Genomic DNA, 57671 nt, shown 5'->3' on the forward strand with positions numbered 1-57671 from the left:
TGGCCTCCGACTTCGACCCGCCGGCCTCGGCCGAGCCGCCGCCGGTGACGGCGGCCCGCTGAGCGCCGCGGGCGGGGTCAGCCCGCCCGGCGTGCGGCGTGCGCGCGCGCCGTCAGCTCCGCGGCCAGGACCCACGCCTCGGCGAGGTCCCGGTCCCGGGCGGCCGCGCCGGCGCCGCCGGCGGTGTCGGCGTGCACCGTCGCCAACCGCAGGCGCCGCTGCGCCGGCCCCTGCACGACCCGTACGCTCTGGATCCGGGCGTACGGTACGAGCGCCAGCTGCCGGGTGAGCAGGCCGGAGCGGACGGCGAAGACCCGCGGGTCGAGCCCGGCGCCGAGGACGCCCCGGCTCAGCGGGTTGAGCCAGCGGGCCCGTGTCGGCGGCGGGCTCAGCGGCAGCGCGGCCAGCCGCACCCCGGGCAGCACCTCGGCCACGATCGCGTCGCCGGTCGCCCGGTCACCGACGGGGAGCAGCCGGTCCGGGCGGTTGCGCTCGTCGCCCTCGGCGGCGGAGTAGCCCGCCACCTCCAGCCGCAGCCGCAGCCAGCCCTTGACCCGCCACAGCAGCGGCCAGGTCACGCGGACGGTCTGCACCCGGTCCAGCGGCACGGTCTGCGCGCGGGTCTCCAGCAGCCCGTTGCGGACCCGCAGCGTGCCCTCGTCCCGGGCGAGCCGGAAGTTCCAGTCGTCGAGCACCCGCCGCACCGGTTGCAGCAGCACGCCCGCCATGGCGGTGAGGGTGCTCGCCACCGCGACGAACGACCAGGTGTCCTCGGAGAGGAACTGCGCCACCACGAACGCCACGCCGAACGGGATCATGAACGCCTGCGGGGTCAGCAGCTGGCTGACCAGCAGGTCCTTGTTCGCCACGGCGTGCAGCGGCCGGCCGGGCGGCGGTTGCGGGGTGACCGGCGGGCCCGCCGCCCCCGCCGGCGGAGGCGCGGTCGGCGCGGCCGCGGCCCGTCCGGCGAGGGCGAGCAGCCGCTGGCGCAGCGCGTTCGCCTCGGCGACGCCGAGGTAGGCCAACGGCGCCTCCGTCTTGCCGCCGCCCACCACCTCCAGCCGCAGCTCGGCCAGGCCGGTGAGCTGGGCGAGCAGCGGGCGGACGACCTCGACGGCCTGGAGCCGCTCCAGCGGGATCGCCCGGGTGCGTCGCCAGAGCAGCCCCTCGTACACCCGCAGCTCTCGGCCCACCACGTGGTAGCCGGTGAAGTACCAGCTCACCACGGCCAGCACGGTGGCGCCCAGGGCCAGCACCGCCGCCATCACGGCGAACCAGCCGAAGCCGACGCGCGACAGCGTCGACCAGGACAGGCCGGCGATGACCACGACCAGGGACTTGGCCCCGTGCAGGGCGGGACTGAGCGGGTGCAGCCGCTGCCGAGGCTCGGGTTGCGGGGCGGGCCCGGGGGCTTGCGGTCGGCCGTCGGGCTCCGCGCCGGGACCGGCCGTCCCGGGCGGGGCGCCGGGCTCGGCCGGGGTCGGCCCGCGGCGGTCCGTGCCCCGGGCGGCCGGGTCGCTCACAGGCCCTCCGCCCGGTCCTCGCCCAGGGCGGTGAGCCGGTCGCGCAGCCGGGACGCCTCCGTCGGGCGCAGCCCCGGCACCCGGGCGTCGCTCGCCGCCGCGGCCGTGTGCAACTGCACGGTGGCCAGCCCGAACGCGCGCTCCAGCGGCCCGGCGCTGACGTCCACGAACTGCATCCGCGAGTACGGCACGATGGAGAGCCGGCGGACCAGCAGGCCGTGGCGGACCAGCAGGTCGTCCTCCCGCTCCGCGTAGCCCCAGGCCCGTACGGCGCGGACGATCGTCATGCCCCGCAGGATGCCGAACAGCACCACCACGCCGACCGCCACGCCGAGGAACCCGCTGCCGCTGACCGCCCAGCCGATGCCCAGCCCGAGGGCGAGCACGATCAGCACCATCGCCAGGCGGATCAGCTCCACCCAGATCTGGTCGGACGAGATCGACAGCCAGCGGACGGTGTCCGGCCACGGCTCCAGAGGGCCCGCCGGCTCGAGGGGCGACGCCGGTGGCGGGCCGGCGGACCCGTCACCACTCACCGGGGAAGTCCGTTGTGCGCGCTCACCCTTCGAGCGTAGGCGATCCGGGCGCCGGTACGACCTCGCGGAGGAAGCCACGGGCGTCGAGGAAGCCACCGAGGGTGGTGCGGTGCGCGGCGCACGCGAGCCAGGTCTTGCGCCGGTCGGCGTCGTGCAGCCGCGGATTGTTCCACCTCAGCGCCCACTCGGCGGGGGCGCGACAGCCGCGGGACGAGCAGACCAGCGGCTCGTCGGCGGGGAGGGGGATGCTCATCCCGCCCAGTCTAGGGCGGCGGCACCGGAAGTTTGAGCGCCGGGCGGCCACGGGGGGAGCCGCCCGGCGACGGGGTGAATGGTACACACGCCGGGCCGGTCCCTGTCCACCCACGATCGGCGAGTCCGCCCCGCGCGACGGCGTGGCGAACCCCAGCCCCGGGCCCCGGGGACGGCGCGGCGAAAATCGCCTTCTCCCCACCTCGGCACTCAGCCGGGCATGCGAGTCTTGATACGCACCACGCCACGCGACAACCGATCATGCTGTGGAGGACCGGTGGCCCAGCCGACCACGCCCGACGCCCCGACGCCGAACGGGACGGGCCCCGAGACACCCGAGCCGGTGACCACGCCGGCCGAGGACGCGACGCTGCTCGAGCGGGCGCTGTTCGAGATCAAACGGGTGATCGTCGGGCAGGACCGGATGGTGGAGCGGATGTTCGTCGCGCTGCTCGCCCGGGGCCACTGCCTGCTGGAGGGCGTGCCCGGGGTGGCGAAGACCCTCGCGGTGGAGACCCTCGCGAAGGTGGTCGGCGGCTCCTTCGCCCGCGTGCAGTTCACCCCCGACCTGGTGCCCGCCGACATCATGGGCACCCGCATCTACCGGCAGTCGAGTGAGAAGTTCGACGTCGAGCTGGGGCCGGTCTTCGTCAACTTCCTGCTCGCCGACGAGATCAACCGGGCGCCGGCCAAGGTGCAGTCGGCGCTGCTGGAGGTGATGGGCGAGCGGCAGGTCTCCATCGGCGGCGAGACCCACCGGGTGCCCGACCCGTTCCTGGTGATGGCGACGCAGAACCCGATCGAGCAGGAGGGCGTCTACCCGCTGCCCGAGGCCCAGCGCGACCGCTTCCTCATGAAGATCGTCGTGGGGTACCCGACCGACGCCGAGGAGCGGGAGATCGTCTACCGGATGGGGGTGGCCCCGCCGCAGCCCGCGCCGGTCTTCGCCACGCCCGACCTGATCGCCCTGCAACGCAAGGCGGACCAGGTCTTCGTGCACAACGCCCTGGTCGACTACGCAGTCCGGCTGGTGCTGGCCACGCGCGCCCCGGCGGAGCACGGGATGCCGGACGTCGCCCAGCTCATCCAGTACGGCGCCAGCCCGCGCGCCTCGCTCGGCCTCGTCCGGGCCACCCGCGCGCTGGCGCTGCTGCGCGGCCGGGACTACGCGCTGCCGCAGGACGTGCAGGACATCGCGCCGGACATCCTGCGCCACCGGCTCGTGCTCAGCTACGACGCGCTCGCCGACGACGTGCCCGCCGACCACGTGGTGCACCGGGTGATGTCCACGATCCCGCTGCCCTCGGTCGCGCCCCGGCAGCAGGCCACCGCAACGCCGACCGCCGCGCCCCCGGGCGCCGGTTGGCCCGGTCAGCGCCCGTGACCTCACCCGCCCGTCGGCCTGCCGACGTCCCCTCCGACCGCACCGAAGCCGTCCTGTCGCGGCTGCAACTGATGGTCACCCGCAAACTCGACGGCCTGCTCCAAGGCGACTACGCCGGCCTGCTGCCCGGGCCGGGCAGCGAGGCGGGGGAGTCCCGGGAGTACCGCCCCGGCGACGACGTACGCCGGATGGACTGGCCGGTCACCGCCCGCACGACGATGCCGCACGTCCGGCGCACGGTGGCCGACCGGGAGCTGGAGACGTGGCTGGCGGTGGACCTCTCGGCGAGCCTGGACTTCGGCACCGGCCGGTGGCTCAAGCGCGACGTCGTGGTGGCCGCCGCGGCGGCGCTGGCCCACCTGACCGTCCGGGGCGGCAACCGGATCGGCGCGGTGATCGGCAGTGGCGGTGGCGCGGGCGCGCCCGCCCGCCGGTGGCGCCCCGCGCCGCCCGTCGCCGGCCCGGACGTCTACACCCGGTTGCCCGCGCGCGGCGGCCGCAAGGAGGCCCAGGCACTGCTACGGGCGATCGCCGGCACCGAGATCCGCACCGGGCGCAGCGACCTGGGCACGCTGGTCGACATGCTCAACCGGCCACCCCGGCGGCGGGGCGTGGCGGTGGTCATCTCCGACTTCCTCGCCCCGCCGGAGCGCTGGGCCCGGCCGCTGCGTAAGCTGCGCGTCCGGCACGACGTGGTCGCGATCGAGGTGGTCGATCCCCGGGAGCTGGAGCTCCCCGACGTCGGGGTGCTGCCGGTGGTGGACCCGGAGACCGGCGAACTGCACGAGGTGCAGACCGCCGACCCGCGGCTGCGCCACCGCTACGCCGAGGCGGCGGCCGCCCAGCGGGCGGGGATCTCCGCGGCGCTGCGTGGCGCGGGTGCGGCCCACCTGCGACTGCGTACGGACCGAGACTGGCTGCTCGACATGGTGCGTTTCGTGGCCGCGCAGCGGCACGCCCGCACCAGGGGGACGACACGATGATCCGCTTTCTGCAACCGTGGTGGCTGCTGGCCGTGCTGCCGGTGCTCGCCCTCGCCGCGCTCTACGTCTGGCGGCAGTTGCACCGCCGGTCGTACGCGATGCGGTTCACCAACGTGGACCTGCTGCGCACCCTGGCACCGAAGGGGATCGGCTGGCGTCGCCACGTGCCGGCGACGGCGTTCCTGCTCTGCCTGCTGGTGCTGGCGACCGCGCTGGCCCGGCCGTCGGTCGACACCCGGGAGCCGCTGGAGCGGGCCACCGTGATGCTCGCCATCGACGTGTCACTGTCCATGCAGGCCGACGACGTGGCGCCGAACCGGTTGGAGGCGGCGCAGGAGGCGGCCAAGCAGTTCGTCGGCGAGCTGCCGGAGAGCTACAACCTGGGACTGGTGTCGTTCGCCAAGTCGGCGAACGTGCTGGTGCCGCCGGGCAAGGACCGCGACGCGGTGACCAACGCGATCGACGGGCTGGTGCTGGCGGAGGCGACGGCGACCGGGGAGGCGGTCTTCACCTGCCTGGAGGCGATCCGGACGGTGCCGGCCGACGGCGCGGCGGGGATTCCGCCGGCCCGCATCGTGCTGCTCTCCGACGGCTACCGCACCTCGGGTCGTTCGGTGGAGGAGGCGGCCACGGCCGCACAGGCGGCGAACGTGCCCGTCTCGACCATCGCCTTCGGCACCGACTCGGGGCAGGTGGACATCGGCGGTCAGCTGCAACGGGTGCCGGTGGACCGGCTGGCCCTGGCCGACCTGGCCGAGGCCACCGAGGGCTACTTCTACGAGGCGGCCTCGGTGACCGAGCTGAAGCAGGTCTACCAGGACATGGGCAGCTCGATCGGGTTCCGCACGGAACCCCGCGAGGTCACCCAGTGGTACGCGGGGGTGGCCCTGCTGCTGGCGCTCTGCGCCGGCGCCCTCAACCTGTTGTGGTCCTCGCGGATGCTCTGACGCGCCGGCGACGACCGGCGGCGGTCGGTGCCCGCCGCCGGCGTCGACGCGCCCGGCGGTCGAACACGCCCCGCCGGTCAGCATCGGGCGGTCAGTGCGCGGCGCCGCCGGCGAGGACGAAGACGACGGCCACCCAGACGGCGGCGAGGGTGAAGCCCAGCGGGGCGACGTAGCGGCTCATGGACGGCTCCGGGCGGCGACTGGACGGTCCGCGCGTGCGGGGGCGGACCGCAGGAGGGGTGATCAGGACGCGCACACGAAGTCGTGACCGGGCGGCTCCCGGCGGGCCGCCCGGGCGACGGGCGGCGCGGCACGGTCACCCGGCGCGGGGCCGGTGACCGGGCGGAGGCGGGGAGCGGAGCTGGGTCAGCTCACCTGCTGAGTCGTGGCTCAGCGGGGCTGACGATCGGCCCGGCCACGACTGGGAGGATCGCTATCTCGCACAGCGATCACCTCCTGCGGTCGGCGGGGCCCGGAACGCGGGCCGCGTGGCCCGCAAACGTGGATCATCGTACACCCGCGGGGTGCCGGCGGCGCACCCGGCCGAGCGGCCGGACGCGGCCCGTCGGCGGGGCCGCCGCGTCGTCGTTCGGCGGCGCGTGCGCCTGCCTCGCCGAACCCGACGGGGCCCCGGCGGAGGGCGCCACACGGCCCGGACGTGCACGGCGTTAGCGCTTACCTGCCGGTAACGCCTAGGCTCCGACCGACCGGGAGATCACTGAACTACAGGGGGAACCGTGGCCCGTACCGTCCTGGTGACCGGCGGCAACCGGGGGATCGGCCTGGCCATCGCGCAGGCCTTCGCCAAGCAGGGCGACCGGGTGGCGGTGACCCACCGCAGCGGCGAGCCGCCCGAGGGGCTGTTCGGGGTGCGCTGCGACGTGACCGACTCCGAGTCGGTCGACGCGGCGTTCGCCGCGATCGAGGCCGAGCTGGGGCCGGTGGAGGTGCTCGTCGCCAACGCCGGGATCACCGACGACACGCTGCTGCTGCGGATGTCGGAGGAACAGTTCACCCGCGTGCTGGACACCAACCTCACGGGCGCCTTCCGGTGCGCCAAGCGCGCCTCCGGCAAGATGCTGCGCGCCAAGTGGGGGCGGATGATCTTCATCTCCTCGGTGGTCGGCCTCTACGGCGGCCCCGGCCAGGTCAACTACGCGGCCAGCAAGGCCGGCCTGGTGGGCGTGGCCCGCTCGATCACCCGCGAGCTGGGCAGCCGCAACATCACGGCGAACGTGGTCGCGCCCGGCTACGTGGAGACCGACATGACCGCAGGCCTGCCCGAGGACCGCAGGACCGAGTACCGCAAGGCGATCCCCGCCAACCGGTTCGCCCAGCCCGACGAGATCGCGGGCGTGGTGACCTGGCTGGCCGGCGACGCCGCCGGCTACGTCTCCGGCGCCGTCATCCCGGTCGACGGCGGCCTCGGCATGGGCCACTGACCACGCGGTCACTGAGAACTACGGAGGAATCCCTGCATGTCCGGACTGCTCGCCGGTAAGCGGCTGCTGGTCACCGGCGTCATCACCGACGCCTCGATCGCCTTCTCGGTGGCGAAGCTCGCCCAGGAGAACGGGGCGAAGGTCGTGCTCACCGGCTACGGCCGGCTCTCCCTGGTGGAGCGGATCGCCAGGCGGCTGCCCGAGCCCGCCCCGGTGATCGAGCTGGACGTGACCGACGCCGACCACCTCGCCGGGCTCGGCGACCGCGTGCGCGAGCACGTCGACGGACTGGACGGGGTGGTGCACTCGATCGGCTTCGCCCCGCAGAGCTGCCTCGGCGGCGGCTTCCTCGACGCCCCCTGGGAGGACGTGGCGACCGCGCTGCACGTCTCCACGTACTCCTACAAGTCGCTGGCCATGGCGGCCCTGCCGCTGATGTCCGCCGGCGGCGCGGTGGTCGGCCTGACCTTCGACGCCACCAAGGCGTGGCCCGTCTACGACTGGATGGGCGTGGCCAAGGCCGGGCTGGAGTCCGCCTCCCGCTACCTGGCGATGCACCTGGGCAAGCAGGGCATCCGCAGCAACCTGGTCGCCGCCGGGCCGCTGCGTACCATCGCCGCCAAGTCGATCCCCGGCTTCGAGCAGTTCGAACAGGCCTGGGCCGAGCGCGCCCCGCTGGGCTGGAGCCTCACCGACCAGGAGCCGGCCGCGCGGGCCTGCCTGGCGCTGCTCTCCGACTGGTTCCCGGCCACCACGGGCGAGATCGTGCACGTCGACGGCGGCTACCACGCCATCGGCGCCTGAAGGGTAGGGGCCCCCTCCGATCGCCCGTCGCGCGGCAGCGGCGCACCGTTGCTGACGGGCGGCATCAGGGGGGCCCGCCCGGCGGGTACGGCGACCGGGAAGAATGGGGTCATGGCGTACGACGCGGTGGTCCTGGTGTCCTTCGGCGGACCGGAACGGCCCGAGGACGTGATGCCGTTCCTGCAGAACGTGACCCGGGGGCGGGGTGTGCCGCCGGAGCGGCTGGCGGAGGTCGCGGAGCACTACCAGCACTTCGGTGGCGTCTCCCCGATCAACCAGCAGTGCCGGGAACTGCTCGCGGCGATCCGGGAGGACTTCGCCGCCAACGGCGTCGACCTGCCGGTCTACTGGGGCAACCGGAACTGGGACCCGATGCTCGCCGACACCGTGGCGCAGATGCGCGACGACGGCGTCACCCGCGCCCTGGCGTTCGTGACCAGCGCCTACGGGGGCTACTCCTCCTGCCGGCAGTACCAGGAGGACATCGCCGCGGCGCGCGCGGCGGTGGGTCCGGACGCCCCGCTCATCGACAAGGTCCGCCAGTTCTGGGACCACCCCGGCTTCGTCGAGCCGCACGCCGACGCGGTGCGGGCGGCGCTCGGCCGGCTCGACCCGGGAAAGCGGGACGGCACCCGGCTGGTGTTCACCGCGCACTCGGTCCCGAACTCGATGGCGGCCAACGCCGGCCCGCACGGCGGCCGGTACGAGGCGCAGCTCGCCGAGGTCGCCCGGCTGGTCCACGCGGCGGCCGCCCCGGACCTGCCCTGGGACCTGGTGTGGCAGAGCCGCTCCGGTCCGCCGCAGGTGCCGTGGCTGGAGCCGGACGTCAACGACCACCTGCGTACGCTGGCCGGGGCCGGCACCACCGCCGTGGTGGTCAGCCCGATCGGGTTCGTCTCCGACCACCTGGAGGTGGTGTGGGACCTGGACACCGAGGCGCGCCAGACGGCCCGGCAACTCGGGCTGGACTTCGTGCGGGCGGCCACCCCCGGCACCGACCCCCGCTTCGTGGCGATGGTGCGCGAGCTGGTGCGGGAGCGGACCGACCCGGACGGGGTCGACCTGCGCCGCCGCCTCGGCGGGTTGCCGATGTGGGACACCTGCCCGACGGTGTGCTGCGTCCCGGCCCGACGTCCCACCGCCGGCCCGGCCTCCGGCGCACCGGCCTCCTGACCGCCGCGCCGGCGACCCCGCCCCCGGAAGCCGGCCATCCGACCGCCGCGTCGGCCACGCCGACGACCCGACACCCCCGGAACGAGTGACGATGCAGGACCGCAAGCCGGTGGAGAGCTGGCTGACCGACATGGACGGCGTGCTGGTGCACGAGGGTCAGCCCGTGCCCGGGGCACCGGAGTTCGTCTCCCGGCTGCGCGCCTCCGGCAAGCCGTTCCTGGTGCTCACCAACAACTCGATCTACACACCCCGCGACCTCACGGCCCGGCTGAGCCGAATGGGCCTGGACGTGCCGGAGCAGGCGATCTGGTCGTCCGCGCTGGCCACCGCCCAGTTCCTGGCCGACCAGCGGCCGGGTGGCACCGCGTACGTGATCGGGGAGGCCGGGCTGACCACCGCGCTGCACGCGGTCGGCTACGTGCTCACCGACTTCGCCCCGGACTACGTGGTGCTGGGGGAGACCCGCACCTACAGCTTCGAGGCGATCACCAAGGCGGTCCGGCTGATCAACGACGGGGCGCGGTTCATCTGCACGAACCCCGACGTGACGGGCCCGTCCGTGGAGGGCGCGCTGCCGGCCGCCGGCTCGGTCGCCGCGATGATCTCCAAGGCGACGGGGATCGAGCCGTACTTCGTCGGCAAGCCCAACCCGATGATGATGCGCTCCGCGCTCAACACCATCAACGCGCACTCCGAGACGACCGCGATGATCGGCGACCGGATGGACACCGACATCCTGTGCGGGCTGGAGGCCGGCCTGGAGACGATCCTGGTGCTGACCGGGATCAGCAGCCGCGCCGAGGCGGAGCGCTACCCGTACCGGCCGTCGCGGATCGTCGACTCCGTCGCCGACCTGGTCGACGAGGTCTGAGCCGGTCGCACGGGCGGCCGGCCAGGCCGGCCCCACGGTGCTCCGACGCCGTGCCCCGGGGCGCGGGCGGGCCGCCGGAGGTGCACGGTAGCCGGGCGATCCGTGGCTCGCCGACGCCGTGCCCCGGCGGTGCGTCCGGCGAGGTCAGGGGCGCAACGGGGCGTTGCAGGCGGCGACCAGCGCCTGGCGGCAGGCGGTGGTCAGCGGGCGCAGTGCGGCGTCGCGCTGCTGGGCCTCGTAGTTGTTGATCGCGCCGCCCGGCGCGGCATGACCGGCCAGCGCGAGCACCCGGTCGAGGACGGCGGCCCGGGCGAAGAGCCGCCGGGCGCGCGGATCGAACCCGGGCGGCAGGTCGGTGGCGCCGTCCGGTCGGCGCAGCGCCTCCAGCGCCCCGGCCAGCTCGGGTCGCCACTGCGCGACGTCCAGCCGGGTCAGCGCGGCGGTCGTGTCGGCCAGGGCGACCGCCAGCTCCGCCTCGGCCTCGGCCGCACCGGGCAGCACGAGGGAGGCGGCCGGGGCGTCGGCCGGCAGCGGGTAGACCCGCCAGAGCACCGTCTCGAAGGTGTCGCCGGAGCCGGACGTGTGCGTGCGTACGTGCGGGATCAGCCCCAGCCCTCCGGCGACGACGGCCTCGCCGGCGACCAGCGCCGCGCCGGCGAAGTCGCCCGGACCGGGCAGCCCGCGCGGGTCGCCGGGGGCGGGCAGCACGAGCCGGATCTCGTCGGGCGAGAGCTTCGCCAGGGTGGGCAACGCCTGGGGCAGGGGGACGTCGGTCCAGGTGCCGGGCGCGTCGGCGACCAGGTGCTCCTCGTGGCCGGCGATGGCGTCGGCGACCTCGTCGAAGGGCACCAACCCGGCGCGCCAGGCGCGTACCCAGGCAACGAACCGGCTGGACCGGCGCGGTGTGAGAGTGGCCGCGCCCGCTGCGGGGGTGGACATGCCGAAAGGGTACGTGGTCATCGCCGTCCCTGTCTCGACTGCCGCTCCGACCGCCCCGCCCCCACTGAGGCCCCCGCCCCCGCACCCCACACTCCCCGCCCCCGCACCCCCACACTCCCCGCCCCCCCACGCCCCACCCTCCCACCCCCGCGCGCCCTATCCCGTCGATCATGGAGTTGTGGTGGGCGGATTGTCGGCAGTTGCGCCTTTTACGGGCACCACAATTGCATGATCGACGGGGTGGGTGGGTGCGCGGGCTGGGGGGCGGGCGCGGGTGGGGTGGGTGGAGCGGGGTGTCGGGTGCGGGGGCGGGGGCGGGGGGTTAGCTTGATCGGCATGCGGCGGTATGGGGACGACGTGCTGGCGGGGGACTGGCGACGGCGGAAGGTCACGCCCGAGGTGGACGCCGAGGCGGACCTCGTGGTGGAGGACGCCGACTCCGGCTTCTGCGGCGCGGTGGTCGGCTTCGAGGCGGGCGCGGTGGTGCTGGAGGACCGGCACGGGCGCCGACGCAACTTCCCGCTGCTGCCGGCGGCGTTCCTGCTCGACGGGCGGCCGGTGACGCTGCGCCGGCCGACCCGCGCCCCGGTGCCGGCCGCCCGCCGCCGCACCGCCTCCGGCTCGATCGCCGTCGAGGGCGTACGCGCCCAGGTCGCCAAGGCCAGCCGGATCTGGGTGGAGGGCGTCCACGACGCCGCCCTGGTCGAGCGGATCTGGGGCGACGACCTGCGCGTCGAGGGCGTGGTGGTGGAGCCGCTCGACGGCATCGACGCGCTCGACGCCGAGGTGCGCGACTTCGCCCCCGGCCCCGGGCGCCGCCTCGGCGTACTCGTCGACCACCTGGTCGCCGGCTCCAAGGAGAGCCGGATCGTGGCGAAGGTGACCTCCCCGCACGTGCTGGTGACCGGGCACCCTTACGTCGACGTGTGGCAGGCGGTCAAGCCGGCGGCGCTGGGCATCCGGGCGTGGCCGGTGGTGCCGCCGGGGCGCCCGTGGAAGGAGGGCGTGTGCGCCGCGCTCGGGGTCGCCGAGCCGGCGGAGATGTGGCGGCACATCCTGTCCCGGGTCGACAGTTTCGCCGACGTGGAGACTCCGCTGATCAACGCGATGGAACGCCTGATCGACTTCGTGACGGAGCCGGCCTGAGCGTGGTTGCGGCCGGGGCGGGGGGCCGCCGTGCCCGGCGGAGGGATCAAGCCTGACCGCCCGGAGCCGGGCACGGCGCCCCCCCCCGCCCGTCGGGTGACGGCCCCCGCGCGGGCGTCGCGCCTCGGGTCCGGGTCGCGGACCCCTGCGGCTCCGGACGGGTCTGGTCAGGGCTCCTGGTCGGGGGTACGGGTGAAGACGAAGGTGGCGATGTCCAGCGCCACCGCCCGCCCCGCCTCGTCGCGCAGCACCGACAGGATCTCGCCGTTCTCCGGGCCGGAGCGACCCCGCCAGCGGTCCGGCCCCGCCGGGACGAACACGCTCACCCGCTCTCCGCGCACGTACACGACCAGCTCGCCCGCGGTTGCGTCCCAGGCGACGTCGAGCGACGCGCCCATCCACCACCAGCGGCCGGTCACCTCGTCGACCTCGGCGGGCGGGGGAGTGGCCGAGGGCCGCCAGGGCTGCGGGAACGCCGGCTCGGCGTCCAGCACCGTGGTGAGGACCTGTCGCCCGATCCCGCCGATCCCGCCGGTGCGGAAGCCGTACGAGTTGGCGAAGGCGATCACGCCGGTGCGGGACGGGCGGTGCACCGCGAGGGCGGCCACGTAGCCGGGCATCGAGCCGCCGTGCCCGACGTAGACGCGCTCGCCCTGCCGGTAGAGCTCCAGGCCGAGACCGTGCCCGCCGGTCCACGAGTCCACGTCGCTGATCGACACCGGGACGCACATCTCGGTCAGCGTCGCCGCCGCCAGCACCTCCGGCGCCGGGTCGGCCAGGAAGGCCGCCCAGCGGGCCAGGTCCTCGGCGGTGGACCAGAGCTGCCCGGCGGGGGCCATCGCCCCGGTGTCCGTACGCGGCTCCTCCCGCAGCGTGTCGTGCCAGGGGTGCACCACGTAGCCGCGGGCGAACGGCTCGGTCGCCGCGTAGGTGGTGCGACGCATGCCGAGCGGCTCAAGGACGCGCTGGCGCAGCAGCTCCGCCCAGGGGGTGCCGGTGATCCGCTCCAGCACCCCGCCGAGCAGCCCGTACGCCAGGTTCGAGTAGTGGTAGGCCCGGTGCGGGGGATAGGCGATCTTCTCGGCGCTCACCCCGGCCAGCAGGGTGGCCAGGTCCACACCCTCGGCGCGCTCCCACCACTGCCCGTCCGGCTCGCGACGCAGGCCGCTGGCGTGCCCCAGGAGCTGCCGCAGGGTGAGCGTGCCCACACCGGTGCCGGGCAGGTGCCTCTCCAGCGGGTCGTCCAGCGCCAGCCTGCCCGCGTCGCGCTCCTGCAGGACCAGGGTGGCGGTCATGGTCTTGCTGATCGACCCGAGGCGGTACTGCAGGTCGGCCTCGGGACGCGGGTGCTCGCCGGCGGTGGCGAGGTGCGTCAGCACGCCGTCGCGTACCACGCCGACCAGCAGCGACGGCGTACGGCCGGCGGACTGCGCCCCGGCGACGAGGGCGTCGATCCGGCGGGCGGTCTCGGGCAGCAGGGACACGGGGCTCTCCTCGGTGGTCTTCCCGCCCCGCCGGGCGGGCCGCTGGGGGTGCCGCCGAGCTTACTGATCTTCGCTAGTGGGCTCCACGTGCTTTGACGTGTCACGATCGGGGGGTGGACGCCGTGCTGTGGATCGTGTTGGGTGTCGTTCTGGCGATCGCTGAGATCTTCACGACGACGCTGTTTCTGATCATGTTCGCGGTCGGGGCCCTGGCCGCCGCGGGAGCGGCGGCGCTCGGCGCCCCGGTCGAGGTGCAGGCGATCGTCTTCGCCGCGGTGTCGGCGCTGACGGTGCTGGGTGTGCGCCCGACGCTGCGCAGGCACCGCCGCTCCGCGCTCGAGAGCGGCGAGCAGCCCTTCGGCGTGGAGGCGATCGAGGGCAGCACGGCGCTGGTGCTGGAGCAGGTCGACACCGGCCAGGGCATGGTGAAGATCGACGGCGAGCTGTGGCAGGCCCGCTCCTACGACGCGAGCCAACACTTCGCCCCGGGCGAACGGGTGCAGGTGATCCAGGTGCGGGGCGCTACCGCCCTGGTGTGGCGGGACGACGTTTCCCCTTCCGGCGAGCTACCCGAAGCGAAAAGGTGAGTACATGGAACTTGTGATCCCGGTCCTACTGATCGCTATCGCGCTGATCGGGGTGATCACCCTGGCCAAGGCGGTGCGGATCGTGCCGCAGCAGCGTCAGGACGTGGTCGAGCGGCTCGGCAAGTACAAGCGCACGCTCAACCCGGGACTGAACATCCTGGTCCCGTTCGTCGACGCGGTGCGCACCAAGGTCGACATGCGGGAGCAGGTGGTCAGCTTCCCGCCGCAGCCGGTGATCACCTCCGACAACCTGGTGGTCTCGATCGACACGGTCCTCTACTTCAAGGTCGTCGACTCGGTCCGGGCCACCTACGAGATCTCGAACTTCCTCCAGGCCATCGAGCAGCTCACCGTCACCACGCTGCGTAACGTGATCGGCTCGCTGGACCTGGAGCGGGCGCTGACCAGCCGCGACCAGATCAACCGTCATCTGTCGGGCGTGCTGGACGAGACCACCGGCCGGTGGGGCATCAAGGTCACCCGGGTGGAGCTCAAGGCGATCGAGCCGCCGGCGAGCATCCGCGACTCGATGGAGAAGCAGATGCGCGCCGAGCGGGACCGCCGGGCGGCGATCCTGAACGCCGAGGGGCACAAGCAGTCGCAGATCCTCACGGCCGAGGGTGAGAAGCAGTCCGCGGTGCTGCGCGCCGACGGTGACCGGCAGGCCCGCATCCTGCAGGCCGAGGGCCAGGCGAAGGCGATCAAGACGGTGTTCGACGCGATCCACCAGGCGAACCCGAGCCAGAAGGTGCTCGCCTACCAATACCTCCAGGCCCTGCCGCAGATCGCCAACGGCAGTGCGAACAAGGTCTGGATCGTGCCGGCCGAGCTGACCAAGGCGCTGGAGGGCATGGGCGGCGCGCTCGGCGGGCTGAGCCGGATGGTCGGCGACGAGCCGGCGCCGGAGGCGGCCGACGGCGCGAGCGAGGTGGAGCGCGAGGCGGCCGAGGCCGCACGGGCCGCGGCGGCCGCCGCGCAGCAGATCCACGACGAGGTACGCGTCGCCGAGGCGCAGGCCTCCGGCGGCAAGCCGCAGGGGCTGCCCGCGCCGGAGCCGGTCTCCCCGGGAAGCCTGCTGAACGACCCGGCCAACCAGCGCGAACGGGGCTGACCGGGTCCGGGCGTCGATCGCCCGGAAATGCGAGAAAGACTCATGGGGCGCTCCGTCGCCTGCCACCATCGGTCCTAGGACGGGCGGTGAGCAGGCATCGGGGCGCCCCGGCGCGTCCCGCACCGCTCGTCGGACGAGCGAGGTGACGCATGAAGGATCCGGCGAAGCGGGTACGCTCCTCGGCCCCGGTGCCCGGTGCGCACGATCCCACCGGACCGATCGGCAGCCGGCGCACCGGCGGGGGGTTCGGCGTGCTGCCCTTCGTCGAACCGACGCCGGCCGGACCGGCCACGAACGCCACCTGGGCCTGGTCGTTGCGCCGGCTTGCCCGCGGCGCGGTGTGGCTGCTGCCCGCGTACGCCATCCTCTACGCCGTCGTGGCGATGGGCAGCGACGGCGGGGTGGGCAACGACCCGTACCCGGCCGACGGCCGGCCCCTCTACCTGGTGGGCTGGGTGGCGGCGGTGTGGCTCGGGCTGCTCGCCCTGCTGGCGCTGACCGGGCTGCTGGCGGCGACCCGCAGCCGCCGGGCGGCCGTCGCCGGCCTGCTCGTCTCCATCGCCGGCACGGTGCTCATGCTGCCCTTCGCGGGGCTGGCGGAGCAGACCCCCGTCTTCGGCACCACCGCGCGCACGCTCGTGCTCGTCGGCGCCACCTGCTACAGCCTGGGCTGGCTGCTGACCGGCTGGTCGGTGGCCCGCTCCGGGACGTTCAGCATCGGCGACGGCGCCATGCTGATGATCGCCGCCCCGCTGCTGGGCGTCGGCGGCGCGCTGATCGGCTCGCTGCAGACCTTCGGCGCGATCTTCGTGCTGATCGCCGGCATCGGCGTCGGTTACCGCTCCGGCCGGCTGGTGCCCCGGGACATCGCCCGCGACGCCGCCAGCGCGAGCCTCGCCACCGTCGCCGCCCCGGCGGCTCCGGGCGGCCCCAACGGCCCCCTGCCCACCTGACCCGCCGCACCGCCTCCGACGGCACCGGAACCGGCGGGCGTCGCCGGACCGGGCGGGCGTTGGGGTCGACGGTGTCCACGGGGCCGGCGGTGCCCGAGGGGCGGATGGGATGGGAAGTCGCTGGTCACGGGCGGTGAAATTGCTGACAACCGGGCTGCGGGGGTGGTCGATCGGCCCGTCGCGTGGCAACCCTGGGGACCATGGCCCCACCCCGCCCGCCGCTGTCGCGGCTGTTCACCGTGCTGCTCGCCGGCGTGCTCGCCGGCCTCGTCCTGGCTGTCGCCGCGCTGCCGGGAAACCTGCTGCTCGGGTTCGCCGCCAAGGCCGCGGTCGGGTCGTACGCCGCGCTGCCCGAAGCGCTGCGCACGCCGGCCACCCCGCAACGCTCCTACCTCTACGCCAACGACGGCAAGACGCTGATCACCACGTTCTACGACGTCAACCGCACCGACGTGCCGCTCGACGAGATCGCCCCGGTGATGCGGCAGGCCATCGTGGCGGCCGAGGACCGGCGCTTCTACGACCACGGCGGCGCCGACCCGCGCGGGCTGCTGCGAGCGGTGGTGTCGAACGTCTCCGGCGGCGGGCAGCAGGGTGGCTCCACGCTGACCATGCAGTACGTCCGCAACGTGCTCAAGACCGACCCCGGGCGCACCGCCGAGGAACGCGCCGCGGCCACCGAGCAGACCGTCGGGCGCAAGGTCCAGGAGATCCGGTACGCCACGGCGCTGGAACAGCGCCTGAGCAAGGACGAGATCCTCAACCGCTACCTGAACATCGCGTACTTCGGCTCCGGGGCGTACGGCATCGCGGCGGCCAGCCAGCGCTACTTCGCCAAGGCACCGGCGGAACTGACCCTCGGCGAGGCGGCCCTGCTCGCCGGCCTCGTGCAGTCGCCGGAGGCGTACAGCCCGATCGACGGCGACGCGGACGCGGCGCTCCAGCGGCGCGGCTACGTGCTCGACTCGATGGTCGACACCGGCGCGATCACCGCAGAGGAGGCCGCGCGGGCCCGCGCCGAGAAGCTGACCCTGCGCCCCACCGCCCAGCCCAACGGCTGCACCGCCGTCGCGCAGGGCCACGACGACTGGGGCTTCTTCTGCGACTACCTACGGCAGTGGTGGCTCGCGCAGCCCGAGTTCGGGGCCAGCGTCGAGGAGCGCGAGCAGGCGCTGCGCCGCGGCGGCTACACCGTGGTGACCTCGCTGGACCCGAAGATCCAGGCCACCGCGCAGAAGCAGGCCACCGACGTCTACTCCTACGACAACAAGCGCGCCCTGCCGATCGCCGCCGTCGAGCCGGGCACCGGTCGGGTGCTGGCGATGGCGGTCAACCGGCGCTACAGCCTCGACGCCAACCCCGCCGGGCAGGCCAACCGCCCCAACACCGTCAACCCGCTCGTCTCCGGCGGCGACAGCGTGGACGGCTACCAGGCCGGCTCGACGTTCAAGCTCTTCACCATGCTCGCCGCGCTGGAGGCCGGCAAGCCGCTCTCCACGGGCTTCGACGCGCCCAGCCGGCTGCCCACCCGGTACGCGGCCGAGGGCGAGGGCAGCTGCGACGGCCGGTGGTGCCCGGCCAACGCCAACCCGGAGTGGATGGACGGCTACCGGATGATGTGGGACGGCTTCGGCCGCTCGGTCAACACCTACTTCGTGTGGCTGGCCGAACAGGTCGGGCAGGAGAAGGTGGTCGAGATGGCGAAGCGCCTCGGCATCACCTTCCGGGCCGACGCCGACGCCACCTTCGCCGAGAACGACGCCGCCGACTGGGGTTCGTTCACGCTCGGGGTGACCGCCACCACGCCGCTCGACCTGGCCAACGCGTACGCCACCGTGGCCGCCGAGGGCACCTACTGCACCCCGCTGCCGGTGGTGTCGGTGACCGCGGCCGACGGCGAGCGGGTGCCGGTGGGCGACCCGTCCTGTCGGCGGGTGCTCGACGCCGACGTGGCCCGGGCCGCCACCGACGCGGCCCGCTGCCCGGTCGGTCAGCAGTCCACGCTCGCGCAGTGCAACGGGGGCACGGCCACCTCCGTGAACCGGATCCTCGACGGTCGGCCGGTGGCCGGCAAGACCGGCAGTTCGGAGCGCAACGCCACCGAGACCTTCGTCGGCTTCACCCCGCAGGTGGCGGTCGCCGGCATCGCCGCCAACCCGGACGACCCGACCGACTCGGTGGGTGCGGCGGTGCAGGCGAGGGTGATCGACGCGGTCGCCCGGGTCATCGGCGCCGCCGTCGCGGGTGAGCCGCGCAAGGCCTTCGCCGCGCCGAGCCGCGAGCTGGTCGGCGACCCACGTCGCCCGGTGGAGCGTCCGCCGGTCGAGCAGCGTCGCCCGTCGGAGGAGCGCCGCCCGTCGGAGGAGCGGCGGCCGTCTCCCTCGGACGAGCGCCTGTCCGACCTGCGACGCTGGCTGGATCGCCGCGGCTGACGGCGGGCCGCGAGCCGCGAGCCTGGGGCGCGGTCACCTGCCGGCGTCCGGGCGGCGGTCGGCCCGAGCGGGTCGGTCGCGTACCTCCGGGGCGGGCCCCACAGCCGTGTGCAGCACGCGGTCCAGGGCGGCGCGGACCTCGGCCGGCCCGCCGTCCGCGTCGACGACGGTGAACGTGCCGAACTCCGGCAGGTCCCGGTAGCCGGCGTCCAGCGCGCGCAGGTAGGGCAGCTCCTCGGTGTCGACGCCCCGGGTCAGCACCCGCTGCTGCGCCACCTCGGGCGAGACCGCCAGGAAGCAGACCACGTCCGGCCGCGGAAAGATCCCGAATGCCAGCCGCGTCAGGCGCCCGCCCCGGTCGCCACGGACCCGCATCACCACGTACTGGCACCAGGACCACCGGTCCATCACCGCCGCGCGGCCGGTCAGCCGGGACACCAGCACCGCCCGGGCCATGGCGAGCCAGCGTACGCCTGCCTCGAGCGCCACGTAGCCGGTGCGGCCGAACAGGTGCGGCCCGTCGCGGCGACCCAGTGCGCGGGCGAGCCGGTCCCACAGCGGCCGGCCGCCGGGGTTCTCGAAGTAGGTGGCCGGCACCCCCGCCGCGCCTAGCCGGTCGGCCAGCGCCTTCGCCTGTGTGGTCTTCCCGGCCCCGTCGATGCCGACCAGGGCGATGATCGTCGCGCCGCGCACAAGCGGCACGGTAACGGTGCCGGACCAGTCGGCGGAAAACCCGGAGCAGAGTCCGTCCGGGGATGTCAAAGCCGGCGCCGCCGCTCCGACCACCTGACGAGGACGCCCACGAGGGGCGTCGCGACGCCAACGGGAGCAAGGCCATGCGAGAGATCATCTACGGGGTGCACCAGTCGCTCGACGGGTTCATCGAGGGGCCGAACGGCGAGTTCGACTGGCCGCAGATGGGTGACGAGCTGTCCGCGTACTCGCTGGCGCAGTGCGACCGGGTGGGCGGGTTCCTCTACGGCCGCAGGGTCTGGGAACTCATGGCCGGCTACTGGCCGCAGGTCGAGTCCATCTCCGACCACCCGCACGACCTGGCGTTCGCGCCGATCTGGCGGCGTACGCCGAAGGTTGTCCTCTCGCGCACCCTCACCGCCGCCGAGCACGGCGCGCAGGTCGTCGGGGGTGCCGATCTCGGCAAGGAGGTCACCGCGCTCAAGGAGCAGCCGGGTGGCGACCTGCTGCTCCTCGGCGGGGCCGGGGCCGCCGGCGCGCTGACCGGCCTCGGCCTGATCGACGAGTACCAGATCTTCGTGCACCCGGTGGTGCTCGGCGGCGGCAAGCCGGTCTTCGCGGCCACGGAGCGGATCAACCTGCGCCTGGTCGAGTCGCGGGGCTTCGACGGCCGGTCGGTCCTGCTGCGCTACCGCCGGGCGGACTGACGCCTCCGCACCGACCGACGGTGGCCGGCCCGGTCCGCGCCGGGTCAGCCCCGGCCGCGGCCCGGCCGGAGGGTGGCGATCGCCGTGGGCAGGCCCCGCCGGATGATGCCCGCCCAGTCGGTGTCGCCGCGCAGCACGGCGGCGGCGGTGTTGCGGGCCTGCTCGGCGGTGAAGTGCGGCGGCAGCATCAGCTCGGCCGGGTCGACCAGGGCGTTGACGACCACCGGCCGGTCCGCGCTCAGCGCCCGGTCCCAGACGCCCGGCACCTGCTCCGGCGCGTCGACCAGCTCGCCGTGCAGGCCCAGCACCTCCGCCCACCGGTGGTAGCCGATGTCGGGCAGCTGCTGGCTGTCCGGGAACATCGGCGTGCCCTCGCTGGAGCGCTGCTCCCAGCTGACGAAGGCCAGGTCCCGGTTGTTGAGCACCAGCACCACGAACCGGGGGTCGGCCCAGCTCCGCCAGTACTTGGCCACCGTGATCAGCTCGTTGATCCCGTTCATCTGCATCGCGCCGTCGCCGATCAGCGCCACCAGCGGGCGGTCCGGGTGGGCGAACTTGGCGGCCAGCGCGTACGGCATCGCCCCTCCCATCGAGAGCAGGGTGCCGGAGAGGCTGGCCAGCATGCCCGGGCGGACCTGGATGTGCCGGGCGTACCAGGCGGTCGTGGTGCCGCAGTCGACCGAGATCATCACGTCGTCGGGCAGCCGGTCGCTGAGGGTGGTGAAGAGCAGCTGCGGGTTGACCGGGTCGGCGGACTGCCCGGCCAGTTCCCGCTGGGTCCGGCGCCAGGCGGAGGTGGCCCTGCCGATCGTCTCCCGCCAGCGGCTCGGTCCCGGGCCGGGGCCGAGCTCGCGCAGCAGCGCCCGCAGGGTGGGACCGGCGTCGCCGGTCAGGTTCACCTCGGTCGGGTACCGCAGCCCCAGCTGCGTACCGTCCCGGTCGATCTGCACCGCCCGGGCCTGCCCCGGCGGGTAGAACTCCGAGTACGGCATGTTGCTGCCCACGATCAGCAGCCGGTCGCACCCGTTCATCAACTGCCAGCTGGGCCGGGTGCCGAGCAGGCCGATCGCGCCGGTCACCCACGGTTCCCGGTGGTCCACGGCGGCGAACCCGAGCAGTGCGACCGCCACCCCCGCGCCGAGCCGGTCGGCGACCGCGCGGACCTCGTCCACCGCGCCGAGCGCACCCTGCCCGACCAGCATGGCGACCCGCTCGCCGCCGCCCAGCACCTCGGCGGCCCGGCGCACGTCGGCCTCCGGCGGCACCGTGGGGCCGCTGCTGGGCACGTCGCTGGTGCGGTAGTAGCCGTGCGCGTGTGGTGGGTCCGGTACGGCCGGCGCGTCCTGGATGTCGGACGGCAGCACCAGCGCGGTGACCGTACGCCGGGCCAGCGCCGTGCGGCAGGCCCGGTCGACCAGGTGGCGGACCTGGCTTGGGTGGTCGAGCTGGGCCAGGAAGGCGGCCGCCACGTCCTTGTAGAGGGCGAGCAGGTCCACCTCCTGGTAGTAGCCGCCGCCCTCGGCGGTGAGCGCGGTGTGACCGACCAGGGCGACCACCGGCTGGTGGTCCAGCTTGGCGTCGTAGAGGCCGTTGAGCAGGTGGATCGCGCCGGGGCCGCTGGTCACCAGCGCGCAGCCGAGCGGCCCGCCGCCGTACTTGACGTGCGCCGAGGCCGCGAAGCCGGCGGTCTCCTCGTGCCGGACCTGGACGAACTGCGCCCGGTCCCCGGTGCGTTGCAGCGCCGAGGTCAGGCCGTTGATGCCGTCGCCGGGATAGCCGAAGTAACGGCGCACGCCCCAGCCCGCCAGCCGGTGCACGACGTGATCGGCGACGGTGGCGCCGCGGGGCAGCGGTCCCAGGTCGACGCGCCGTCCGTCCGGGTGGTCGGTCCGGTCCGGCCCCGGCGTGCCCATGGGACGTGCGTTCACCTGGCTGTCCTTCCGTCGGTCCGCCGATCCGGCCTGCCATTCCCCTTCTTACTTGGACAAAACGCCCCCGATCGGTGCGGCGTCGGGCGGCCCGGGGCGGCCGCCGCGCATCCGGCAGAATCGGCGGGTGCCCATCCACCCGATCACCGACCCCGACGACGACCGGATCGCCGACTACCGGGCGTTGACCGACGTCGAGCTGCGCACCCGCTGGGAGCCGCCGCACGGTCTGTTCATCGCCGAGGGCGAGCTGGTGCTGCGCCGGGCGCTGCGGGCCGGCTACCCGGCCCGGTCGTACCTGGTGGACGCCAAGCGGGTCGACCAGCTCGCCGACCTGGACACCGGCGACACCCCGGTCTACGCGGCCACCCAGGACGTGCTGCAGCGGGCCACCGGCTTCCACGTGCACCGGGGCGTGCTCGCGTCGTTCCGGCGCAAGCCGCTGCCGGCCGCCGCCGAGGTGCTGGCCGCCGCGCGGCGGGTGGTGGTCCTGGAGGACGTGAACAACCACACGAACCTGGGGGCCATCTTCCGGGCGGTGGCCGCGCTCGGCGTGGACGCCGTGCTGCTCTCGCCGACCTGCGCCGACCCGCTCTACCGGCGCAGCGTCCGGGTCAGCATGGGCGAGGTGTTCGCGATCCCGTACGCGAAGCTGGAGCCCTGGCCGGACGCGCTCGGTGACGTCCGCGCGGCCGGCTTCACGGTGCTGGCGATGACCCCGGCGCCGGACGCGGTGCCGATCCAGCGGCTCGACGCGGCCCAGCGGGCCCGGGCGGCGCTGCTCATGGGGGCCGAGGGCGCCGGCCTGACCCGGGCGGCGATGGACGGCAGCGACGTCCGGGTGGTGATCCCGATGCGCCGCGGCGTCGACTCGCTCAACGTCGCCGCCGCCACCGCCGTGGCCTGCTGGGAGCTGGGTCGCGACGACCCGGCCTAGTGTCCCGCCCGGGGAGGTGGTGCCGGCCGCGTTTCATTTGCATGGCCATGCGGGCTGGTGCATAATCTTCCCCGTGTCCAAGGTTCTCACCTCCCTGCCCACCGGCGAACGTGTCGGCATCGCCTTCTCCGGCGGCCTCGACACCTCGGTCGCGGTCGCGTGGATGCGCGACAAGGGCGCCGTTCCCTGCGCCTACACCGCCGACATCGGCCAGTACGACGAGCCGGACATCGCCTCGGTGCCCGGCCGCGCGCTCAGCTACGGCGCCGAGGTCGCCCGGCTGGTCGACTGCCGCGCCGCCCTGGTCGAGGAGGGCCTGGCGGCGCTGACCTGCGGGGCCTTCCACATCCGCTCGGGCGGGCGGGCCTACTTCAACACCACCCCGCTGGGCCGGGCCGTGACCGGGACCCTGCTGGTGCGGGCGATGATCTCCGACGACGTCCAGATCTGGGGCGACGGCTCGACCTTCAAGGGAAACGACATCGAGCGGTTCTACCGCTACGGGCTGCTGGCCAACCCGCAGCTGCGGATCTACAAGCCGTGGCTCGACACCGACTTCGTCACCGAACTGGGTGGGCGCAAGGAGATGTCGGAGTGGCTGCTCGAACGCGGCCTGCCGTACCGGGACAGCACCGAGAAGGCGTACTCCACCGACGCCAACATCTGGGGCGCCACGCACGAGGCGAAGACCCTCGAACACCTCGACACCGGCATCGAGACGGTCAACCCGATCATGGGAGTCCGGTTCTGGGACCCGTCGGTGGAGATCCCCACCGAGGACGTCACGATCGGCTTCGACCAGGGCCGCCCGGTGACGATCAACGGCAAGGAGTTCGGCAGCCCCGTCGACCTGGTGCTGGAGGCCAACGCCATCGGCGGCCGGCACGGCATGGGCATGTCGGACCAGATCGAGAACCGGATCATCGAGGCCAAGAGCCGGGGCATCTACGAGGCGCCCGGCATGGCGCTGCTGCACGCCGCATACGAGCGGCTGGTCAACGCCATCCACAACGAGGACACCCTGGCGAACTACCACAACGAGGGCCGCCGCCTCGGTCGGCTGATGTACGAGGGGCGCTGGCTGGACCCGCAGGCGCTGATGCTGCGCGAGTCGTTGCAGCGCTGGGTGGGCACGGCGGTCACCGGCGAGGTGACGTTGCGGCTGCGCCGGGGCGAGGACTACTCGATCCTCGACACCACCGGCCCGGCGTTCAGCTACCACCCCGACAAGCTGTCGATGGAGCGTACCGAGGACTCGGCGTTCGGCCCGTCGGACCGGATCGGCCAGCTCACCATGCGCAACCTGGACATCGCAGACTCGCGGGCGAAGCTGGAGCAGTACGCGACCCTCGGCATGGTCGGCGGCGCGGCCCCGCAGCGGGTGGTCGGCGCCGCGCAGGCCGCCTCGACCGGGCTGATCGGCGCGATGCCGCAGGGCGGTGCGGAGGCCATCGCCTCCCGGGGGGTCCCCTCCGCCGCCGACGAGGCCCTCGACCGCGCCGCGATGGAGTTCGGCGTCGACTGAGCGACGCCTCTGGACATGATCGTCACGTGGCCCGGAGGTCCCTCATGTCGAGGGGCTTCCGGGCCACGTCGCTCAGGGAGCCTCGGGGCGTCTGTCGCGTCCTATCCGACCTTGAGGGCCAGCTTCCCGACATAGTGATCATTCAGGGCGCGGTGCGCATCCCCGGCTCGGGCCAACGGGAAAGTCCGGGCGACGTGGACCTCGAAGGAGCTCGCCTCGATGATCGCGTTCAGCCGATCGGTGGCGGTGGGGCTTCGGTCCCCGTCGTATTCGGACACCGTCGCCCCCGGCGACGTCACCGGCGTGGGCAGGACACCGTTCGGCCAGGCGATCCGTCCCGACTTCTTGATCGCGCGCAGAGATCGTTCGGCAATCTCGCCTCCCACGGTGACCAGAGCCGCATCGAGCCCGCCCGGTGCGAACTCGAACGCCGCAGCCAACACGTCGTCTCGACGACCGTCGACGGCGTCGTCGGCGCCCAGCCGCCGGGCCAGGGCGACACCGTCGTCACCAGAGGCCACGGCCAACACCCGGATGCCGCTGTGCCGCGCCAGCTGCACGGCCATGTGGCCGATACCCCCGCTGGCCCCGAAGACCATGAGCGTCTGGTCCGGCCGCAGCCCGAGCAGGTCGAGACCGCTCAGTGCGGTCAGGGCATCCCACGCCATCGCGCCGGCCTGTCCGGTCGGCAGCCGGTCGGGCACGCGAGCCACGAACTCCGCCTCGACGACGGCGTACTCGGCGTAGGAGCCACCACGCGGCACCGGCATCGTCGCGGCGTAGACCCGCTCGCCCACGTCGAACCGTGTGACGTTGCGCCCGACCGCGGCCACCGTGCCGGCCGCGTCCCAGCCGAGGATGTAGGGGAAGGTCGAGGCGACGCCGAAAACGCCGTCGTAGTTCCCCTCCCGCTCGCCCGCGTCCCAGGACCCGACGCCTGCGTACTCCACCCGGACGAGGACGTCGTCGTCGCCGACCTGCGGGAGCGGTGTCCGGCGCGACGAGAGTTCGTCGACTCCGCCGAACCGGTCAAGGACGACCGCGTTCATCTGCGGCGCCACGATCGCGTCGCCTGCTGTGCGCTCGACTCTGCTCCCCATCGTCCCCCCTTGTTTACTTGAGTGCATCAAGGATCATTGGACCACAGCTATTTGAGTGAATCAACTAACTCACCTAGGCTGGGGACGTGGCGCTGCCGAACGGACCCGTGACTCCCTCGTCCGAGGCCGAGGCAGCCCTGTTCGACCTGGTCGACGTGTACGACCGCGCCTACGAGGCGGCGGCAGCCGAGCTGTCGCTCAGCCCGGCGCAGGCATGTGTGCTCGGGCGACTCGATGAGCGACGGGGCATGGGCGCCCTGGCCGAGGAACTCGGCTGCGATGCCTCCAACATCACCCAGATCGTCGCGCGTCTCGAAGCGCTCGGCCTCGTGACCCGCGAACCGAATCCCCGGGACCGCCGCGCACGGCTCGTCGCGAGAACCCCCCGGGGGAACGAGATCAACCACCGGTTCGCAACGGCCTTCACCTTCGCCCGTACGGCGGTCGGACGACTCTCGCCCGACGAGCAGGACCAGTTGACGGCGCTGCTGCGCAAGGCACTGGGCTGACGTGCCTGCGCCCTGACCCGACCGAGCTGGATTCAACGGCTTCACGCGGGCGGGCCAGAATCAAGCAAGCCGGCGGCTGCGGATCGTCTACGCCAGACCCGGCGAGACACCTGCGGCGTGTCTCATAGGTCGCTTCCCCACCCAGGACTCCCGGCCTCTGTGCGGCAACGGCCTCTGCTGTGGCGCGGTCAACGCTGGACCGTCGTTCCGCGGGCCTCCAAGCGGGCCAGGACGTCGGGGTCGTCGAGGTGCGCCAGCGAGACGTCCAGGGTGTGTAGCGCAGGCAGCGACTCCAGCGCCGCCGCTCCCGTGCATTCCCCGGTCAGTACCAGTTCCGACAGGGCCGGGTGGCCGGTCAGCGGGGTCAGGTCCAACGGCCCTGGACGATATCCGTGGCCGTCCAGATCCAGGGACTGCAGGCCGGACAGTGCGTGAATGCCCTCCAGCGACGTCACGTTGTAGTCGTCGGACTCGCCGCCGGTGTCGATGTCCAGGGTCTGCTCGATCAGCATGTAGATGTCGCTGCCGCCGTCGAACTGCAGGTCGGTGATCGCTGCGGCCTCGGCCGACGGCACCGTGACGGCATGTAACAGCTCTAGTGACGCCTGCAGGCGCGGGCCTGGACCTGGGTAGCCGTCCTCCGGGCCATCGGGGCCGGTCGACTCGATGAGCGCCTTGAGGTCGTCGGCAGCGATCGCGTCGTCCAGCAGGGCGTCCAGGACGCCCAGGTGCAGGCCGAGGTCGGCGAAGATGAGGGTCATGATCCCGACCGTATCGGGACCGCTTCATCGACTGGGCGCGGGCCCGGGACTGGGTGCGGAACCTGCCCGAGCCCGAGCGGCACGAGCGGGCCCGAGACCGGGTGGCCGCCCGTGCGGAATCGACGTCACGGACGGTAGCGTGTCGCCCGTGTTTCCTACCGTCCGTGAGGTTCTCGCGCTGGACCCGGTCCGCCACGGCGCCCCGCGCCTGGTCGCCGGGGAGGCCGGCCTCGACCGTCCGGTGCGCTGGGTGCACGTGACCGAGGTGCCCGACATCGCCCCCCTGCTCGGCGGCGGCGAGCTGGTGCTCACCACCGGGATCGGGCTACCCGCCGACGACGCCGGGCTGCGCGTCTTCATCGGCGAGCTGGCGGACGTGGGCGTCTCCGGTCTGGTCGTCGAGCTGGGCCGCCGGTACGTCAGCGGGGTGCCCCGGGTGATGGCCGCCGCCGCCGAGCGGCGCGGGCTGCCCCTGGTCGAGCTGCGGCGGGCCACCCCGTTCGTCCGGATCACCGAGGCCGTGCACGCGCTGATCGTCGACGCCCAGCTGACCGAGCTGCGGGCCACGGAGGAGATCCACCAGCGCTTCACGGAGCTGTCGGTGGAGGGCGCCGGCCCCGGCGAGGTGGTGCGGCAGGCCGCCGAGCTCTCCGGCTGCCCGGTGGTGCTGGAGAACCTCTCCCGGCAGGTGCTCGCGTACGACCCGGCGGGGGAGAGCGCCGAGCTGCTGCTGGACTGCTGGGAGCAGCACTCGCGGCGGATCCGGCCGGCCGGGCGGACCGCGTACGACGGTGACAACGGGTGGCTGGTGACCACGGTGGGCGCCCGGGGACAGGACTGGGGACGGCTGCTGCTGCGCTGGCCGGGCGGGGGCGACCTGTCGGCCGGTCGGCGCGTGTTCGGCCCGGACGGGGAGGGCGGCGCGCCGGTCGGTGTCGTCGCGCCGCCCGTGGTCCCACCCACCCGGCTGACCATCCTCGTCGAGCGGGCGGCCTCGACCCTGGCCCTGGGCCGGCTGATCCGCCGCGACGCCGAGGGCCTGGAGCGGCAGATCCACCGGACGCTGCTCACCGCCCTGCTGGACCACTCCCTGCCGGTCGACGAGGTCGCGTTGCGGGCCCGGGCGCTCGGCGTGGTGCTGGACCGGCGGCACCTGGTCGGGGTGGTCATCCGGCATCGCGGCGACGAACCGGCGGGGGAGGGCGGCCCGGCCCCGGAGGCGGCACACCCCGATCCGGGCGCCGGCGGTCCACAGGCCGGCCCGGTGCGCCTGCGCGACCTCACCGAGGCGGTCGGGCAGGCGCTGCGCGAGGCGAAGCTGACCGGGCTGACCAGCCCCGTCGACGACCAGGCGGTCGGGGTGCTGCTCGCCCTGCCGGAGCCGGCGGCCGAGGAACGTTCGCTGGCCGCGTTCGCCACCACCCTGCGCCGCCTCCGTCCGGACGCACCCGCCGGCCCGGACGGCCCGACCCGCCCGGACAGTCATCTCCGTCTGGGCGGCTCCGCTCGTTCCGAGGGCCAGGTCCGCCCGGGCGGCCCTGTCCACGGTGACGGAGCGGCCCGGTCCAACGGCCGGACGAACGGCGTGGCCCGGCCGGCAGGCGGCGGCCTGCTCATCGCGGCCGGTTCCGGCGTGCCCGGCCTGCGGGAGGCGCGTCGGTCGCTGATCGAGGCCCGGCAGATCGCCGATGCCGCCCGGCGGGACCGACGGGACCTGCCGGTCTTCCGGCTGCCGCACGTCGGGCTGGCAGGGCTGCTGCACCTGCTGCGCGACGAGCCCCGGTTGCAGACCTTCGTCGAGCGGGAACTCGGCGCACTGCTGACCCACGACGCGCAGCACCCGCGGGAGCAACTGCTGGGCACCCTGCGGGCGTACCTGGAGCAGGGCCGCAACAAGTCGGCGGCGGCCGGGGCGGCACACCTGTCCCGACCGGCCTTCTACGAGCGGCTGGCGCGGATCCGCCGCGTCCTGGACGTGGACCTCGACTCGGTGGAGGCCTGCCTCTCCCTGCACGTCGCCCTGCTGGCCCTCGACGCCATCCGCACCTCCTGACCCCGCCAGCTCCTGTCTGCTGTCGATCATGAGGTTGGCGGGGAGGAATCGCCCGAACCGGGCTGCCAACCTCATGATCGGCGGGGCGGGTGGGGGAGAGCGGAGGTCAGGTCAGGGCGGCGAGGGCCTTCGCGTACGGCGGGGGGACGTGGTTCGGGCCGCCGGGGGTGAAGACGTCGGAGCTGGCGGCGGCCGACCAGGCCGTTTCGGGTACGGCGTCGACGAGCGCACGGACGACCGGGGCGTCGCGCCACTGGTCCTGCTCGGCGAGCAGGCTCAACGCCACCACCGACTCCTCCACCTCGCCGACGCACTCGAACGGCTTGTGCCCGTCCACGCCCAGCAGCTCGCGGTAGCCGGGGATCTGCGCGGGGTCGGCGAGCAGGTCGCCGCCGAAGATGTGGACGATGCGCTCGCGGGACATGAACGGCGCCATGGCCAGGAAGACGAACCGGCACTTCGGGCAGTCGCGGCACCAGCGCTCGCTGGCGTCGCGCAGCTTGAACGCGGCGTTGCAGCTCGTCACCACGTCGTCGTAGCGGTCGATCTCGGCGAACGACCGGGCGATGTGCAGCTCCGACAGCGACCGCAGCAGCGAGAAGTACGGCTCGGTGAGCCCGGCGTGCTCGGCCAGCGCGCCCCGCAGCAGCCCCTCGGCCTCCACGCCCTTGGACCACTGGTGGTTGATCTCGTGGCCGTTCCAGACGAGGTTCGGGTCCGACGCCGAGCGCTCGTTGGACATCACGACCGGGCCCAGGCCGTGCAGCACCGCCGTGGCGACGGCGATCAGCGAGTTGATCGCCGTGACCGGGATGTGGCCGTTGCGCGCCCCGGCGGCGTTCAGCTCGAACAGCACCGGGTCGATGCGCCGCCGGGCGGCGAGCGGGGTCAGCCCGGACGCCTCGTTGACCGCGACGATCACGTGGTTCGGGTTGACCGAGAACGGCACCGGGTCGAGGCCCGCCCGGCGCAGCGCCTCCAGGCTGACGATGGAATCCTTGCCGCCGCCCACCGCCGAGAGCGGACGCCGGTCGGAGTCGTCGTACACCCGGGGCGCGGACACCTCGCCCGCCGGCACCTCCGGGCGCAGCTCGAGCACGTGCGGCAGCCGGTTGCGGTACGCGTACTCCGCGAGGCCCTTGGTGTAGACGGCGGTGACCAGCTCGGCGGCGGCCGCGCCCAGCGGCGCCGGTAGCACCAGGCGCGGCGGAGCGGCGGCCTTGTAGTAGCTGACGCCGGCGACGACGTGCAGCAGCTCCAGCACCCGGCCGAGGGTCGCCACGGTCTCGTCCGACGGCGGCGCGTCCGGCAGCGGAAGGGTGACCACCTCGGTGAACCGCTGCTCGCCGTCGGCGCCCGTGAGGGCGTAGTCGAACAACACCTCCCCGGTGGAGAGGTCGATCGAGTAGGACGGGAAGGTGAAGGCGTCCATCCGCCGCAGCTGCTCATTGGGCACACGCCATACTAGGCCCTGGTTCGTCCGGCCGTGTCCGGCTGCGTCGGACCCGCCCCCGCCTCACCGTCGACATCCCACGAGGAGAGCCAGTGCGCCTGTCTGACCTGCGCGGACGTACCGTCGCCGTCTGGGGGGCCGGCCGGGAGGGCCGGGCCGCGGTGATCGCGATCGCCGCGCACGGCCCGGCCGACCTGGTCGCCGTCGACGACAGCGCCAACTTCCTCAGCCTGCCCTGGGAGGGGCCCCTGGCCGAGGCGGCGCCGCTGGTCACCGGCGAGGAGGGCTTCGCCCGGCTGGCCGCCGCCGACGTGGTGGTCCGCTCGCCCGGCGTGCCGCAGACCCACCCGTGGCTGGTCGAGCTGCGCCGGCGCGGCGCGACCGTCACGCAGGGCACCGCCCTGTGGATGGCCGACCACGCCGCCCGCACCGTCGGCGTCACCGGCAGCAAGGGCAAGAGCACCACCTCCAGCCTGATCAGCCACCTGCTCGCCGCCGTCGACCGGCCGAACGTCTTCGGCGGCAACATCGGCGTGCCGACGCTGGACCTGCCGGAGGCGGAGCTGTACGTGCTGGAGCTCTCCAGCTACCAGTGCAGCGACCTGACCGACTCGCCCCGCGTCGCGGTCGTCACCTCGCTCTTCCCCGAGCACCTCGACGCGCACGGCGGCGAGCGCGAGTACTACCGCGACAAGCTCAACCTGCTGGCGCACGGGCCGCGGACCGTGGTGGTCAACGGCGCCGACCCGAGGCTCGCCCTCGAACTGGGTGACCGCGCGGCGGTGCGCGCCGGCCTGCCGGACACCGTCCACGTGGCCGGCGGCGCGGACGGCACGCCCTGGTTCCACCTCGGCGACCGGCCGCTGTTCCCGCGCGCGGTGCTGCCGCTCGTGGGCCGGCACAACGAGGGCAACCTCTGCGTCGCCCTCGCCGTGCTCGACGCGCTCGGCGTCGACGTGGTGGAGCGCAGGGACACCCTGGCCGTGGCGGTCGCCGGGTTCCAGGGGCTGGCCCACCGGCTCACCGAGATCGCCGACCCGTCCGGCCTGACCTTCGTCGACGACACGCTCGCCACCAGCCCGTACGCGGCCATGCACGCCATCGACGCGTACGAGGGACGGCCGTTGACGGTGATCGTCGGCGGCACCGACCGGGGCCTGGACTACACGCCGCTGCGCGAGCACCTCGTGGAGCGCGAGCTCACCGTGCTCGGCATCCCCGACAGCGGCGCCCGCATCGTCGAGGCGCTCGCCGGCCTGCCGAAGGTGCGTACCGAGGTGGTCGAGGACCTCGTCGAGGCGGTCCGGCGCGCCCGCGAGCTGACCCCCGCCGGCGGGGTGGTGCTGCTCTCCCCGGCCGCGCCCAGCTATGGACGGTTCCGCAACTTCGAGCACCGCTCCGAGGTCTTCGCCCAGGCCGTCCGGGACACGGCCGGCTGACGCCGCCCCGGTCGGGTCCACCGGCTCGCGCGGGGCCAACACGGCGGTCGGCGGCCCGGTAGTGTCCGTGCGAGGGTTCGACAATCGTGAATGGGGTGGCGATGGTGGCTGCGTCGAGAAGGACGATCCTGGCGGCACTGGCCACGGCGGCGATCGGCAGCCCCGCGCTGCTGCCGGCCGGCGCCACTCCCGCCAGGGCGGCCACCGGCGACCTGTACGGTTCGAACACCGAGCTCTACGCCACCCCGGGCCTGCTGGAGGGCAACCAGTACGCCCGTCGCTACTGCCGGCACGGGGTCCTGGACGACTCCCAGAGCACCGACGCGGGGATCCCCCAGGTGGCGGTCCTCGCGCCGCACGGGGGCGGTATCGAGACGGGCACCTCGGAGCTCTGCCTCGCGATCGCCGGATACCACCCGGCGACCAGGGCGGTCACGGCCGACGGCAAGGGGCTGCACGACTACTGGATGTTCGAGGGGCTGCTCGGCACCGGCAACGGTGACCTGCACGTGACCTCGGTCAACTGCGATGACCCGTGGGCTGAGTCGGTCTGCGGCGGGGCCCGCTGCGCCGTCGCCCTGCACGGGTGCACCCCGGAGCAGGCCGGCGAGCCGGCGGGGACCGAGGCCGTGTTGATCGGCGGGCTCGACGTCACGCTGCGGGAGTTGCTGCGCCAGGAGTTCGTGAGGGTCGGCATCGGGGTCGCCCAGGGGACCAACGACGCCATCGACGGCACCCACCCGCGCAACATCTGCAACCGGACGCTCTCGGGGGCGGGCGCGCAGTTGGAACTGACCACGCCGCTGCGGCACGCCATGTTCGGCACCAACACCAGAGCCGAGCGGAAGAACACCACGCAGCCGCGCTTCTGGGAATTCGTGTCCGCGACCCGGGCGGCTCTGGCCCTGCGCGCCGGCGCCTGAGGGCGGGGCCGCCCGCACACGCGGGGCCGGTCAGCGCCGCGCCCCGTGCAGGGCACGCATCGCGCGGATCGCCGAGCGGATCTCCTGCAGGTAGCGGCCGGGGGTGAGCGCCGGCTCGGGCAGCCCGGCCAGCTCGGGCAGGGCCGGGTCGACGCCGATGGTCTCGATGGCGCAGCCGTACGGCACGGCGAGGGTGCGCAGCGCGTCGCAGTGCTGGAACGGCACGTAGATCGGGGCGGTCACCATCAGCACCGGATCGCCCGCGCGCAGGCGGACGTGCTCGGCCCAGAACCGCTGGGTGTCGGCGGTGTGCGCGCGGCGTCGGGCGGGGTCGCTGGACGGGGCGGCGAGCACCCGGACCGGCGGGCCGTCCACGGGCCGGTACGTGCGCGACGACCAGGAGTGGTGCGGATGGCCCGCGTCGTGGCCGTCGTCCTCGGCCGGTGCGGACATCCGGAACTCCCGTCGCACCGCCGCGTCCAGCGCCGCCACCTCAGTGTCGCAGGGCGGGACGCCGGCCGCGGCCAGCGCCCGGCACTCCGCGTCGGAGAGCGGACGGAAGCTGCCCAGCACCGCCACCTCGCCGCCGATCCGGGTGCCGGCGCGCAGCAGGTGCGCCGCGTACGCGACCCGGCGCTGGCAGGCGTGCGCCAACCCGCCGAGCACGACCAGATGGGCGTACCCGGGCCGGGCGGGCGCTGCCGGGCGGACCATGCCCAGCGTGGCGGCGGTGGCGAGCACCAGTCGCGCGGTGGCCGGGTCGAAGGCCGGTTCCCGGGCGTCCGGGCGCTCGCGGCCGCCGCGGAAGTCCCAGTGCCGCGCCGAGAAGTCGTCGAGCGCGGCCAGCACCGCCGCGAGGTCCCCGTCCGGCCAGTCGCCGCCGAAGTGCCCGACGAGGGCGCGCAGCGGCGCCGAGCCCACCCAGGCCCGTACGCCGGCCGCGATCGCCGGGCCCGCCGTGCCGGTCGGCAGCGCCGGCGTCCCAGATGGCCTCTCCGCACCGGTCCGCACCGCCGGATCGTACCGACGGCCGGGGTGCCGGGGAGGCCGGCGACCGGGCCGGGCGACGTTGCTGCCGGGCTCCTCCGCGCGGCCCGGGGACGCCCGGGCAGGGTGCTCACGAGCCGCTGGCCGGATCCCCGGCACGGCGGGGTAGCCCCCGGCCTCCCCACCCGGACCTGAGCAGGCGCAGGGCGCCGGCCCCGGCCAGGTACGCCACCAGCGCCGGCACCGGCACCCCCAGCGGCTCGGGCGCCGACCTCGGCGTCTGCGCGTTGACCACCAGGGCGTACACCACGGCGACGAACCCGGCGGCGGTGAGCGCGGTGCGCGCGCGGGCCCGCCACCCGCCGCTGCCGGCACGACCGCCGTTGCCGCCGCGACCATTGCCCGCGCGACCGCCGCCGGCGCGGGCCTCCACGGGGCCGAGGACGGCGACCAGGGCGATCAGCACCACGGCCAGCATCAGCACCCATGGCACCCGCCAGGCCAGCCAGGCGGTCGAGGCCACCGGCGCGGTCGGCAGCCAGCCGACCGCGTCCAGCGCGCCCACCAGCAGGATCGCGGCGCTGAGGTGCCAGAGGAACACGGTGAGCACCACCGAGTTCACCGCGATCACCGCCTGCCACGGGCCGGGGCGGCGCAGCCAGCGCTCCGCCGGGTCGCGCAGCAGCAGGATCAGCCCGAACTGCGCGACGGTCAGCATCAGCAGGGCCAGGCTGGGCGGGGCCGCGTTGTCCAGGCGCTCGCCCGGGACGTTGAGCATGCTGACGGGGTACGGTCCGACGGTGGTCAGCAACACGGTCGCGGCCAGCCCGCCCACCAGCCCCGCCGCGCCCGCGCGCGGGGACAGCGGCAGCCGACGTCCTCGGGCCCGGGTGGGCGCGGGGCCGGTCGGGGCCTCGCCGGGCCTCGGCGCGGCCTGCGCAGCCGGGTGGGCGTCGTGACGCCCGGCGTCGGCGTCGCGCCAGGCGATGCCGAGCTGGTGCACGGCGAGCCAGCCGAAGACGTAGTTGGGCAGCGCCAGCTCGGTCGGGCCCAGCGCCCGCCCCACGTCGCCGGCGACGACCAGCGCGGCCAGCGTCGCCGGCACGAACAGACCGAAGCGCCGGTGCAGGGCGAGCATCGCCGGGGTCAGCGGCACCACGATCAGGTAGGCGGCGAGGAACCAGAGCGGGATCGTGGCGAACCAGGCGACGGTACGCACCAGCGTCGCCCCGACGCCGGCCAGCGACGCGAGCGCGGCGCCGCCGGCGATCACCAGCAGCAGTGCGGTCGTGGGACGCAGCAGCCGGGCGCCCCGGCCCAGCAGCCAGGCGGTGGCGTCGACGCCGGCGGCCCGACGGGCGGTCAGCGAGGCGGCGTTGGCGTACCCGCCGACCAGGAAGAAGATCGGCATCACCTGGGCGCCCCAGGTGAGCGGGTACGCCCACGGCAGGTCGGGCAGTGCCGAGCGCCCCGTCGGCCTGCCGGCGGCGTCCTCGCCGATCGCGGCGACCGCCCAGTGGCCGAGAACGACCATGCCGATGGCGAGCGCCCGGAGCAGGTCGACGTAGCGTTGCCGACCAGCGGGGGTGCGCGCGGCGAGTTGCCGCAGGCGGCGCATGGCCCGAGGGTACGGCAGGCGTGCATTGGCCGGTGCTGATAACGGTTCGGTCCCCGGGGGTTGAAGTCCACGCCCTCCTGCCGTAGAAATTCTTCAGCAAGATATTGCGAACTGAAGACAAATTCCCCCTGCGCCTCGTGCGGCGGTCGTCATCCCCCATCCGGCGACCGCCCGGACCGATCCGAGGAGAGACCATGAACAGGCGTGACATCCTGCGGCGCACCGCCGCCGCCGGCCTCCTGGCCACCCCCGCCGCCGGCCTGCTGACCGGCTGCGCCACGGGCGGTGGCGACGACAAGGGCGACGCCGGCACCCACAAGGGCACCAAGAGCGAGCAGAACCCGCTCGGTGTCAAGGAGGACGCGCCCCTCGAGGTGGTGATCTTCAACGGCGGCTTCGGCGAGGAGTACGCGAAGGCCCACGAGGCCATGTACACCGAAAAGTACCCGAAGGCGAAGATCAACCACTCGGCGACGCAGGAGATCGCCAAGACCCTCCAGCCGCGCTTCGTCGACAACACCCCGCCGGACGTGGTCAACAACTCGGGCGCCAACCAGATCGACTTCAACGGCCTGGTCTCGCAGAACGCCATCGCCGACCTGGGCGAGCTGCTCGCCGCGCCGAGCCTCGACATCCCGGGCAAGACGGTCAAGGACACCCTGCTGCCGGGCGCGGTCGAGGTCGGCTCGTACGACGGCAAGTTCCTGGTGATGAACTACACCTACACCGTCTACGGCATCTGGCACTCCACCAAGCTCTTCACCGAGCGCAAGTGGGAGTACGCCAAGACCTGGGACGAGCACATCGCGCTGTGCAAGCAGATCAAGGCCGCGGGCATCGCCCCCTGGACGTACGCGGGCGCGCACCCGCGCTACATGAGCTGGCCGTTGATCTCGACCGCGATCAAGTTCGGCGGCCCGTCGGTCGCCACCGCGATCGACAACCTGGAGCCCAACGCCTGGAAGTCCGACGGGATGAAGGCCGCCGCCGACGCCTGGCACCAGATCGTCAAGGACAAGTTCATCCTCGAGGGCTCGCCCGGCCTCGACCACAAGCAGTCGCAGACCGCGTGGTGCCAGGGCAAGGCGGCCTTCATCTCCTGCGGTTCCTGGCTGGAGAGCGAGCAGAAGGACGTCACCCCGGCCGGGTTCAACATGACCGTCCAGCCGACGCCGAGCCTGGGCAGCGGCGACAAGCTGCCGTTCGAGGCCGTCCGGGGCACCGCCGGCGAGCCGTTCATGATCCCGGCCAAGGCCAAGAACGTCGCCGGCGGCCTGGAGTACTTCCGGATCATGCTCTCCAAGAAGGGCGCGCAGGACTTCACCAAGAAGGTCTCCAGCCTGACCGTGGTGGCCGGCGCCAGCGAGGGCGTCGAGCTGCCGTACGGGCTGAACACCGTGGTGAAGGCGCTGGACGCCTCCGGCGCCAACGGCTTCAACTGGGTCTACAACAACTACTACCGCAAGCTGGAGCGCAACCTGGTCGACGCCGCGTGCGGCGAGTTCTTCAGCGGGCGGATCGGCCCGGCGGAGTTCCTCGACCAGTGCCAGAAGGGCGCGGACGAGATCGCCCAGGACAGCTCGATCAAGAAGTACAAGCGGGCCGCCTGACACCCCGGTCCGGTAGGGGCGGGATGCGCCGTCCCGCCCCTACCGGACCGCCGCTGAAGAGGTAGGACCTCAACGTGAGACATGGCAAGTACCCGCTGATCGTCACCTTCCTGGTGCCGCCGGTGCTGCTCTACGTCATCTTCGTCGTCTCGCCGTACCTGCAGGCGTTCCAGATCTCCACCACCGACTGGCTCGGCTACTCCGCCGACGCCAACTCGGTCGGGCTGGCGAACTTCAAGACGCTGTGGAACGACGACTACGTCTGGAACGCGCTGAAGAACAACGCGATCCTGCTGGCGCTGGTTCCGGTGCTGACGATCGTGCTCGGCCTCTTCTTCGCCGCCATGCTCAACATGGGCGGCCGCAAGGGCCGGGCGGGGGTCAGCGGGGTGCGTGGCTCGTCGTTCTACCGCACGGTCTACTTCTTCCCGCAGGTGCTCTCGGTCGTGATCATCGCGCTGCTGTGGAAGGAGGTCTACCACCCGAACAAGGGGCTGCTCACCAGCGCCCTGAACAGCGTCGGCCTCGCCGCGCCCACCTGGCTCGGCGACCCGAGGACCGCCTTCTGGTGCGTGCTCGCCGTCATGATCTGGAGCAACGTCGGCTTCTACGTGGTGCTCTTCGGCGCGGCCATGTCGGCCATTCCGAAGGAGATCTACGAGGCGGTCATGCTCGACGGCGCCTCCCGGCTGGCCACGCTGTGGAAGGTGACCATCCCGCTGCTCTGGGACACCGTCCAGGTCGCCTGGGTCTACCTGGCCATCTTCGCGCTGGACGGGTTCATCCTGGTGCAGCTGATGACCAACGGCGGGCCCAACTTCTCCACCGACGTCATCGGTGTGCGGATGTACGACACGGCGTTCGGCAGCGAGACCAAGTTCGGCTACGCCTCGGCGATCGGCGTGGTGATGTTCTTCCTGACCCTCACGGTGGCGGTGCTGGCGCTGCGGGCCAGCAAGCGAGACAGGATCGAGTACTCGTGACGACTCTGGACAAGCCGGTCCCGGTGGCGCTGCCCGAGCCTGCCGGCCCCGCCGACCGCCCGGTACGCCGCGAGCTCGGCGTCGCCAACGTGCTGTCGCACGGCTTCCTGCTGTTCTGGGGCGCGCTGACCGTACTGCCGCTGCTCTGGATGTTCGTCAGCTCGTTCAAGAGCAACGCGGAGATCCTGTCCGACCCGTGGAGCCTGCCCGGCGCGCTGCGCTTCGACAACTGGGCCCGGGCCTGGACCGGGGCGCACATCGGCCAGTACTTCCTCAACAGCCTGGTGGTGGTGGCCGGCTCGGTCGCCCTGACCATGCTGATGGGCGCCACCGCCGCGTACGTCTTCGCCCGCTACGACTTCCGGGGCAAGCAGGTCGTCTACTACCTGTTCGTCGGCGGGCTGATGTTCCCCGTCTTCCTCGCCCTGGTGCCGTTGTTCTTCGTGGTGCGCAACGCCGGCCTCTTCGGCACCTGGACCGGGTTGATCCTCGTCTACGCCGCCTACTCGCTGCCCTTCACGGTGTTCTTCCTGACCGCCTTCTTCCGCACCCTGCCCACCGCCGTCGCGGAGGCGGCCCTCGTCGACGGCTGCGGTCACTTCCGGCTCTTCTTCCAGGTGATGCTGCCGATGGCGCGTCCGGGACTGATCAGCGTCGCCATCTTCAACTTCCTCAGCCACTGGAACCAGTTCCTGCTGCCCCAGGTGCTCATGCAGGGCGACGAGTCCAAGTGGGTGCTCGCCCAGGGCCTCGCCGCGCTCTCGGTCAACCAGGGCTACGCCGGCGACTACGCGCAGCTCTTCGCCGGCCTGACCATCGCGGTGGTTCCGGTGCTGCTGGTCTACATCCTCTTCCAGCGCCAGGTGCAGTCCGGCCTCACGGCCGGCCAGCTGAAGTGAGCCCATCCGCACTGGACCGGTTCTGATCAGCTCAGCAGCGCGACGCGGCGCGTGCGGAGCGGGTCCGGCCGGTTGCGGTCTGCGCGCTGTCGAAGTGATGTCGTAGACGATTCGCTTGACGGTGGCGCGGTGGCGCGGTGGCGCGGTGGCGCGTGGTCCGGTCCGCGGCGATGAGCGCGCCGTGGAGCTGATGGTGTGAGCGGCCGTCGGGCGCGGGCGACGGGGAGCGACTCGTCCGGCCTGCTGTGCCAGCCGGTTGGCGCGGGCGACTCACCTGAAACCGGTGTAGCCGACGCGGCGCGGATGTCACGCGGCGCTGGCGCCGACCGCGTGATGACGTAAACGACTCAGCTCCAAAGCGCCGCGCGAGGTCACTCCTCGCCGCTGCGGCGGGAGCGCGGATCGACGGCGGGGCGGGAGCGCGGATCGAGGGCGGGGCGGGAGCGCGGATCGACGGCGGGGCGGCGACACGAGCGCCGTGTGCCTCGCCCGCCCCGCGCGCAAGCGTCAGGCCGGCGGGACCAGCAGGGCGTGCAGGGCCTGCGGATCGGTCACCTCGGGCAGTCCCCGGGCGGCGAGCCACGCCGCTGCGGCCGCGCCGTCGCCCGCCGAGTGCAGCGGCGCGTCCGGCCACCGTCGGCCGACCTCCGTCCGCACCACCGCGGCGAGCGGCGTGCCACCGGTCAGCAGGCCGCCGCCGAGCACGAGCGGGGAGGCGTCGCCGGCCGGGCGGATGCGGGCCGCGCTCGCCGCCAGGTGCGCGGCCGCCTCGTCGATCAGCCCGGCGGCGACCGGTTCGCCGTCCACGGCGGCGGCGACCACGAGGGGCGCCAGCCGGGCCAGCTCCACGGGGGGCCGCCGGGTCACCGCCTGGACCAGCGCGTCGACGGTGTCCCGGGGGCGGGCGGCCACGTCGGCGGAGCCGAGCAGCTCGGTGAGCACCTGCGCCGCCAGCCCACCCGGCGCGTGCCCCCGGTCGAGGTCGGCCAGCAGCCGGCGGACCGCCTCCCGGCCCAGCCAGTAGCCCGAGCCCGCGTCGCCGAGCAGCCACCCGTGACCGTCGGCGATCCGGTCCAGCCGCAGCTCGCGGACCCCGGCGGCGATCGCACCGGTGCCGGCGATGAGCACCGTGCCGTCGGGGCTGGCGGTGCCCGAGGCGTACGCGACCAGCGCGTCGCCGTGCACCGCGTACGGGCAGCGCAGGCCGGCGTCGCGCCAGGCCCGGTCGAAGGCGTCCCGACCCGCCGGGTCGGCGAGCAGCCGCCCCGCACCGGCCAGCCCGATCGTGCCACCGCGTACGCGGGCCGGATCGACGTCGGCGAGCGCCTGCCGCAGCGCGGTCAGCAGCTCGCCCGCGGCCCGTTCGGCGCCGTGGCTGGTGGGATTCCCGCCGCCCGCCCGGCCGCTGCCCAGCCGCCGCCCGTCCAGGGTCAGGGCGGTAGCCCGGGTGGACGTACCCCCGATGTCGAGACCGACCACGACGGTGTCGGACATCCGCACCCACCCCTCCGATCGACGCCGCTTCATGCTGGTCGGCCCGGCGACGACCGGCAAGGGGGCGGACGGGTTCCTGAGGCGTGCGCCAGGTAACAGTTTGAAAACTTCGCCCACGGTCTTGACACGGAGGGGCTTTCAGTAAGAACTTTTACCACTAACAGTTAACACTCTTTTCCGAAAGGTGCCCCATGGTTGATCACGAGGTGGACACCTCCGCGGGGACCGCGGTGGTCGACGCCGGCGCGGTCGACCGGCGGGGTGCGCTCGGGATCGGCTCCGACGGCGTGCTGGCCCGGGTCCGGGCCGGCGCGGGCGAGCTGACCGGGGCGCTGCGCCGGGTCGCCGAGCACGTGCTCAGCGACCCGGAGGCCGCCGCCCGGGCGACCATCGTGGAGCTGGCCGAGCGCAGCGGCACCTCGCCGGCCACGATCACCCGGTTCTGCCGGGCGATGGGCTTCGACGGCTACGCCGACCTGCGGCTGGGCATCGCCGCGGAGACCGGGCGGGCCCGCTCCGCGGGTTGGACCGTCGACATCGGACGCGAGATCCAGCCGAGTGATCCCCTCTCCCGGGTGCTCGACCAGATCATGGCCGCCGACACCCGTGCCATGCACGACACCGCCGCGCTGCTCGACCTCGCCGAGGTGGAACGGGCCGCCGTCGCCATCGCCGGGGCCTCGCGGGTCAACATCTTCGGGGCCAGCGGCAGCGCCCTGGTCGGCGAGGAGATGCAGTTCAGCCTGCACCGCATCGGAGTGGCGGCCTGGGTCTGGAACGACGTGCACGAGGGCCTCGCCAGCGCGGCCCTGCTGCGCCAGGGCGACGTGGCGCTCGGCATCTCGCACACCGGCCAGACCCGCGAGACCATCGAGATGCTCGCCGAGGCCGGCAGTCGGGGCGCGACGACCGTGGCGCTGACCGGGTTCCCGCGCTCACCGCTGGCAGAGCTGGCCGACATCGTGCTGCTCACCGCCAGCCAGGCCACCACCTTCCGCCCCGACGCGCTGTCCGCACGGCACCCGCAGCTGGTGGTGCTCGACCTGCTCTACATCGCCGTAGCCCAGCGCACCCACGACCGCGCCCACGCGGCCTTCCGGCGTACCGCCCAGGCCGTCGACGGGCACAAGGCCGCGAAGGGGGCCAGCGCATGATCAGCGCCCAGGGGTACGCCGACGCCGTCCGTCCGGTGCTCGACCGGCTCGTCGACGCCAGCGCCGACGGGATCGGGGTCGCCGCCGACCTGATCGCCACCAGCCTGCGCGCCGGCGGGGTGCTCCAGGCGTTCGGCGCCGGTCACTCCGAGGCGTTCGCCGCGGAGCTGGTCGCGCGGGCCGGCGGGCTCGTGCCCACGAACCGGCTCTCCCTGCACGACCTGGTGCTGCACGGCGACGCCCCGCGCGATGTGCTCGCCGACCCGAAGCTGGAGCGTGATCCCGCCGTCGCCCACCAGCTCTACGCGCTGGCCGCCCCGCAGCCGCGTGACGTGTTCGTGGTGGCCTCCCAGTCCGGCATCAACGGCTCGGTGGTCGAGCTGGCGACGCTGGTCACCGGACGCGGCCACCCGCTGATCGCGGTCACCTCGGTCGCGCACACCGCACGGGTCGCCCCACGGCACCCGTCCGGCCGGCGTCTCGCCGACCTCGCCGACGTCGTGCTGGACAACGGCGCGCCGTACGGCGACGCACTGCTGCCGCTCGAGGGCGGCGGCGCGGTCTGTGCGGTCTCCTCGGTCACCGCGGCGCTGCTGGCGCAGCTGTTGACCGCCGAGGTCGTACGACGGTTCCACCAGGTCGGGGAGGTACCCCCTGTCTACCTCTCCGCCAACGTCCCCGGCGGGGACGAGCACAACCACGCCCTCGAGTCGCGGTACGCCGGACGCCTCCGACGCACCGCCTGACCCGAACACACAAGGAGAGACGACGATGTCGATTACCCCCGACAACCCGGCCGACCTGAGCCGCCGGACCGTGCTGCGTCGGGCCGCCGCGGTGGGCCTGCTCGCCACCCCGGCCGCCGGCCTGCTGAGCGCCTGCGCGACCAGCGGCGGCGACGAGAAGAACGAGCCGGTCGCGGGCGGCACCAAGAGCGCCACCAACCCGCTCGGCGTGCCCGAGGACGTCCCCATCGAGGTGGTCATCTTCAACGGTGGCTACGGCGAGAAGTACGCCACCGACGTGCACCAGCCGCTGTACAAGAAGGCGTTCCCGAAGGCCGAGGTCAAGCACCAGTCGACCCAGGCCGTGTCCACGGTGCTCCAGCCGCGCTTCGCCTCGGGCAACCCGCCGGAGTTCGTCAACAACTCCGGCGAGAAGCTGATCGACTTCGGCTCCCTGGTCGCCGACGGTCAGCTCGCGGACCTCACCGAGCTGTGGGACGCCCCGTCGGTCGACGACCCCAACAAGAAGGTCCGCGACACCGTCGTGCCGGGCACCGTCGAGGCCGGTTCGTTCAACGGCAAGCCGTACGTCCTGTACTACGTCTCCACCGTCTTCGGCATCTGGTACTCGGGCAAGCTGTTCAAGGACAACGGCTGGGCGCCGGCGAAGAACTGGTCGGAGTTCACCGCCCTGCTCGACCAGATCAAGGCCAAGGGCATCACCCCGTACGGCTACGCCGGGGCGAACGCCGCGTACTACCAGTGGAACGTGATCCTCACCCACGCGGCGAAGATCGGCGGCACGGACGTGCTGAAGAACATCGACAACCTGGAGGACGGCGCCTGGCAGCAGGACGCCGTCAAGCAGGCCGCCGAGGCGTGGGCCGAGATCGGCGCCAAGTACGTCGACAAGAGCTTCGAGGGGCTCAAGCACACCGACGTGCAGCTGCGGCAGAACCAGTACAAGCTGGCGTTCTACCCCAGTGGCGACTGGCTGGAGGGCGAGCAGAAGAAGGACACGCCGTCCGGCTTCGACTACCAGCTCATGCCGGTGCCGAGCCTGTCCGCCTCGGACAAGCTGCCGGTGACGGCGCTGCGGGCGACCGCCGGTGAGGGCTACTTCGTCTCGGCCAAGAGCAAGAACCCCAAGGGTGGCCTGGAGTACATGCGCCAGATGCTCTCGGTGGCCGGCGCGAAGGGCTTCACGGAGGTGGTCAAGGCTCCGACGGTGGTCACCGCCGGCTCGGAGGGCTTCGCCTTCCCGCCCGGCGTGGCCAGCTCGCAGGCCGCGCTCAAGGCCGCCGGCCAGGACGTGTTCAACCTGTACTTCGACGGCTGGTACAAGGAGCTCGACACGGAGGCGCGGACGGCCACCAACGAGCTGATGTTCGGCCGGATCAAGGCGGACGCCTTCGTGGAGCGGATCCAGAAGCGCGCCGACGCGATCAAGAAGGACAGCTCCATCGCCAAGTTCACGCGCTGATCGATCGGAGCGTAGGGGTCATGCGGCACGGCAAGTATCCGTTCGTGATCGGGTTCCTCTTCGTCCCGGTCACGCTGTACGTGGTCTTCGTCATCGCGCCGTACGCGCAGGCGTTCCAGATCTCGATGACCAACTGGCGAGGGCTCTCGGCCCCGCAGTGGGTGGGCTTCGACAACTTCCGGAGGTTGTTCGACGACGACAACTTCTGGAAGGCGGTCCAGCACCACGGCGTACTGCTGCTTGCCCTGCCGCTGATCACCATCGCCATCGCGCTGTTCTTCTCGTTCCTGCTCAACGTGGGCGGCAAGAGCAGCGGCGGGCAACGCCAGGGGGTCTGGGGGTCGAAGTTCTACCGGGTGGTGTTCTTCTTCCCCCAGGTCCTGGCGGTGGCCATCATCGCGGTGCTGTTCCAGATGGTCTACCGGCCCAACGAGTCCGGCCTGATCAACGGCGTGCTGATGAAGCTCGGCTTCGACCCGGTGCTCTTCCTGGTCCGGCCGAACCTGGCGCTCTGGTCGATCATCGGCGTGCTGGTCTGGCAGGCGGTCGGCTTCTACGTGGTGCTCTTCTCGGCGGGCATGGCCTCCATCCCGGGCGAGATCTACGAGGCCGCCGAGGTGGACGGGGCGAGCCGCGTGACGCTGTTCTTCCGGGTGACCCTGCCGCTGCTCTGGGACACCCTCCAGGTCGCCTGGGTCTACCTGGGCATCGCCGCGTTCGACGCGTTCGCCATCGTCTCGGTGCTCTCGGTCGACGGCGGCGGCCCGGACGGCGCCACCACCGTGCTGGCGATGGAGATCTACCGCAACGCCTTCGTCTACTCGAAGTACGGCTACGCCTCCGCCATGGGCGTGGCGCTGTTCTTCCTCACCCTCACGTTCGCGGCGTTGACGCTGCGGCTGACCAAGCGGGAAAGCGTGGAGTACTGATGAACCCGCAGACGACGCTGCCGCCGACGCCGGCGGCGCTACCGCCGAAGACCGTGAAGCCGGGCGCCGCGGGTGGGCGCGGCGGCAGGGGCAGGCGCTCGGAGGTACGGCTCCTCGCCACCCTCGGGCACGTGGCGCTCGCGGTCTGGGCGGTGATCGTGGTCGTGCCCATCCTCTGGACCTTCCTCGCCTCGTTCAAGAACACCACGGAGATCTTCAGCAGCCCCTGGACCCTGCCGGGCGAGCTGCGGTTCGAGAACTACGCCCGGGCGTGGAACAAGGCCAACGTCGGGCGCTACTTCCTCAACAGCGTGATCGTGGTGGCGTGCAGCACCTTCGGCACCATGCTGCTGGGCTCGATGGCCGCGTACGTGCTGGCGCGCTACAAGTTCTGGGGCAACCGGGCGATCTACTACCTGTTCGTCTCGGGGCTGGCGTTCCCGGTCTTCCTGGCTCTCGTGCCGCTCTTCTTCGTGGTGAAGAACCTGGGGCTGCTGGACACCCACACCGGGGTGGTGCTGGTCTACATCGCCTACTCGCTGCCGTTCACGGTGTTCTTCCTGGCCGCGTTCTTCAAGACGCTGCCGTCGTCGGTCGCCGAGGCGGGGATGATCGACGGCTGCTCGCACACCCGGCTCTTCTTCCAGGTGATGATGCCGATGGCGAAGCCGGGCCTGATCAGCGTCGGGATCTTCAACATCATCGGCCAGTGGGGGCAGTACCAGCTGCCGCTCGTGCTGCTCTCCAACGCCAAGGACAAGTGGGTGCTCACCCAGGGCATCGCGGACATCTCGGTGAACGCCGGCTACGAGGCGGACTGGTCCGGCCTCTTCGCCGCCCTGACCATCGCCATCCTCCCGATGATCGTCGTGTACGCGATCTTCCAACGCCAGATCCAGTCCGGCCTCACCTCCGGGGCGGTGAAGTAGACCGGGGCGGCTCAGGGGTGCCAGGAACGCCACAGGGCGGCGTACGGGCCGTCGGCCCGGACCAGCTCGTCGTGACTGCCGAGCTCGGTGATCCGGCCCCCCTCCAGCACCGCCACCCGGTCGGCGTCGTGGGCGGTGTTGAGGCGGTGCGCGATCGCGATGACGGTCCGCCCGGTGAGCAGGGCGGCCAGGGACCGTTCGGTGCGTCGGGCGGTGGTCGGGTCGAGGGCGGCGGTCGCCTCGTCGAGGATCAGCGTGTGCGGGTCGGCGAGCACCAGCCGGGCCAGCGCGATCTGCTGGGCCTCGGCCGCCCCGAGCGGGTGCGCCCCGTCGCCGAGCGGGGTGTCGAGGCCGCCGGGCAGGCGGTCGTGCCAGTCGGCGCCGACCGTGGCCAGCGCCGCGCGCATCCGGTCGTCGGAGGCGTCCGGGGCGGCGAACGCGAGGTTGTCACGTAGCGAGCCGATGAAGACGTGGTGCTCCTGGGTGACCAGGGCGATGCGCCGCCGGCGCTCGGCCGGGTCCAGGTCGGTGACCGGGCAGCCGCCGACGCTGACGACCCCCTCCCGGGGCGCGTCGATCCCGGCGAGCAGCCGCGCCAGGGTGGACTTCCCGGCCCCCGACGGCCCGACGAGCGCCAACCGCTCGCCGGGCCGCACGTCGAGGTCGATGCCGTGCAGCACGTCGGGTCCGCCCCCGTACGCGAACCGGGCTCCCCGTACGACCAGCCTTTCGTCCACCGGCGCGGCGGCCCGGCCGGGCCGCTCCGGCGGCACCTGGCCGACGCCGAGCACCCGGGCGAACGAGGCGAAGCCGCGCTGCGCCTGCTCCGTCCACTGCAGGATCCGGTCCAGCGGCTCGATCGCCTGCTGCAGGTAGAGCGTGGCGGTGACGACCGCGCCGAGGGACACCTCGCCCCGGGTGAGCAGGAGCCCACCGACCAGCAGCAGCGCGGCCACGGGCAGCGGATAGCTGGCCTCCACCACGGTGAAGAACACGGTGCGCAGCGCCAGGGTCGCCCGCCGGGCGCCCCAGACCCGGGCGATGCGCGCGGTGCCGTGCCCGATCCGTTCGTCGGACAGCCGGAACGCCTCGACCGTACGGGCGCCCTCCGCGGTGGTCGTCAGCGTCTCGGTCAGCTCGGCGGCGGCTGCCCCCTCGGCCAGGTACGCCGGGCTGGCGCGCCGCAGGTACCACCGGGTCACCAGCGCGATCGTCGGCAGCCCGGCGAGCGCGGCCAGCCCGAGCAGCGGGTGCAGCAGGAACACCGCGCCGAACAGCAGCGTCAGCTGCACCGAGGCGATGACGATGGTGGGCACCACGTCCCGGACCGTGGTGCCGACCGTCGCCACGTCGACCGAGCTGCGGGTCGCCAGGTCCCCGGAGCCGGCGCGCTCGACGACGCCGACGGGCAGGTTCAGCGTCCGCTCGACGAACTCCTCGCGCAGCCGCGCCACGGCACGCTCGCCGAAGCGGTGGCCGGCGTACCGCGCGTAGCGCGACAGCAGCGTCTGGACCAGCACGGCCCCGCCGATCGCCAGGGCGAGCCGGTCGACGGTGGCGACGCCGGCCCCGGCGGACACCCGGTCGACGATGGTGCCGAGCAGCCACGGCGGGGCGAGCCCGGCGACCGTGGCGGTCGCGTGCAGCGCCAGCACGGTCGCGACGGCGCGCCGGTCCCGGGCGATCAGCTCGCGCGTGGCCCGGCGCACGGCGGCCCGGTCGGCGACCGGCAGCCCGCTCACCGCAGCGCCTGCTCGGCGTCGGCGTCGCCACGGGCCACGAGCAGCCGGTAGCCCGGGTCCCGGTCGAGCAGGTCGGCGTGTGTGCCGGCGGCGACGACCCGCCCCGCGACCAGGTGCGCGACCTCGTCGGCCCGCCCCAGCAGCAGCGGCGAGGTGGTGAGTACGACGGTCGTCCGGCCGGCCCGCGCGCGGCGCAGCCGCTCGGCGATCCGCGCCTCGGTGTGCGCGTCCACCGCCGAGGTCGGCTCGACGAGGATCAGCACCTCCGGCTCGGCGAGCAACGCCCGGGCCAGCCGGACCCGTTGCCGTTGGCCGCCGGAGAGGGAGCGGGCGCGGGTGTCCAGCGGGGTGTCCAGCCCGCGCGGCAGGGCGTCGACGACGTCCTCGGCCGACGCGGCGTGCAGGGCGGCGGCGATCCGCCCCCGGCTACCGTCGGGCCGGGCCCCGCGCAGCAACTCCCGCAGCGTCCCGGCGAACAGGTAGGCGTCGTGGTCGGCGAGAAGGATGCGGGCCCGCACCTGCTCCAGTCCGACGCCGGTCAGCGGCACGCCGCCCCAGGTGGCGTCGCTGAGGGTGTACCGGCCGAGCCGGTCGGCGAGCGCGAGGGCGTCGGCCTGGTCGGCGGCGGCCACCGCGGTGAGGCGGCCGGCCCGGACGGTCAGCCCGCTCGACCGGTCGTGCAGGTCGGCGGGGCCGTCGGGGGCCGCGAGCGGGTCGGCGTGGGCCTGGACCGGGATGGCGGGGACGCCGGGGGCCGCAGGCGGCGCGAGCGGACCGGCGGGGGCCGGGACCGGGGCGGCGGGGCCGGCCGGCTGCCGACTGCCGGGAACCGTCGTCGCGCCGGCACGGGTCGGCGTGGCGCGCGGCCCGCCGACGTCGTCCGGCGTGACGGTGAGCAGGGCGACGATCCGGCGGGCCGCGACCCGGCCCCGGATCAGCTGGTGGCCGCACTCCAGCAGGAACCAGACCGGCACGACGAGTGTCGCGACGTAGCCGTAGACGGCGACCAGCTCTCCGACGCTGATGTCTCCGGTGACCGTCATCCGGGCCGACAGCCACACCACCGCCGCGAGGAACAACCCGGGTACGGCCACCGTCGCCGCGTCGATCCAGCTGTTCACGGAGCCGACCCGGTATCCCTCGACGAGCAGGTCGCGGGAGCGGGCCGCGTACCGGCGGGCGAACAGGTCCCGGCCACCCACCCCGGCGAGCACCCGCAGCCCGGCCACGATGTCGCCCGACCGGGCGGTCAGCTCACCCTGCTGCTGCCGGTAGACCGACTCCGCCCGCTCCAGCCGGCGCAGCAGGGGAGCGACGACCAGGACGACCGACGGCACGCCCACCAGCACGCAGAGCGCGAGCAGGGGCGAGATCGACCAGAGCACGACGGCGACGACCACGTATGCGACCACCGCGCCGACGCCGGGCCCGGTCATCGTCATCACCTGCGCCGCCCGGTCGATGTCGGTGCCGCCGACCGTGGCCACCTCGCCCGCCGCGGCGCGGCGTGGCAGCACGGCGCCGACCCGGGACAGGTGGCGGAGCACCACGGCGGCGGAACGCGCCTTCGCGTCCTCCCGGACGAAGGTCATCGTGCGGTGCCGCATGATGCCCAGCCAGGACAGCGCCACGCCGGCGACGACGATCGCCGCCACCCACAGGGCCAGGGTCCGGGTGTCGCCGGTGCGCAGCCCGTCGTCCACGGCGCGGGAGATCAGGTAGGGGCGGACCGACAGGGCGGTCATCCAGGCCGTGCCGAACAGGCTGCCGCGCAGCACCCGCCACGGCTGGCAGCGGACGAGCCACCACAGGTAGCGCAACGGGCCCCGGGCGTCCGGAGTACCGGGCTCGGGATGGGGGATCCGTGGTGGCACCGGCCCACGCTAGCGAGCCGGGCGCCGCCGCACCGCCCCGTTCCCACCCGGGCGCCGCCGCACCGCCCCGTTCCCACCGCCTGCCGCCGTGTCGCCGCCGACCCGCCCGGCCCGGGGCGCGGCGGCGGTTGGCGGGTGAAGTGTCGCAGGGGCGAGGCAGAATCACGTCCGTGCTGGTGGCGGTGGTCTCGGACGAGCGGGGTGGGGGAGCGCTGCAACCCCTCGACGCCGCCGGGCTGCCGGTCGGCCCGGTGCGGCCGGTCACCGACCTGGCCGCCGCCGTCGCGGCGTGCGAGGCGGCCGAGCGGCCGCGCTGGGTGTGGGCCTCCGGCGCGACGCTCTACCCCGCGCTGCTGCGCGCCGGGGTGCGGGTCGAGCGCTGCCACGACGTGGAGCTGACCGAGGCCCTGTTGCTCGGCCACGCCGGCCGCTGGGGTGAGCCCCGCTCGTTCGCGGCGGCCTGGGCCCGGCTGGCCGGCGGGCCGGTGCCGGCCGACCCGCCGCCGCGTCCGGCCGCACCGCCCGGCCACGGCCAGGGCGCGCTCTTCGACGCCCTGCCCGGCCCGTCGGGCCCCGGCGTCGAGGCACTGACCCGGGTGTACGCCGACCAGCTCGCCCGGATCGCCGCGACCGAGCACCCCGGCCGGTTCCGGCTGCTGGTCGCGGCCGAGTCGGCCGGCGCGCTGGTCGCGGTGGAGATGGGGGCCGCCGGGCTGCCCTGGCGGGTCGACGTGCACGACGAGGTCCTCGCCGAGCTGCTGGGCGAGCCGTCGCCGGTGGGCGGCCCGCCGCGCCGGTTGGCCGAGCTGTCCGCGCGGATCGCCGACGCGTTCGGCGTACGCCAGCTGCACGCCGACTCCCCGGCGGAGCTGTTGCGGGCGTTCGCCCGGGCCGGCGTGGAACTGCCCAACACCCGGGCCTGGGTGCTGCGCGGGGTGGACCATCCGGCGGTGCCGCTGGTCCTGGAATACAAGGAGCTCTACCGGATCTGGACGGCGCACGGCTGGGCCTGGCGCGACGCGTGGGTGCGCGACGGCCGCTTCCAGCCGGAGTACGTGCCGGGCGGGGTGGTCTCCGGCCGCTGGGCGACCCGGGGCGGCGGTGCGTTGCAGATCCCCAAGGTGATCCGGCGGGCGGTGGTGGCCGATCCGGGCTGGCGGTTCGTGGTCGCCGACGCCGGCCAGCTGGAGCCGAGGGTGCTCGCCGCGGTCTCCGGCGACGCCCGGCTCGCGGCCGCCGGTGGCGCCGGCGACCTCTACGCCGCCCTCGCCCAGGACGCCTTCGGCGGCGACCGGCCCCGGGCCAAGGTGGCGCTGCTCGGCGCGATGTACGGGCAGACCGGCGGGGCGGCCGTGCCGGCGCTGGCGGTGCTGCGGCGCAACTACCCGACGGCCTTCGGCTACGTGGAGGCGGCCGCCCGCACGGGGGAGGCCGGCGGGCTGGTGCGCTCCTGGCTGGGGCGCACCTGCCCGCCCGGCACGGCCGGCTTCGGCGACGTCGACGTCGACGCGGACGTTTCCGACGGCGACGACCCCCAGTCGCCGCGCGCGCGGGCGGCCCGGTCCCGGGGGCGGTTCACCCGAAACTTCGTCATCCAGGCCACCGCCGCCGAGTGGGCCTCGACCCTGCTGGCGACGCTGCGCGGCCAGCTCGCCGACACCGGCGCGGAGCTGGTCTTCTTCCAGCACGACGAGGTGGTCGTGCACTGCCCGGCGCAGCGGGCCGACTCGGTCGCCGACACGGTCGCCCGGTGCGGTGAGCAGGCCACGGCGCTGCTCTTCGGCGACACCCCGGTCCGCTTCCCGCTGGACCTGTCCGTCGTGGACTGCTACGCCGACGCGGCCTGACGGCTCCCGCCCCGGGTCGGTACGCCGGATCCGCGGTCGGCGGCGTCCCACGCGTGCCGCGACTCGGCTGCCGGGCGTACGGACGGCGGCCGACGCACCGGACGCCGGGCACCGGCGAGGACGTGGCCGTCGCGGCAGGGGCGCGCGCTCGCTGACGGGGCAGGGAACGACGGCGTCCTCCTGAGCGCCGGCACGCCCCCTCGGGGGCGGCGTCGCGCGGTTCCGGACCGGTAACAGTTGGACTATTTTCCCTTTTCGCCCCGCTACCCCGCCCGCCTCCTCGTCGTTGCTCCCGATGTCCGTACGACGGAGCGGGCCGTGCCCTCGCGTCACGGCCCGCTCCACGGTGGAGGGGGCCCAGCTGAACCGGATCGCAGGAATGATCATCGCCGCGGGCGGGGGGCGCCGCATCGGCGGTCCCGAGGCGCTGCTGCACCAGGGGGAGAAGCCCCTGGTGAACCAGATGATCGACACGATGACCGAGGCGGGCTGCGAGCGGATCGTGGTCGTGCTCGGCGCCGCGGCCGACCAGGTCCGCGCGACGGCGGACCTGAGCCGGGCCACGGTGGTGATCAACCGGGCGTGGGGGACCGGCGTCGGCTCGTCCATCCGGGCCGGTCTGGCCGCACTCGACGACGACGGCATCGAGGCGGTCGTGGTGGTGCCGGTCGACATGCCCGGCCTGACCGCGACCGCCGTACGCCGGGTGGTCGCGCTGCCGTACCCCGACGTGCTGGTCTGCGCCACCTACGACGGGCTGCGCGGCTACCCGATGCTGTTCGGACGCCGGCACTGGTCCGGCATCGCCACCCTGGCCAGCGCGGACGTGGGCGCCCGGCCCTACCTGCTGGCGCACAAGGACCAGATCGTCGACATCTCCTGTGACTCGGTGGCCGACGGCAGCCGGGTCGACACCCCGGAGCTGATGGCGCTCTACGGGCTGACCGTTCCACCCCAGCGTCTCGGCGCCTGACCCCGCCGGGCAGGCTCAGCCGCCAGGACACGGGTTGCTGCCGCGGACACCTTCCGCAACGGCGCGACCCGCAACCGGAGGGACGTCGAGCCGTTCGGTCACAGCGGTGACGGGTCGTCGCGCAGCCGGCTGTAGAGCCACGCGTCGCGCCAGGCGCCGGCCCGAAACTCGCAGGCCCGCACGACCCCCTCCAACTGGAAGCCGGCCTTCTCCAGCGACCGCTGCTCGGCGGTGTTCTCGGCATGGGTGCTGGCCTGGATGCGCTGCGCCGGGGTGTGGCTGAACAGGTAGTCGCAGAGCAGCGCCTGGGCCCGCCAGCCGATGCCCTGGCCGCGCCACTCGGGCAGCAGCACGATGCCGATCTCCCAGTACGGCGCCCGCCCACCGTACTGGCCCTGGAGATAGCTGAGGTAGCCCGCCCGGGCATCCGCCGCCGGCTCGACCTGCACGATCAGGCCGCCGGTGCGCTCGCCGAGATAGCCGTCCTCGGCGAATCGGCGGGCCGGCGCGGCGGCGTCCCGGAAGCCGGCCCAGTCGAGCCCGATCAGCCCGGGTTCGACCGCGAACCGGCGCAACATCGCCAGATCGTCCTTGGCCACCGGGCGCAGCCGTACGGTCGAGCCGGGCGCCTGGTGCACGATGCCGGCCACCATCGGATGGGCACTGTCCATCCTCCGCACCGTAGCGACGGGCCGGGTCGCCCGCTGCCCCGTGCCGCCTCGGGGTGCGGCGCGCCGTACGACGAGGCCCGCGGAGGGCGTGGGCCCGGACGGCCGGGCGATCTGCCGGGCGGTGGCCAGGACGTCCGGCTTCTGCGCGATGACCGGCGGGCCGGGGCACTTGTCGTGCCCCCACGCCGGGCCTCTGTTCCGCTAGCGTCGGCGGACGCGGCGTCCGCCGCCGTGGCACACTGCGGCGGCCGCTGACGCGGGGGAGGTCCGCCGATGATCGGAACGTTGACCCGGCACGTCGCCGGGGCGGTCGCCGCCTGGCTGGTGTACGTCGCCGAGGGGTGGGTCGGCCTCTTGGCGCGGCTCGCGTTGGCCCTGGTCGCCGACGCCAGCCCGGACGGGCCACTGGCCAGGCCCTTCATGGTGCTGGACGCCGCCCTGCCGGGTGCCGTCCTGGTGCTGCTCGTGGTGGTGCCGGCGGTCGTCATCGGCGACGTCGCCCTCGCCCGCCGTGGCGCGTCCGCCCGCACGCTGGCGGCCTGCGGGGTCGCCGCGCTGCTCGTCGGCCTGTACGTCGCCGGCATCGCGGCCGTCACCGGAGCGGCCGTCGCCGACGCGGCGCTGGCCTGGTTCCTTACGACGGCGGTCGTGCTCTGCCCGGTGGTGGTCCACGCGGCCGTGGTGCGGGGGTTGCGGGCGGCGACCGGGTGGCTGGCCCGCTGGAGCCGCCCCGGCTCGCCGGCCACGCCCGCCCCGTCCGCGTCCCCGGTGGCCCGCCCCGGCGGTCCCGAGGCCCCGTGACCGCGTCCCGCCCGCCGGCCGACCTGGTCCCCGCCGACGCGCCGGCCGAGCAGCTCACCTGGCCACCGCCGCGTACGCCGACGCCTCAGACGTCGATGTTGAAGCGTTGCAGCACCGACGGGGCGACCAGCCCGGCCGCCGCGAGCACCGAGATCGCGGTCAACACGGCCCGGACGACCACCACCTCGGTCTTGCTGCCGGCCCGCAGGGCGATCTTGTTCGGCAGCCCGATCGGCGTCCACATCCGACGCTTGATCGGGATGGGCCAGAGGATGGGCACCCCGGCCCGGGTGATCATGTCGCCGAGGATGTGCACGAAGCAGCCGACACCCACGGCGGTGCCGATCAGCGGATAGCCGCGGCCCCCGGGCAGGTTGGCGAAGGTGTACCAGGCGGCGGCGGCCGACGCGAGGGTCACGATCACCCAGCCGGCGCGCTCCGCCCACTTGTCGAACAGGCCGCGCAGCGCCAGCCCGAACATGAAGAACAGGATGCCGATGACCGCCCACTTGCCGTACGCGGCGCAGAGCGTGGTGGTGCCCCAGCCGACCAGCAGGGTGAACGGGATGGTGTGGGTCAGCGTCCGGTGGCCGTTGTTGCGGCGCGGATCCTTGCTGAGCTTCGTGGCGTAGTAGACCCCGAGCGAGACCTTCTCCATCACCTCGGCGATGAAGAGCGAGAAGACGCCGAAGGTGCGGGCGACGGTCGCCCCACCCTGGTTGCGGGTCACCTTGCCGGAGAGGTCGAGGTCGGGGAAGAGCGCCCCACCGGCGCAGACCGCCGTGCCGACGGCGAGTTCCAGCGGCGACTGGTGGTAGTCGGCGAACTGTTGCAGCGCCCAGGACCCGGCCAGCCACACCGCCGCGCCGGACAGCGCGTGGGACGGTCCCATCATGTCGGCTCACCCTCCCCAGGGATCTTGAGCGCCAAAACTACGCCACTGTAGTTCGCCGGTGCGGCGCAGGGGCATCGCCGGGACGTCCACTACGGACGGTGGCGGGGAGGGGGTGGGTGGCGCTGGGCGTACCGGCAGGAAGTATGTCCTGCCGGGGCGGCGCGGCGGGCCGGTCTGTCGGGCACCGGACGGCGGGGATGCCCCCTGCTCAGCGGGCGCCACCGACGGCGAGCAGGTTCCCCTCGGGGATGGTGATCTTCTGGCGGGCCCCGCCGAGCCGGGCGGCGGCACGCCGGGCCTGCGTCGGGCCGTGCTCGCGGCACGCCGTCGCGTACGTGCCGGCGGTGCGGGCGGCGATGGCCGTCCAGCCGTACCGCTGGCCGACCATGGTGCGCGCCTGCCGGGCCACCCGCCGGGCGAGGACCTCGTCGCCGAGGAGCCGGTCGACCGCCTCGCCGAGGGCGCCGGGATCGCTGTGCGGGAAGGTCACCCCGGTCACGCCCGGCTCGACGATCTCGGCGAGGCCGCCGGTGCGGGCCACGGCCAGCGGCGCGCCGGCCGCCGCGGCCTCCAGGGCCACCATCCCGAACGGCTCGTAGAGGCTGGGCACCACGGTCGCGTCGGTGGCGCCGAGCAGCGCCGGCAGCCGGGTCGAGTCGAGAAAGCCCGCGAAGCGTACGGTCTGCCCCAGCGCGAGGCGGCGCGTCTGCTCCTCCAGCTCGGCGCGGTAGGGGCCGTCGCCGGCGATCACCACCCGCAGCCCGGGGTGCCGGTCGCGCAGGTACGGCACGGCGTGCACCAGGTGCTGTACGCCCTTCTCGTAGACCAGTCGGCCGGCGTACCCGACGAGCGGGCCGTCACCGGCGAAGCGGGCCCGGGCGGCCGTGACCGCCCCCGGCCGGGCGCGCCAGGCCCGGTCGTCGACCCCGTTGGGCACCACGTCGATCTGCCCGACCGGCACGTCGAAGAGGGTGGTGACCTGCTCGCGCATGTAGCCGGAGCAGGCGATGACCCGGGCGGAGGCGTTGCTCAGCCAGTGCTCGACGCCGTGGATGGTGCGGTTCATCTCCTCCGGCAGCCAGCCCTGGTGCCGGCCGGCCTCGGTGGCGTGGACGGTGGTCACCAGGGGCAGGTCGAGGTGCTCGGCGACGGTGATCGCGGTGTGTGCGACGAGCCAGTCGTGGGCGTGGACGACGTCGTAGGAGCCGGCCTCGGTGGCGCGTAGCGCGGCGCGGGTGAGGGTGTGGTTGAAGGCCATGGTCCAGGCGAGCAGGGAGGAGGTGGCCAGGGGGAAGGTGACCGGGTCCTCGGCGGCGCGGACGATGCGTACGCCGTCGGCGTACTCCTCCAGGGGTGCGCCGTCGGTGTGTCGGGTGACGACGGTGACCTCGTGCCCGGCGGCGGCCAGGGCGACGGACAGGGCGTGCACGTGCCGGCCGAGCCCGCCGACGAGGACCGGCGGGTACTCCCAGGAGAGCATCAGCACCCGCTGTCGCCGGGCGGGGTGGATGTCGATCACGTCGGCGTCAGGTGACATGCGGTCCCCTTCGAGTCGTCCCCGGGTACGCGCCGACGGCACCGGAGCGGTGCCCCGTGACGGTCGCGACCGGATCGGGACCCATCCTGCTGGTGGCCGGCTAACCGGCGGAGACGCCGCCGTTGCGGTCGTGTAAAGCGTTACCGGCCGTTCCTGCGGGCACGCAGCAGCTCGGCGACCGACCACGCCTGGAACGGGCACCCGGTGGCGGCGTGCGGCGCGAGGCCGTCGGCCGTCTCACTGACCGATCCTAGGCCGTATTCGGTCAGATGTGCCTCGATGCCGACGAAAAGGTCATCGACCGACATCTTGGCCCGCCGGGCGGCGTCGGCGTACGGGCCGAGCAGCCACGGCCAGACGGTGCCCTGGTGGTAGGCGCCGTCCCGCTCGGCCGGGCCACCCCGGTGCCGCCCGACGAACTCGGGCGCGTCGGGGGAGAGGCTGCGCGGGCCCAGCGGGGTGAGCAGCCCGCCCGCCACCCGGCGCACGGTGGGCTCGTCGGGCTCCAGCGGGGCGTACGGCAGCGACCAGGCCAGCAGCTGGTTGGGGCGCAGCAGGTCGTCGTCGTGGTGCGCGGCACCACCCAGCGGGTACGCCGGCGCGGGCCCGTCCACCACGTCGTGCAGCCAGCCCGTCGGGGCCGGGAACCGGTCCCGGAACGCGGCGCGGGCCCGCCCGTGCAGCCGCCACAGCTCGCGCGCGTCCCGCCCCGCCAGCTCGGTCAGCTCGGCCAGGCCGGCCAGCCCGTTGACCCAGAGCGCGTTGACCTCCACCGGCTTGCCCGTGCGCGGGGTGACCGGCACCCCGTACACCCGGGCGTCCATCCAGGTCAGCGCCGTGCCCGGGGTGCCGCCCTGGGTGAGCAGCCCGTCGGCGGGGTCGACGGCGATGCCGAACCGGGTGCCGGCCAGGTGCGCGTCGACCACCCCGTGCAGCGCGGGCAGCAGCTCGTCGCCGAGGTCGGTGTCGCCGGTGACGGTGACGTGCCGGCTGACCGCGTGCAGGAACCACAGGGTCGCGTCGACGGTGTTGTACTCCACCCGCCCGGTGTCGGCGGTGTTGGCGAGCATCCCCTCGGACAGCGTCGCCGCGTACGCCCGCAGCAGCTCCCGACCCTCGTCGGCCCGGTTCGTGCAGAGGAACAGGCCCTCGTAGGAGATCATCGTGTCCCGCGACCAGGCGCCGAACCACGGATAGCCGGCCACCACGTCCGGCCCGGTGGAGGTGCCGACCACGAACGCGTCGGCGGCCAGCGCGAGCGTCGCCTCGACCGGGTCGGCCGGCTTCGCCGCGGCCACCACCCGCCGGTTGCGCTCCCGCGCCGCGGCGACCACGTCGGGCGCCGGGGGCGGCTCCTCGGCCAGCTCCCCGGACCAGGCGAGCACCGAGACCGTGTCGCCCGGGCGCTCCAGCGCGCCCGAGAACCGGCCCGCGTACCAGAGGTCCTCGTCGGGGTTCAGGCCCCGCGCCGCCTCCTCCCGGTGGTGCGCGCCGAGCCACCACTGGCCCTGCGGGGTCCAGTCCGGCCCGGCGAGCCGGAACGCGCCCTCGACCACGGCCCCGCCCGGCACCGGCTCCACCCGTGGGTCGGGGCCGTCCGCGCGGCGCTCGCCGTGCGCGTCCCGCCAGGTGCAGACCGCCGCCAGGTCGAGGCGCACCGGCCCGCCGGAGACCAGCCGGTGCACCACGGCCACGCAGGAGCGGCCGTGCGTCATCGCCAGCTCCCGCTCGATCACCACGTCGCCGATCCGCCAACGCCACCGGGGCAGGCCGTCGGTCAGGTCGAAGCGCTCCAGCAGCTCGAAGCCGCGCGGGTCGACGTCGCCGGAGGCCCACTCGTGCGCGCCCAGGCGCACCCGGGCCCCGGAGGGGAGCAGCACCGCCGGGTCGAGGCCGACCAGTCCCACCCGGCGGGACGCCGGCGT

General features: G+C 73.9%; 49 protein-coding genes (1 of these 49 running past the window's edge). 30 read left to right on the forward strand and 19 right to left on the reverse strand.

Annotation, left to right across the window (positions count from 1 at the left end; genetic code table 11):
• Positions 1–77: 77 nt before the first annotated feature.
• From V6U77_RS12660 to V6U77_RS12670, 3 genes are read right to left on the reverse strand one after another with little or no spacing between them, the layout of a single operon-like run.
• Positions 78–1523, reverse strand: a complete 1446-nt coding sequence (locus V6U77_RS12660; RefSeq protein WP_334606479.1) for a PH domain-containing protein — start codon at positions 1521–1523, stop codon at positions 78–80.
• Complete coding sequence (locus tag V6U77_RS12665) at positions 1520–2059, reverse strand: PH domain-containing protein (RefSeq protein ID WP_334606480.1); 540 nt, start codon at positions 2057–2059, stop codon at positions 1520–1522. Before V6U77_RS12665 ends, V6U77_RS12660 begins: the two co-directional genes overlap by 4 nt.
• A 22-nt stretch (positions 2060–2081) precedes the next feature.
• Positions 2082–2312: a hypothetical protein gene (locus tag V6U77_RS12670; protein WP_334606481.1), complete on the reverse strand. Its 231-nt coding sequence runs from the start codon at positions 2310–2312 to the stop codon at positions 2082–2084.
• Positions 2313–2588: 276 nt separating this feature from the next.
• Here V6U77_RS12670 and V6U77_RS12675 point away from each other — a divergent pair, with 276 nt between their 5' ends.
• From V6U77_RS12675 to V6U77_RS12705, 7 genes are all read left to right on the forward strand, one after another.
• A complete protein-coding gene (locus V6U77_RS12675) occupies positions 2589–3695 on the forward strand; it encodes an AAA family ATPase (RefSeq protein WP_334606482.1) in 1107 nt (368 codons plus the stop codon).
• Complete coding sequence (locus V6U77_RS12680; RefSeq protein WP_334606483.1) at positions 3674–4678, forward strand: DUF58 domain-containing protein; 1005 nt, start codon at positions 3674–3676, stop codon at positions 4676–4678. Before V6U77_RS12675 ends, V6U77_RS12680 begins: the two co-directional genes overlap by 22 nt.
• The gene (locus tag V6U77_RS12685) at positions 4675–5625 is read left to right on the forward strand and encodes a VWA domain-containing protein (protein ID WP_334606484.1); all 951 of its coding nucleotides are present in this window, start codon (positions 4675–4677) and stop codon (positions 5623–5625) included. Before V6U77_RS12680 ends, V6U77_RS12685 begins: the two co-directional genes overlap by 4 nt.
• A gap of 737 nt (positions 5626–6362) precedes the next feature.
• Positions 6363–7067: a beta-ketoacyl-ACP reductase gene (locus tag V6U77_RS12690; protein WP_334606485.1), complete on the forward strand. Its 705-nt coding sequence runs from the start codon at positions 6363–6365 to the stop codon at positions 7065–7067.
• A 36-nt stretch (positions 7068–7103) separates the two neighbouring features.
• Positions 7104–7871 carry an enoyl-ACP reductase FabI gene (gene fabI / locus V6U77_RS12695; protein ID WP_334606486.1) on the forward strand — a complete coding sequence of 256 codons (768 nt, stop codon included), beginning with the start codon at positions 7104–7106 and terminating at the stop codon, positions 7869–7871.
• A gap of 111 nt (positions 7872–7982) precedes the next feature.
• Positions 7983–9044 (forward strand): ferrochelatase, encoded by a 1062-nt coding sequence (locus V6U77_RS12700; RefSeq protein WP_334606487.1) that lies wholly within the window; start codon positions 7983–7985, stop codon positions 9042–9044.
• Between the two features lie 91 nt (positions 9045–9135).
• Positions 9136–9915 (forward strand): HAD-IIA family hydrolase, encoded by a 780-nt coding sequence (locus V6U77_RS12705; RefSeq protein ID WP_334606488.1) that lies wholly within the window; start codon positions 9136–9138, stop codon positions 9913–9915.
• Between the two features lie 144 nt (positions 9916–10059).
• On the opposite strand, the gene V6U77_RS12710 is transcribed toward V6U77_RS12705, so the two are convergent.
• Positions 10060–10854, reverse strand: coding sequence for a hypothetical protein (locus tag V6U77_RS12710; RefSeq protein WP_334606489.1), 795 nt, complete (start codon positions 10852–10854; stop codon positions 10060–10062).
• Between the two features lie 336 nt (positions 10855–11190).
• On the opposite strand from V6U77_RS12710, the gene V6U77_RS12715 reads away from it, so the two are divergent.
• Positions 11191–12000, forward strand: coding sequence for a DUF3097 domain-containing protein (locus tag V6U77_RS12715; RefSeq protein ID WP_334606490.1), 810 nt, complete (start codon positions 11191–11193; stop codon positions 11998–12000).
• Between the two features lie 167 nt (positions 12001–12167).
• On the opposite strand, the gene V6U77_RS12720 is transcribed toward V6U77_RS12715, so the two are convergent.
• On the reverse strand, positions 12168–13484 hold the full coding sequence (locus tag V6U77_RS12720; RefSeq protein ID WP_334606491.1) for a serine hydrolase domain-containing protein: 1317 nt from the start codon (positions 13482–13484) through the stop codon (positions 12168–12170).
• 113 nt (positions 13485–13597) lie between these two features.
• Between V6U77_RS12720 and V6U77_RS12725 the strand changes: the two genes are divergently transcribed.
• From V6U77_RS12725 to V6U77_RS12740, 4 genes are all read left to right on the forward strand, one after another.
• Positions 13598–14071, forward strand: a complete 474-nt coding sequence (locus tag V6U77_RS12725) for an NfeD family protein (protein WP_334606492.1) — start codon at positions 13598–13600, stop codon at positions 14069–14071.
• Positions 14072–14075: 4 nt separating this feature from the next.
• Positions 14076–15182, forward strand: coding sequence for an SPFH domain-containing protein (locus V6U77_RS12730; protein ID WP_334606493.1), 1107 nt, complete (start codon positions 14076–14078; stop codon positions 15180–15182).
• 149 nt (positions 15183–15331) lie between these two features.
• Positions 15332–16135 carry a hypothetical protein gene (locus tag V6U77_RS12735; protein WP_334606494.1) on the forward strand — a complete coding sequence of 268 codons (804 nt, stop codon included), beginning with the start codon at positions 15332–15334 and terminating at the stop codon, positions 16133–16135.
• A 200-nt stretch (positions 16136–16335) separates the two neighbouring features.
• The gene (locus tag V6U77_RS12740) at positions 16336–18567 is read left to right on the forward strand and encodes a transglycosylase domain-containing protein (protein ID WP_334606495.1); all 2232 of its coding nucleotides are present in this window, start codon (positions 16336–16338) and stop codon (positions 18565–18567) included.
• A 33-nt stretch (positions 18568–18600) separates the two neighbouring features.
• On the opposite strand, the gene V6U77_RS12745 is transcribed toward V6U77_RS12740, so the two are convergent.
• On the reverse strand, positions 18601–19260 hold the full coding sequence (locus V6U77_RS12745) for a dTMP kinase (RefSeq protein WP_334606496.1): 660 nt from the start codon (positions 19258–19260) through the stop codon (positions 18601–18603).
• Between the two features lie 143 nt (positions 19261–19403).
• Between V6U77_RS12745 and V6U77_RS12750 the strand changes: the two genes are divergently transcribed.
• The gene (locus V6U77_RS12750; protein WP_334606497.1) at positions 19404–19967 is read left to right on the forward strand and encodes a dihydrofolate reductase family protein; all 564 of its coding nucleotides are present in this window, start codon (positions 19404–19406) and stop codon (positions 19965–19967) included.
• A gap of 44 nt (positions 19968–20011) precedes the next feature.
• On the opposite strand, the gene V6U77_RS12755 is transcribed toward V6U77_RS12750, so the two are convergent.
• Positions 20012–21880, reverse strand: coding sequence for a thiamine pyrophosphate-requiring protein (locus V6U77_RS12755; RefSeq protein WP_334606559.1), 1869 nt, complete (start codon positions 21878–21880; stop codon positions 20012–20014).
• Here V6U77_RS12755 and V6U77_RS12760 point away from each other — a divergent pair.
• Together V6U77_RS12760 and argG are read left to right on the forward strand one after the other, a co-directional pair.
• A complete protein-coding gene (locus V6U77_RS12760) occupies positions 21801–22832 on the forward strand; it encodes a TrmH family RNA methyltransferase (RefSeq protein WP_442934424.1) in 1032 nt (343 codons plus the stop codon). The two genes, V6U77_RS12755 and V6U77_RS12760, sit on opposite strands and share 80 nt — an antisense overlap.
• Before the next feature lie 73 nt (positions 22833–22905).
• Positions 22906–24357, forward strand: coding sequence for an argininosuccinate synthase (gene argG / locus V6U77_RS12765; protein WP_334606498.1), 1452 nt, complete (start codon positions 22906–22908; stop codon positions 24355–24357).
• A 101-nt stretch (positions 24358–24458) separates the two neighbouring features.
• Here argG and V6U77_RS12770 read toward each other — a convergent pair whose 3' ends face one another.
• A complete protein-coding gene (locus V6U77_RS12770) occupies positions 24459–25418 on the reverse strand; it encodes a quinone oxidoreductase family protein (protein ID WP_334606499.1) in 960 nt (319 codons plus the stop codon).
• Positions 25419–25543: 125 nt separating this feature from the next.
• Here V6U77_RS12770 and V6U77_RS12775 point away from each other — a divergent pair, with 125 nt between their 5' ends.
• A complete protein-coding gene (locus tag V6U77_RS12775; RefSeq protein WP_334606500.1) occupies positions 25544–25966 on the forward strand; it encodes a MarR family winged helix-turn-helix transcriptional regulator in 423 nt (140 codons plus the stop codon).
• Positions 25967–26154: 188 nt separating this feature from the next.
• On the opposite strand, the gene V6U77_RS12780 is transcribed toward V6U77_RS12775, so the two are convergent.
• Positions 26155–26727, reverse strand: coding sequence for a DUF6892 domain-containing protein (locus V6U77_RS12780; RefSeq protein WP_334606501.1), 573 nt, complete (start codon positions 26725–26727; stop codon positions 26155–26157).
• A 148-nt stretch (positions 26728–26875) separates the two neighbouring features.
• On the opposite strand from V6U77_RS12780, the gene V6U77_RS12785 reads away from it, so the two are divergent.
• Positions 26876–28780, forward strand: coding sequence for a PucR family transcriptional regulator (locus V6U77_RS12785; protein WP_442934425.1), 1905 nt, complete (start codon positions 26876–26878; stop codon positions 28778–28780).
• Positions 28781–28886: 106 nt separating this feature from the next.
• Here V6U77_RS12785 and V6U77_RS12790 read toward each other — a convergent pair whose 3' ends face one another.
• A complete protein-coding gene (locus tag V6U77_RS12790; protein ID WP_334606503.1) occupies positions 28887–30236 on the reverse strand; it encodes a hypothetical protein in 1350 nt (449 codons plus the stop codon).
• 89 nt (positions 30237–30325) lie between these two features.
• On the opposite strand from V6U77_RS12790, the gene murD reads away from it, so the two are divergent.
• Together murD and V6U77_RS12800 are read left to right on the forward strand one after the other, a co-directional pair.
• Positions 30326–31672 carry a UDP-N-acetylmuramoyl-L-alanine--D-glutamate ligase gene (gene murD / locus V6U77_RS12795; RefSeq protein WP_334606504.1) on the forward strand — a complete coding sequence of 449 codons (1347 nt, stop codon included), beginning with the start codon at positions 30326–30328 and terminating at the stop codon, positions 31670–31672.
• Positions 31673–31776: 104 nt separating this feature from the next.
• The gene (locus tag V6U77_RS12800; protein WP_334606505.1) at positions 31777–32595 is read left to right on the forward strand and encodes a poly-gamma-glutamate hydrolase family protein; all 819 of its coding nucleotides are present in this window, start codon (positions 31777–31779) and stop codon (positions 32593–32595) included.
• A gap of 30 nt (positions 32596–32625) precedes the next feature.
• On the opposite strand, the gene V6U77_RS12805 is transcribed toward V6U77_RS12800, so the two are convergent.
• Both V6U77_RS12805 and V6U77_RS12810 read right to left on the reverse strand, forming a co-directional pair.
• Entirely contained in the window at positions 32626–33606 is a 981-nt protein-coding gene (locus V6U77_RS12805; protein WP_334606506.1) for a hypothetical protein, read from the reverse strand.
• 106 nt (positions 33607–33712) lie between these two features.
• Positions 33713–35200 carry an acyltransferase family protein gene (locus V6U77_RS12810; RefSeq protein ID WP_334606507.1) on the reverse strand — a complete coding sequence of 496 codons (1488 nt, stop codon included), beginning with the start codon at positions 35198–35200 and terminating at the stop codon, positions 33713–33715.
• A gap of 194 nt (positions 35201–35394) precedes the next feature.
• Between V6U77_RS12810 and ngcE (V6U77_RS12815) the strand changes: the two genes are divergently transcribed.
• From ngcE (V6U77_RS12815) to V6U77_RS12825, 3 genes are all read left to right on the forward strand, one after another.
• Positions 35395–36810, forward strand: a complete 1416-nt coding sequence (gene ngcE / locus V6U77_RS12815) for an N-acetylglucosamine/diacetylchitobiose ABC transporter substrate-binding protein (RefSeq protein WP_334606508.1) — start codon at positions 35395–35397, stop codon at positions 36808–36810.
• 74 nt (positions 36811–36884) lie between these two features.
• Positions 36885–37793: a carbohydrate ABC transporter permease gene (locus V6U77_RS12820; protein WP_334606509.1), complete on the forward strand. Its 909-nt coding sequence runs from the start codon at positions 36885–36887 to the stop codon at positions 37791–37793.
• Positions 37790–38692 carry a carbohydrate ABC transporter permease gene (locus V6U77_RS12825; RefSeq protein WP_442934426.1) on the forward strand — a complete coding sequence of 301 codons (903 nt, stop codon included), beginning with the start codon at positions 37790–37792 and terminating at the stop codon, positions 38690–38692. The genes V6U77_RS12820 and V6U77_RS12825 overlap by 4 nt, the downstream gene beginning before the upstream one ends.
• A 507-nt stretch (positions 38693–39199) precedes the next feature.
• Here the strand turns inward: V6U77_RS12825 and V6U77_RS12830 are convergent.
• Complete coding sequence (locus V6U77_RS12830; protein ID WP_334606510.1) at positions 39200–40186, reverse strand: N-acetylglucosamine kinase; 987 nt, start codon at positions 40184–40186, stop codon at positions 39200–39202.
• A gap of 191 nt (positions 40187–40377) precedes the next feature.
• On the opposite strand from V6U77_RS12830, the gene V6U77_RS12835 reads away from it, so the two are divergent.
• Genes V6U77_RS12835 through V6U77_RS12855 form a run of 5 tightly spaced genes read left to right on the forward strand, consistent with a single transcriptional unit; the run spans position 40378 to position 45406 of the window.
• The gene (locus V6U77_RS12835; RefSeq protein WP_334606511.1) at positions 40378–41340 is read left to right on the forward strand and encodes a MurR/RpiR family transcriptional regulator; all 963 of its coding nucleotides are present in this window, start codon (positions 40378–40380) and stop codon (positions 41338–41340) included.
• Positions 41337–42086, forward strand: a complete 750-nt coding sequence (locus V6U77_RS12840) for an SIS domain-containing protein (RefSeq protein WP_334606512.1) — start codon at positions 41337–41339, stop codon at positions 42084–42086. The genes V6U77_RS12835 and V6U77_RS12840 overlap by 4 nt, the downstream gene beginning before the upstream one ends.
• A 25-nt stretch (positions 42087–42111) precedes the next feature.
• The gene (gene ngcE / locus V6U77_RS12845) at positions 42112–43548 is read left to right on the forward strand and encodes an N-acetylglucosamine/diacetylchitobiose ABC transporter substrate-binding protein (protein ID WP_334606513.1); all 1437 of its coding nucleotides are present in this window, start codon (positions 42112–42114) and stop codon (positions 43546–43548) included.
• Between the two features lie 20 nt (positions 43549–43568).
• Positions 43569–44477 carry a carbohydrate ABC transporter permease gene (locus V6U77_RS12850; RefSeq protein ID WP_334606514.1) on the forward strand — a complete coding sequence of 303 codons (909 nt, stop codon included), beginning with the start codon at positions 43569–43571 and terminating at the stop codon, positions 44475–44477.
• On the forward strand, positions 44477–45406 hold the full coding sequence (locus V6U77_RS12855; RefSeq protein WP_334606515.1) for a carbohydrate ABC transporter permease: 930 nt from the start codon (positions 44477–44479) through the stop codon (positions 45404–45406). The genes V6U77_RS12850 and V6U77_RS12855 overlap by 1 nt, the downstream gene beginning before the upstream one ends.
• A gap of 11 nt (positions 45407–45417) precedes the next feature.
• On the opposite strand, the gene V6U77_RS12860 is transcribed toward V6U77_RS12855, so the two are convergent.
• Positions 45418–47148, reverse strand: a complete 1731-nt coding sequence (locus tag V6U77_RS12860) for an ABC transporter ATP-binding protein (protein WP_334606516.1) — start codon at positions 47146–47148, stop codon at positions 45418–45420.
• Positions 47145–49022 (reverse strand): ABC transporter ATP-binding protein, encoded by a 1878-nt coding sequence (locus tag V6U77_RS12865; RefSeq protein ID WP_334606517.1) that lies wholly within the window; start codon positions 49020–49022, stop codon positions 47145–47147. The genes V6U77_RS12860 and V6U77_RS12865 overlap by 4 nt, the downstream gene beginning before the upstream one ends.
• Before the next feature lie 140 nt (positions 49023–49162).
• Here V6U77_RS12865 and V6U77_RS12870 point away from each other — a divergent pair, with 140 nt between their 5' ends.
• Entirely contained in the window at positions 49163–50869 is a 1707-nt protein-coding gene (locus V6U77_RS12870; RefSeq protein WP_334606518.1) for a bifunctional 3'-5' exonuclease/DNA polymerase, read from the forward strand.
• 379 nt (positions 50870–51248) lie between these two features.
• Positions 51249–51842: a nucleotidyltransferase family protein gene (locus V6U77_RS12875; RefSeq protein ID WP_334606519.1), complete on the forward strand. Its 594-nt coding sequence runs from the start codon at positions 51249–51251 to the stop codon at positions 51840–51842.
• 98 nt (positions 51843–51940) lie between these two features.
• Here the strand turns inward: V6U77_RS12875 and V6U77_RS12880 are convergent, their stop codons facing one another.
• On the reverse strand, positions 51941–52513 hold the full coding sequence (locus V6U77_RS12880) for a GNAT family N-acetyltransferase (RefSeq protein ID WP_334606520.1): 573 nt from the start codon (positions 52511–52513) through the stop codon (positions 51941–51943).
• Between the two features lie 273 nt (positions 52514–52786).
• Between V6U77_RS12880 and V6U77_RS12885 the strand changes: the two genes are divergently transcribed.
• Positions 52787–53314 carry a hypothetical protein gene (locus V6U77_RS12885; RefSeq protein ID WP_334606521.1) on the forward strand — a complete coding sequence of 176 codons (528 nt, stop codon included), beginning with the start codon at positions 52787–52789 and terminating at the stop codon, positions 53312–53314.
• 85 nt (positions 53315–53399) lie between these two features.
• Here the strand turns inward: V6U77_RS12885 and V6U77_RS12890 are convergent, their stop codons facing one another.
• The 3 genes from V6U77_RS12890 to V6U77_RS12900 all read right to left on the reverse strand — a co-directional run.
• Positions 53400–54209: a metal-dependent hydrolase gene (locus V6U77_RS12890; RefSeq protein ID WP_311412960.1), complete on the reverse strand. Its 810-nt coding sequence runs from the start codon at positions 54207–54209 to the stop codon at positions 53400–53402.
• A 208-nt stretch (positions 54210–54417) separates the two neighbouring features.
• Positions 54418–55746 (reverse strand): glycosyltransferase family 4 protein, encoded by a 1329-nt coding sequence (locus tag V6U77_RS12895; RefSeq protein ID WP_334606522.1) that lies wholly within the window; start codon positions 55744–55746, stop codon positions 54418–54420.
• Positions 55747–55886: 140 nt separating this feature from the next.
• Positions 55887–57671, reverse strand: the 3' portion of a protein-coding gene (locus tag V6U77_RS12900; protein ID WP_334606523.1) for an amylo-alpha-1,6-glucosidase. It continues 159 nt past the right edge of the window; the window shows 1785 of its 1944 coding nt (coding positions 160–1944); its start codon lies beyond the right edge, outside the window; the stop codon is at positions 55887–55889.

This window comes from Micromonospora sp. CPCC 205546, from assembly GCF_036902715.1.
In the GTDB taxonomy this organism is placed as follows: domain Bacteria; phylum Actinomycetota; class Actinomycetes; order Mycobacteriales; family Micromonosporaceae; genus Micromonospora.

Coding starts and splice junctions, on each gene's coding strand:
- V6U77_RS12670 (WP_334606481.1), bottom strand. CDS start 2,312: ATGAGCATCCCCCTCCCCGCCGACGAGCCGCTGGTCTGCTCGTCCCGC.
- V6U77_RS12685 (WP_334606484.1), top strand. CDS start 4,675: ATGATCCGCTTTCTGCAACCGTGGTGGCTGCTGGCCGTGCTGCCGGTG.
- fabI (WP_334606486.1), top strand. CDS start 7,104: ATGTCCGGACTGCTCGCCGGTAAGCGGCTGCTGGTCACCGGCGTCATC.
- V6U77_RS12700 (WP_334606487.1), top strand. CDS start 7,983: ATGGCGTACGACGCGGTGGTCCTGGTGTCCTTCGGCGGACCGGAACGG.
- V6U77_RS12705 (WP_334606488.1), top strand. CDS start 9,136: ATGCAGGACCGCAAGCCGGTGGAGAGCTGGCTGACCGACATGGACGGC.
- V6U77_RS12710 (WP_334606489.1), bottom strand. CDS start 10,854: ATGTCCACCCCCGCAGCGGGCGCGGCCACTCTCACACCGCGCCGGTCC.
- V6U77_RS12715 (WP_334606490.1), top strand. CDS start 11,191: ATGCGGCGGTATGGGGACGACGTGCTGGCGGGGGACTGGCGACGGCGG.
- V6U77_RS12730 (WP_334606493.1), top strand. CDS start 14,076: ATGGAACTTGTGATCCCGGTCCTACTGATCGCTATCGCGCTGATCGGG.
- V6U77_RS12735 (WP_334606494.1), top strand. CDS start 15,332: ATGAAGGATCCGGCGAAGCGGGTACGCTCCTCGGCCCCGGTGCCCGGT.
- V6U77_RS12740 (WP_334606495.1), top strand. CDS start 16,336: ATGGCCCCACCCCGCCCGCCGCTGTCGCGGCTGTTCACCGTGCTGCTC.
- V6U77_RS12750 (WP_334606497.1), top strand. CDS start 19,404: ATGCGAGAGATCATCTACGGGGTGCACCAGTCGCTCGACGGGTTCATC.
- V6U77_RS12755 (WP_334606559.1), bottom strand. CDS start 21,880: ATGGGCACGCCGGGGCCGGACCGGACCGACCACCCGGACGGACGGCGC.
- V6U77_RS12780 (WP_334606501.1), bottom strand. CDS start 26,727: ATGACCCTCATCTTCGCCGACCTCGGCCTGCACCTGGGCGTCCTGGAC.
- V6U77_RS12810 (WP_334606507.1), bottom strand. CDS start 35,200: ATGCGCCGCCTGCGGCAACTCGCCGCGCGCACCCCCGCTGGTCGGCAA.
- ngcE (WP_334606508.1), top strand. CDS start 35,395: ATGAACAGGCGTGACATCCTGCGGCGCACCGCCGCCGCCGGCCTCCTG.
- V6U77_RS12830 (WP_334606510.1), bottom strand. CDS start 40,186: ATGTCCGACACCGTCGTGGTCGGTCTCGACATCGGGGGTACGTCCACC.
- V6U77_RS12835 (WP_334606511.1), top strand. CDS start 40,378: ATGGTTGATCACGAGGTGGACACCTCCGCGGGGACCGCGGTGGTCGAC.
- V6U77_RS12840 (WP_334606512.1), top strand. CDS start 41,337: ATGATCAGCGCCCAGGGGTACGCCGACGCCGTCCGTCCGGTGCTCGAC.
- ngcE (WP_334606513.1), top strand. CDS start 42,112: ATGTCGATTACCCCCGACAACCCGGCCGACCTGAGCCGCCGGACCGTG.
- V6U77_RS12850 (WP_334606514.1), top strand. CDS start 43,569: ATGCGGCACGGCAAGTATCCGTTCGTGATCGGGTTCCTCTTCGTCCCG.
- V6U77_RS12855 (WP_334606515.1), top strand. CDS start 44,477: ATGAACCCGCAGACGACGCTGCCGCCGACGCCGGCGGCGCTACCGCCG.
- V6U77_RS12875 (WP_334606519.1), top strand. CDS start 51,249: ATGATCATCGCCGCGGGCGGGGGGCGCCGCATCGGCGGTCCCGAGGCG.
- V6U77_RS12880 (WP_334606520.1), bottom strand. CDS start 52,513: ATGGACAGTGCCCATCCGATGGTGGCCGGCATCGTGCACCAGGCGCCC.
- V6U77_RS12885 (WP_334606521.1), top strand. CDS start 52,787: ATGATCGGAACGTTGACCCGGCACGTCGCCGGGGCGGTCGCCGCCTGG.
- V6U77_RS12890 (WP_311412960.1), bottom strand. CDS start 54,209: ATGATGGGACCGTCCCACGCGCTGTCCGGCGCGGCGGTGTGGCTGGCC.
- V6U77_RS12895 (WP_334606522.1), bottom strand. CDS start 55,746: ATGTCACCTGACGCCGACGTGATCGACATCCACCCCGCCCGGCGACAG.